Source organism: Salmonella bongori NCTC 12419 (assembly GCF_000252995.1).
GTDB lineage: Bacteria > Pseudomonadota > Gammaproteobacteria > Enterobacterales > Enterobacteriaceae > Salmonella > Salmonella bongori.
Genome location: NC_015761.1, coordinates 4,205,663 through 4,263,333 on the forward strand (window position 1 = coordinate 4,205,663; position 57,671 = coordinate 4,263,333).

The 57,671-nt window shown below is 52.1% G+C and carries 51 protein-coding genes, 3 tRNA genes and 2 pseudogenes (2 of these 56 running past the window's edge); 31 read left to right on the forward strand and 25 right to left on the reverse strand.

Annotated features, from left to right (window positions below):
* From SBG_RS19720 to SBG_RS19755, 5 genes and pseudogenes are all read right to left on the reverse strand, one after another.
* Positions 1-81 carry the 5' end (the start) of an AraC family transcriptional regulator gene (locus SBG_RS19720; protein ID WP_000920201.1) on the reverse strand. It extends 795 nt beyond the left edge of the window, so only the first 81 of its 876 coding nucleotides appear in the window; it begins with the start codon at positions 79-81; its stop codon lies off the left edge, out of view.
* Positions 82-1,395: 1,314 nt separating this feature from the next.
* Entirely contained in the window at positions 1,396-1,791 is a 396-nt protein-coding gene (locus tag SBG_RS23300) for a hypothetical protein (protein WP_015703104.1), read from the reverse strand.
* An 861-nt stretch (positions 1,792-2,652) separates the two neighbouring features.
* Positions 2,653-3,807 carry an RHS repeat-associated core domain-containing protein gene (locus tag SBG_RS23520; RefSeq protein WP_000265986.1) on the reverse strand — a complete coding sequence of 385 codons (1,155 nt, stop codon included), beginning with the start codon at positions 3,805-3,807 and terminating at the stop codon, positions 2,653-2,655.
* A gap of 93 nt (positions 3,808-3,900) precedes the next feature.
* A pseudogene (locus SBG_RS23525) lies at positions 3,901-6,206 on the reverse strand (DUF6531 domain-containing protein); the annotation flags it as partial.
* 50 nt (positions 6,207-6,256) lie between these two features.
* Positions 6,257-8,338, reverse strand: coding sequence for a type VI secretion system Vgr family protein (locus SBG_RS19755; RefSeq protein ID WP_000095506.1), 2,082 nt, complete (start codon positions 8,336-8,338; stop codon positions 6,257-6,259).
* A gap of 242 nt (positions 8,339-8,580) precedes the next feature.
* Here SBG_RS19755 and SBG_RS22750 point away from each other — a divergent pair, with 242 nt between their 5' ends.
* Entirely contained in the window at positions 8,581-8,766 is a 186-nt protein-coding gene (locus SBG_RS22750; RefSeq protein WP_141024909.1) for a hypothetical protein, read from the forward strand.
* Between the two features lie 262 nt (positions 8,767-9,028).
* Here the strand turns inward: SBG_RS22750 and SBG_RS19760 are convergent.
* The 7 genes and pseudogenes from SBG_RS19760 to aspA form a co-directional block, all read right to left on the reverse strand.
* Positions 9,029-9,337 (reverse strand): annotated as a pseudogene (locus tag SBG_RS19760) (Arm DNA-binding domain-containing protein); the annotation flags it as partial.
* 159 nt (positions 9,338-9,496) lie between these two features.
* Positions 9,497-9,572 (reverse strand) — tRNA-Phe (locus SBG_RS19765).
* 115 nt (positions 9,573-9,687) lie between these two features.
* Positions 9,688-10,263 carry a transcriptional regulator gene (locus SBG_RS19770; protein WP_001188515.1) on the reverse strand — a complete coding sequence of 192 codons (576 nt, stop codon included), beginning with the start codon at positions 10,261-10,263 and terminating at the stop codon, positions 9,688-9,690.
* Positions 10,264-10,299: 36 nt separating this feature from the next.
* Positions 10,300-12,003: a protein-disulfide reductase DsbD gene (locus SBG_RS19775; RefSeq protein WP_000068877.1), complete on the reverse strand. Its 1,704-nt coding sequence runs from the start codon at positions 12,001-12,003 to the stop codon at positions 10,300-10,302.
* Positions 11,979-12,326, reverse strand: a complete 348-nt coding sequence (gene cutA / locus SBG_RS19780; protein WP_000887832.1) for a divalent cation tolerance protein CutA — start codon at positions 12,324-12,326, stop codon at positions 11,979-11,981. The genes SBG_RS19775 and cutA overlap by 25 nt, the downstream gene beginning before the upstream one ends.
* A gap of 120 nt (positions 12,327-12,446) precedes the next feature.
* Positions 12,447-13,748: an anaerobic C4-dicarboxylate transporter DcuA gene (gene dcuA, locus SBG_RS19785; protein ID WP_000637597.1), complete on the reverse strand. Its 1,302-nt coding sequence runs from the start codon at positions 13,746-13,748 to the stop codon at positions 12,447-12,449.
* 114 nt (positions 13,749-13,862) lie between these two features.
* Positions 13,863-15,299, reverse strand: coding sequence for an aspartate ammonia-lyase (gene aspA / locus SBG_RS19790; protein ID WP_000069438.1), 1,437 nt, complete (start codon positions 15,297-15,299; stop codon positions 13,863-13,865).
* Between the two features lie 340 nt (positions 15,300-15,639).
* Here aspA and SBG_RS19800 point away from each other — a divergent pair, with 340 nt between their 5' ends.
* Positions 15,640-16,116, forward strand: a complete 477-nt coding sequence (locus SBG_RS19800) for an FxsA family protein (RefSeq protein ID WP_001267294.1) — start codon at positions 15,640-15,642, stop codon at positions 16,114-16,116.
* A gap of 36 nt (positions 16,117-16,152) precedes the next feature.
* On the opposite strand, the gene yjeH is transcribed toward SBG_RS19800, so the two are convergent.
* Positions 16,153-17,397 (reverse strand): L-methionine/branched-chain amino acid transporter, encoded by a 1,245-nt coding sequence (gene yjeH, locus SBG_RS19805; RefSeq protein WP_001004177.1) that lies wholly within the window; start codon positions 17,395-17,397, stop codon positions 16,153-16,155.
* A 275-nt stretch (positions 17,398-17,672) separates the two neighbouring features.
* Between yjeH and SBG_RS19810 the strand changes: the two genes are divergently transcribed.
* From SBG_RS19810 to SBG_RS19820, 3 genes are all read left to right on the forward strand, one after another.
* On the forward strand, positions 17,673-17,966 hold the full coding sequence (locus tag SBG_RS19810) for a co-chaperone GroES (RefSeq protein ID WP_000027827.1): 294 nt from the start codon (positions 17,673-17,675) through the stop codon (positions 17,964-17,966).
* A 43-nt stretch (positions 17,967-18,009) separates the two neighbouring features.
* Positions 18,010-19,656, forward strand: coding sequence for a chaperonin GroEL (groL, locus tag SBG_RS19815; protein ID WP_000719108.1), 1,647 nt, complete (start codon positions 18,010-18,012; stop codon positions 19,654-19,656).
* Between the two features lie 268 nt (positions 19,657-19,924).
* Entirely contained in the window at positions 19,925-20,278 is a 354-nt protein-coding gene (locus SBG_RS19820) for a DUF4156 domain-containing protein (RefSeq protein WP_000558210.1), read from the forward strand.
* Positions 20,279-20,325: 47 nt separating this feature from the next.
* On the opposite strand, the gene SBG_RS19825 is transcribed toward SBG_RS19820, so the two are convergent.
* Complete coding sequence (locus SBG_RS19825; RefSeq protein WP_001229221.1) at positions 20,326-21,183, reverse strand: YjeJ family protein; 858 nt, start codon at positions 21,181-21,183, stop codon at positions 20,326-20,328.
* A gap of 283 nt (positions 21,184-21,466) precedes the next feature.
* A complete protein-coding gene (gene epmB / locus SBG_RS19830) occupies positions 21,467-22,495 on the reverse strand; it encodes an EF-P beta-lysylation protein EpmB (RefSeq protein WP_000940493.1) in 1,029 nt (342 codons plus the stop codon).
* A gap of 40 nt (positions 22,496-22,535) precedes the next feature.
* Between epmB and efp the strand changes: the two genes are divergently transcribed.
* From efp to ecnB, 3 genes are all read left to right on the forward strand, one after another.
* Positions 22,536-23,102 carry an elongation factor P gene (gene efp, locus SBG_RS19835; protein WP_000257282.1) on the forward strand — a complete coding sequence of 189 codons (567 nt, stop codon included), beginning with the start codon at positions 22,536-22,538 and terminating at the stop codon, positions 23,100-23,102.
* A 59-nt stretch (positions 23,103-23,161) separates the two neighbouring features.
* Complete coding sequence (locus SBG_RS22340) at positions 23,162-23,296, forward strand: entericidin A (RefSeq protein WP_024135172.1); 135 nt, start codon at positions 23,162-23,164, stop codon at positions 23,294-23,296.
* Between the two features lie 107 nt (positions 23,297-23,403).
* Complete coding sequence (gene ecnB / locus SBG_RS19840; protein ID WP_000239598.1) at positions 23,404-23,550, forward strand: lipoprotein toxin entericidin B; 147 nt, start codon at positions 23,404-23,406, stop codon at positions 23,548-23,550.
* 29 nt (positions 23,551-23,579) lie between these two features.
* Here the strand turns inward: ecnB and SBG_RS19845 are convergent, their stop codons facing one another.
* Positions 23,580-24,167 carry a LuxR C-terminal-related transcriptional regulator gene (locus tag SBG_RS19845; RefSeq protein ID WP_000912962.1) on the reverse strand — a complete coding sequence of 196 codons (588 nt, stop codon included), beginning with the start codon at positions 24,165-24,167 and terminating at the stop codon, positions 23,580-23,582.
* Between the two features lie 257 nt (positions 24,168-24,424).
* Between SBG_RS19845 and sugE the strand changes: the two genes are divergently transcribed.
* Positions 24,425-24,742, forward strand: coding sequence for a quaternary ammonium compound efflux SMR transporter SugE (sugE, locus tag SBG_RS19850; protein WP_000118471.1), 318 nt, complete (start codon positions 24,425-24,427; stop codon positions 24,740-24,742).
* An 18-nt stretch (positions 24,743-24,760) separates the two neighbouring features.
* Here sugE and SBG_RS19855 read toward each other — a convergent pair whose 3' ends face one another.
* From SBG_RS19855 to frdA, 5 genes are all read right to left on the reverse strand, one after another.
* Positions 24,761-25,294, reverse strand: a complete 534-nt coding sequence (locus tag SBG_RS19855) for a lipocalin family protein (RefSeq protein ID WP_001238400.1) — start codon at positions 25,292-25,294, stop codon at positions 24,761-24,763.
* A gap of 110 nt (positions 25,295-25,404) precedes the next feature.
* Complete coding sequence (frdD, locus tag SBG_RS19860; RefSeq protein WP_000609648.1) at positions 25,405-25,764, reverse strand: fumarate reductase subunit FrdD; 360 nt, start codon at positions 25,762-25,764, stop codon at positions 25,405-25,407.
* Positions 25,765-25,774: 10 nt separating this feature from the next.
* The gene (gene frdC, locus SBG_RS19865) at positions 25,775-26,170 is read right to left on the reverse strand and encodes a fumarate reductase subunit FrdC (RefSeq protein ID WP_000208748.1); all 396 of its coding nucleotides are present in this window, start codon (positions 26,168-26,170) and stop codon (positions 25,775-25,777) included.
* A 10-nt stretch (positions 26,171-26,180) separates the two neighbouring features.
* Positions 26,181-26,915, reverse strand: coding sequence for a fumarate reductase iron-sulfur protein (gene frdB, locus SBG_RS19870; protein ID WP_000829475.1), 735 nt, complete (start codon positions 26,913-26,915; stop codon positions 26,181-26,183).
* Positions 26,915-28,699 (reverse strand): fumarate reductase (quinol) flavoprotein subunit, encoded by a 1,785-nt coding sequence (frdA, locus tag SBG_RS19875; RefSeq protein WP_001192947.1) that lies wholly within the window; start codon positions 28,697-28,699, stop codon positions 26,915-26,917. The genes frdB and frdA overlap by 1 nt, the downstream gene beginning before the upstream one ends.
* Before the next feature lie 322 nt (positions 28,700-29,021).
* Here frdA and epmA point away from each other — a divergent pair, with 322 nt between their 5' ends.
* Both epmA and yjeM read left to right on the forward strand, forming a co-directional pair.
* The gene (gene epmA / locus SBG_RS19880; RefSeq protein WP_000004792.1) at positions 29,022-29,999 is read left to right on the forward strand and encodes an elongation factor P--(R)-beta-lysine ligase; all 978 of its coding nucleotides are present in this window, start codon (positions 29,022-29,024) and stop codon (positions 29,997-29,999) included.
* Between the two features lie 224 nt (positions 30,000-30,223).
* Entirely contained in the window at positions 30,224-31,726 is a 1,503-nt protein-coding gene (gene yjeM / locus SBG_RS19885) for a glutamate/gamma-aminobutyrate family transporter YjeM (RefSeq protein WP_000149865.1), read from the forward strand.
* A 57-nt stretch (positions 31,727-31,783) separates the two neighbouring features.
* Here the strand turns inward: yjeM and mscM are convergent, their stop codons facing one another.
* From mscM to rsgA, 3 genes are all read right to left on the reverse strand, one after another.
* Entirely contained in the window at positions 31,784-35,110 is a 3,327-nt protein-coding gene (mscM, locus tag SBG_RS19890) for a miniconductance mechanosensitive channel MscM (RefSeq protein WP_001236762.1), read from the reverse strand.
* Positions 35,111-35,128: 18 nt separating this feature from the next.
* Positions 35,129-36,097: an archaetidylserine decarboxylase gene (asd, locus tag SBG_RS19895; protein WP_000934960.1), complete on the reverse strand. Its 969-nt coding sequence runs from the start codon at positions 36,095-36,097 to the stop codon at positions 35,129-35,131.
* 90 nt (positions 36,098-36,187) lie between these two features.
* Positions 36,188-37,240: a small ribosomal subunit biogenesis GTPase RsgA gene (gene rsgA / locus SBG_RS19900; RefSeq protein WP_000041952.1), complete on the reverse strand. Its 1,053-nt coding sequence runs from the start codon at positions 37,238-37,240 to the stop codon at positions 36,188-36,190.
* Between the two features lie 106 nt (positions 37,241-37,346).
* Between rsgA and orn the strand changes: the two genes are divergently transcribed.
* From orn to SBG_RS19915, 3 genes are all read left to right on the forward strand, one after another.
* Positions 37,347-37,892, forward strand: a complete 546-nt coding sequence (gene orn / locus SBG_RS19905; protein ID WP_001271548.1) for an oligoribonuclease — start codon at positions 37,347-37,349, stop codon at positions 37,890-37,892.
* Positions 37,893-38,266: 374 nt separating this feature from the next.
* A tRNA-Gly gene (locus tag SBG_RS19910) sits at positions 38,267-38,342 on the forward strand.
* Positions 38,343-38,499: 157 nt separating this feature from the next.
* Positions 38,500-38,575 (forward strand) — tRNA-Gly (locus SBG_RS19915).
* Between the two features lie 269 nt (positions 38,576-38,844).
* On the opposite strand, the gene queG is transcribed toward SBG_RS19915, so the two are convergent.
* Positions 38,845-39,984 carry a tRNA epoxyqueuosine(34) reductase QueG gene (gene queG, locus SBG_RS19920; protein WP_024135173.1) on the reverse strand — a complete coding sequence of 380 codons (1,140 nt, stop codon included), beginning with the start codon at positions 39,982-39,984 and terminating at the stop codon, positions 38,845-38,847.
* Here queG and nnr point away from each other — a divergent pair.
* The 17 genes from nnr to SBG_RS20005 form a co-directional block, all read left to right on the forward strand.
* Complete coding sequence (nnr, locus tag SBG_RS19925) at positions 39,983-41,530, forward strand: bifunctional ADP-dependent NAD(P)H-hydrate dehydratase/NAD(P)H-hydrate epimerase (protein WP_000968663.1); 1,548 nt, start codon at positions 39,983-39,985, stop codon at positions 41,528-41,530. The two genes, queG and nnr, sit on opposite strands and share 2 nt — an antisense overlap.
* Complete coding sequence (gene tsaE / locus SBG_RS19930; RefSeq protein ID WP_000981992.1) at positions 41,502-41,963, forward strand: tRNA (adenosine(37)-N6)-threonylcarbamoyltransferase complex ATPase subunit type 1 TsaE; 462 nt, start codon at positions 41,502-41,504, stop codon at positions 41,961-41,963. Before nnr ends, tsaE begins: the two co-directional genes overlap by 29 nt.
* A 16-nt stretch (positions 41,964-41,979) precedes the next feature.
* A complete protein-coding gene (gene amiB / locus SBG_RS19935; protein WP_000638624.1) occupies positions 41,980-43,296 on the forward strand; it encodes an N-acetylmuramoyl-L-alanine amidase AmiB in 1,317 nt (438 codons plus the stop codon).
* 9 nt (positions 43,297-43,305) lie between these two features.
* On the forward strand, positions 43,306-45,162 hold the full coding sequence (gene mutL, locus SBG_RS19940) for a DNA mismatch repair endonuclease MutL (protein WP_001122526.1): 1,857 nt from the start codon (positions 43,306-43,308) through the stop codon (positions 45,160-45,162).
* On the forward strand, positions 45,155-46,105 hold the full coding sequence (miaA, locus tag SBG_RS19945) for a tRNA (adenosine(37)-N6)-dimethylallyltransferase MiaA (protein WP_001000728.1): 951 nt from the start codon (positions 45,155-45,157) through the stop codon (positions 46,103-46,105). Before mutL ends, miaA begins: the two co-directional genes overlap by 8 nt.
* 157 nt (positions 46,106-46,262) lie before the next feature.
* Positions 46,263-46,571: an RNA chaperone Hfq gene (hfq, locus tag SBG_RS19950; RefSeq protein WP_001051877.1), complete on the forward strand. Its 309-nt coding sequence runs from the start codon at positions 46,263-46,265 to the stop codon at positions 46,569-46,571.
* Between the two features lie 71 nt (positions 46,572-46,642).
* A complete protein-coding gene (hflX, locus tag SBG_RS19955; protein ID WP_000460341.1) occupies positions 46,643-47,923 on the forward strand; it encodes a ribosome rescue GTPase HflX in 1,281 nt (426 codons plus the stop codon).
* A gap of 217 nt (positions 47,924-48,140) precedes the next feature.
* Positions 48,141-49,400: an FtsH protease activity modulator HflK gene (gene hflK / locus SBG_RS19960; RefSeq protein ID WP_000312500.1), complete on the forward strand. Its 1,260-nt coding sequence runs from the start codon at positions 48,141-48,143 to the stop codon at positions 49,398-49,400.
* A 2-nt stretch (positions 49,401-49,402) separates the two neighbouring features.
* The gene (gene hflC / locus SBG_RS19965) at positions 49,403-50,407 is read left to right on the forward strand and encodes a protease modulator HflC (RefSeq protein WP_001232418.1); all 1,005 of its coding nucleotides are present in this window, start codon (positions 49,403-49,405) and stop codon (positions 50,405-50,407) included.
* A gap of 78 nt (positions 50,408-50,485) precedes the next feature.
* Positions 50,486-50,683: a DUF2065 domain-containing protein gene (locus SBG_RS19970; RefSeq protein WP_001089289.1), complete on the forward strand. Its 198-nt coding sequence runs from the start codon at positions 50,486-50,488 to the stop codon at positions 50,681-50,683.
* 102 nt (positions 50,684-50,785) lie between these two features.
* The gene (purA, locus tag SBG_RS19975; protein ID WP_000527979.1) at positions 50,786-52,084 is read left to right on the forward strand and encodes an adenylosuccinate synthase; all 1,299 of its coding nucleotides are present in this window, start codon (positions 50,786-50,788) and stop codon (positions 52,082-52,084) included.
* A gap of 223 nt (positions 52,085-52,307) precedes the next feature.
* The gene (gene nsrR / locus SBG_RS19980) at positions 52,308-52,733 is read left to right on the forward strand and encodes a nitric oxide-sensing transcriptional repressor NsrR (protein WP_001177631.1); all 426 of its coding nucleotides are present in this window, start codon (positions 52,308-52,310) and stop codon (positions 52,731-52,733) included.
* Between the two features lie 37 nt (positions 52,734-52,770).
* Positions 52,771-55,215, forward strand: coding sequence for a ribonuclease R (gene rnr / locus SBG_RS19985; RefSeq protein WP_000076348.1), 2,445 nt, complete (start codon positions 52,771-52,773; stop codon positions 55,213-55,215).
* A gap of 103 nt (positions 55,216-55,318) precedes the next feature.
* Positions 55,319-56,050 carry a 23S rRNA (guanosine(2251)-2'-O)-methyltransferase RlmB gene (gene rlmB, locus SBG_RS19990; protein ID WP_001293261.1) on the forward strand — a complete coding sequence of 244 codons (732 nt, stop codon included), beginning with the start codon at positions 55,319-55,321 and terminating at the stop codon, positions 56,048-56,050.
* A gap of 130 nt (positions 56,051-56,180) precedes the next feature.
* Entirely contained in the window at positions 56,181-56,585 is a 405-nt protein-coding gene (locus SBG_RS19995) for a YjfI family protein (protein ID WP_000312614.1), read from the forward strand.
* A 14-nt stretch (positions 56,586-56,599) separates the two neighbouring features.
* On the forward strand, positions 56,600-57,298 hold the full coding sequence (locus SBG_RS20000) for a PspA/IM30 family protein (RefSeq protein WP_000511989.1): 699 nt from the start codon (positions 56,600-56,602) through the stop codon (positions 57,296-57,298).
* A 173-nt stretch (positions 57,299-57,471) separates the two neighbouring features.
* On the forward strand, positions 57,472-57,671 hold the 5' end (the start) of the coding sequence (locus tag SBG_RS20005) for a YjfK family protein (protein WP_020845907.1). 460 nt of this gene lie beyond the right edge of the window; 200 of the gene's 660 nt are visible here — the first part of the coding sequence; its start codon is at positions 57,472-57,474; the stop codon falls past the right edge of the window.

The window sequence follows — 57,671 nt, forward strand, 5'->3', positions numbered from 1 at the left end:
ATTTCTCTGTAAGGCTTGTGCTGGCTGTAGATAATCAATATTTCCCACCAGAGCAGGCGAGGGGGTGAAACTTTTCAGCATAATAATTTCCTTTTTTAGGTGTGTGCAAATTAAAAATTATGCCAACAAATACTTTAAAAAACCCTGGTGAGATATAAGTATGCACGTTAGCTATTTTACAAGTCAGGCGCGGGCCTGTAGTGTTGTTTCAAAAATGATGTTTTATATTTTTTGTTATAATTATAATATCGTTAAAAGCTTATTGTGCGTATAAAAAAAAGATGGAAATTTACTACGATTGGCTCATAATGTCATTGATTCATCACTTGGATATTTGAGTTACGTAATAATAGTATTTAATGTTGTAGGGCAAAAGCCTTTAATTTCATGGATCAGCCAGGCGTGGTGTGCAAGATCTGTCATTAATTTGTAGTAAGTTTTTTCTGATGTATAAATACTAACAGTCTTGACTAAGGAAGGGCATACAAGGCGGTAAAAATATACTGTGGCGGATCGCGGGCGTAGTAACATCCTGGCATGCGTGGCTGTCTGGCACTATTCGGGCATATGGCTGGTTTCGTGAAAACCGGGTAAGGAGTGATTAGGTTGATACTTTTCCAGATTGCATGACGCAGCTTGGTCTGCGCGTTTTAGAGGTGCGCTTTTGCTGCGCAGGTTCCGAAGGACTGAGCCGCTCGCAGCAAAAAATCGAACGTAGCTCAATGAAAGGAGTTGTAGAACCAAAAGCAAAAAACCAGCCCGTAGGCTGGTTCTTCTGGAATAAGTGGTGTCTGGACTCGGGAGCATTTAATTACTTACCAATTTGATTTACATGATAAATTCTTATACTGCTAGTTGTCAAAATCCATAGGTCGACCCACATTTCTTCTTTAAATCAGAATAGTGGATAAAGGTACGTAGAAAAAGTTTGGTTCGATACGCCGGTTCGATTCCTCACAGGCATTCCCCCGATAGTGACATTTCTGCAATTGCGATTAAGACCTTTCATACTCCTCCTTTCGAACGATTCACCACCTGCACAACCAGCAGTGTCACTGAATTATCTCTACAGCCAGCAGGGTTTTTGCACAATGCCTGATTACTCCGCTGAAAAGCGTGTAGTGGATTCAGGGAACGCATTAGCCGATGGCATCATGCGTAGCTATTTGTAGGCCATTTAACGCATTGGTATAGGTAGTCGGCGAGTCAACGGACGTAATGACTCCCTGTCATTCCAGAGCGTTGGGAAAACCTCAAATTTTAAATCATCACGGTTTATACCTGTATCAAAGTAACGTCTCAATCTGTCACCTAAATCATCAGGCCCCTACATATTGACCAGTTCGTATTTTTCAATTATTTCTTTGTCAATTTCCGGGCTTAAATCATGTTTTATTACATCTGAGTCAATGCACTCATAACTGTTGCCGAATGTGTACGTATTAAACTTCCTCCTAAGAAGGGAAAACTATTTTTATTACCTTTATAATGTTCTCCACCAATATAAGCCACATAAGGATTAATCCAATAAGATTCCATTGGTATAGTGCTTGGGATAACGGTAGGATCCTTTATTCTCACTTCAGCTAAAGTTCGAATTGAAATCTTAGCAACAAATACTCTGAATAATTGAGGCGTTGCATTTAGATCAATGTTTTTCCACATGCCATGTGCGTTAAATGTATCAAAAAAACGCACAACGAAATTACCCTCCAGTTGTGCAACGGTATATAAATCATTCCGTAATTTGAGATTGATCAGATACCCCGGCTTCCATATAATACGCATCATATTTTCTTCTTTAATAAAACTCACCCCAATACAGGCTATCCGCAGCTTCTGGCCCAACTATTGACTCGGAACTCAGAGCACAAAAACATTGTGAAGTTGTTTCATATTTACATGAGTTCAGAGTAAATATATGCGCTAAAGAGCTTATGTAACTTAAAGCGCCAACACCTTTTTCGGTCATGCCTTTCATCTCCACATGATTATCTGCTGAATTCAAGTAAGTAGCCCTATTGGGATTATTTTGTCCCACGGGGTTTCTCTTGTTTGCCGTACCATCAAGTCCTCAATTAATTTCAAATGTACGTTGCTCAAGCCATCTCGCAATATTTTTCGAGTGTAATCCATACCCGTGGTGTAAAATTTGGGGAGGGATTCCATTAAAGCGACCATAATTGCCAACATAACGATAGTTTAGTACACTTTCTGCTGATTGTATCCCTTGTTGGCGTGCATAACCGGGGTAGGGTTTGCCTGTACAAACATCTATTCCTAAATAGGTGTCTTCACACAGCAAGTTATCCCATAATACCATGCATTTCGGCTTTATTATATTTCAAAAAAGAAATCATCCCCCATGTAAATTCAATACAAGAAATAAAATAACAAAAAAGATTAGACATCCAGCAAGTAATCCCAAAAACGTACTTAATAAAATATTAACGAAAAGGCTGTAGTGGAATACAGGAAAAACAGCAAAACCAACTGATGCAGTTGAAATCATCACAAATAAATATAAGAAAAAATATGTTTTATATCCACCAAAGAAAGATGGGATAATCCATAAATATATAAGGCATGGGATGATGATAGACAATACAATTATTGAGACTACACGAACCATAATATCGCATCGCATAACAACTATCTCCCAAACATACCATTAAAATCCACTTTAAATATCGGTTGTGGATACCACTTATCACAGATTTTTTTCGCTAAATCAAGTAATTTTGTTGTTTCGGTTTTACAGTTAAAATAGACCATTCCATTGATGTGGTTGTTCTCTTTTTTATTTAAAATGTCAAATGCAGCAGAAACACATTTATCATCAACAATATCACTTCTGCATTCAGCCTTTCCAGAGTTTAGAGCGTCCCTTGCTGATTTGAGATCAATTTGTTGATCAATGTTCCAGCCATTAAGATTGGCATCGTTCCCCCAGCTATATGTATGAATTATATCTCCATTTGAATCAGTAATTACACTGAACGTATGAGTAACTGGATTATTCCTGGAGCGTGCTGAATCACCAAATACAGCTAAATCTCTATTAATAACACAAGTTTCCAAACCTAACGGGTCTATACCTGTAACTGGATTTAATGAGTAAGTATACAGGTTCCACCCCCCTTCCAGCCCAATGGGGTCCTGAGTAATATATCTTCCCTGCGACGGATCATAGTAACGATGACGGTTATAGTACAGCCCCGTCTCCTCATCATACTGCTGCCCCGGCAGACGGATGAGCTGTTTCAGATTGTGAGGATTATTTTCACTGAGCACATTACCCCACGCATCATATTCCGCAGACCACTCCACTTTCCCCTCATGACTGACCAGCGCCAGCGGCAGCCCCCGGTGGTCGCAGTGGTACAGGTGGATTTTTCTCTCCGGTATATATTCCGGTTCTATCTGGTTTTGAATCTGCTCCGGCGTCAGCCCGCACTGCGCCAGCCACGTCCGGCTGGCTTCGCTGAGTTCCCCGCGCTGTAGCTCCGCTTCCAGACTATCTACCAGAACCACCAGTTCCGGCGGGAAGGTTACGTTTGCCTCCTGCTGAAACTTCTCCGCCAGCGTGCGGCGGACCGCTTTTAACAGCTCTGAGGTTTCTGTTTCAATTCTGACCAGCGGCGTGAAGCTGCCCGGCAGGTAAATGGTCTGGATGCGCTGTGTGTCAGTTTCGGTAGTGGTCAGCCTGTCGCCGTCCCAGCCGTACCATGTCACTTCCGGGGTTTTATTCAGGTAAATATATTCCTCTCCGCTGAGGCTTCCGCGCTCACGTCGGCTTTTCCACACCCGTTTTCCGATGCGGCGGCCCAGCGGGTCGTACAGGTAGCGGCTTTCCAGAAGCGTGACACCCTGTTGTTCGCAGCGATAGTGCGCCAGCCGGTGCTGGTTATCGTAGTGATAATGGTGGCTGTGGCTGCCGCCGTCGCGGATTCGGCGTTCGTCCTTTTCCGCCAGCCGTCCGTGCGCGTCGTGGTGGTAAAAATACTGCACGTCTTCGCCGATGCGGTTATCCCGCCATACCGGGGGAAGCGCCGGGTACTGCTCCCGGTCTGCCACCCGGTTGCCCGCCGGGTCGGTGGCGTAGCGCCGCAGCAGGTCGTTGTGGCGTGCGCTGATGAGCCGCCCCGCGCCGTCATAGCGGTAGTCTTCCTCCTGATGCACGCCACGGATGCGCACAAGCTGACCGTTGTCGTTATAACCGTATCCCGGTTCAGCACCGGGTCACTGAACGTGTGGCTCAGTAGCTGCCCGGTGGCACCGTAGAGCGTGTTCTGCTCATAAGCGCCGGAGGTTCGCTGTGTCTCCCGGTGCAGGCGGTCGCGGGTGAAATCGACCAGCGGCGTGTTGCCGGGCTTCACCCCGGCGAGGTAGACCACGGTGGTCAGGTCGCCCGCCATACTGTACTCATAGCGGGTTTTGTGGCCTGCGGCATCTTTCTGGCTGACAAGTCTGCCCCGTTCATCATAAGCGCGGTACTGGCTGAGGCCTTCTTCCTGATGAAGGGCCGTGGCCTGCCCGAAGCGGTTGTATTCATAGCGGGTCCGGTAGCCGGAGCAGTCGGTCAGGGTCAGCAACTGCCCGTAGCGGCTCCACGTCATCTGTTTCCGGCTGCCGGTGGCGTCTTCAATGGCAGAGGGCAGTTCGTTGTCCGGGTCATCATAAAAATAACGGGTAATATCGCCGTGACGGGATTTCTCCTGCGTCAGGCGACCCAGAGCATCAAACGCCTGCTGGCTGCGCAGGCCGTCAGTGCCGGTGGTGGAGATGAGCTGGCGCTGGTCGTTATAACTGAACCGTACACTCCTTCCGTCAGGCGTGACAATTTCCGTCACATTCCCGGAGCCGATATTCAGCCGGAACTCGGTTTTACGCCCGGCAGCGTCGGTCTGTGCGACAAGCCTGCCCGCGTTATCAAATTCCCGCGTAATCGTACTGCCGCCGGCTTTTTCTTCCTTAATCACCCGTTTCAGTCCGCCTTCGCCTTCGGTGTGCAGTACCTCGCGGCGGTTCAGACTGTCGGTAACTGTGATGACGTTTTTTTCATATTCGTACCGGTAGCTCAGGCCCGCCGGATTGTGCTGCTCCGTCACCCGCCCGCTGGCATCATAGCGGTAGGTGGTCTGCGGGCGTCCGGCGTACTGGTGTGCGGTCATCCTTCCCGGATGTTTATCGTCATAAGTGAAGCTGCGCACCGGTGTATCGCTGCGGTCGTACACTGCCGACAGCTCACCGCGCGGGGTGTACGTATAGCGGGCCAGCGGTAACGCCGGGAGGTTATCCGGGTATGCCGGGTCGTGCATCAGCCACACCGCCTCAAGGCGAATGCCGCTGTCTGTGCCGTAGCCGGAGACCGGCATCGTCTGCGGGTATTCCGGCGCGCTGATGCCGGAAACGGTCGCCTGTTTACGCGCTGCCTCCGCCCGCTGCGCCTGCGTGGTCAGTACCAGCCGGAAGCGGCGGCCTGCGCCGTCGGTGACCGCCGTGATGTTTCCGGCAGATTCCCCGTCTGCCTCGCGGTGAAAGATTTGCGTGCGCCCGAAGCGGTCAGCCAGCCCGGTCAGCACCCGGTACGGTGGCAACGGCGCAGGGAGCGCTTCATTCTCACCCGGTACGCGCGCAGACCAGCCGAGTATCCACCACGGCCCCTGTGCGCTGCTGGTCGCCAGGTAAAGATGCGGACTTAACCGCAAATCTTCCGGCAGGGCCTGCCACAGCACATGCAGTACATTGCTTTCATGCAGTTTAGCCACGCCGCCACGGGCCAGCCACAGGGACTCGCTGCGGCTGAAGGCGGTTTCACCGGGCAGCAGCGGCTCAAAGTGAATGCTGCGCCCGCCGTCATCGTTAATAATCAGCTCATCATCGCGAAGCTGTAAGCGGATATCGAAGGGCGCTTTCCAGCCGGGGCCGAAAATACCCGACGGCGCAGGCGTTTTCGTCCGGTAGCTGCTGTATGCGCGGGTGAGCATAAACGGTAACGGCCCCGGCAGCGCAATATCGGTTTCACCGGGCAGGACCTTGGCCCCCAGCAACGGGTTCACCGGATTGCCGGAGGTTCTGCCGCCGGGACACACCGAGCAGGCCACGCCCGTTGGCGCGCCAATCATCACCCCCGCCGCCCCCTGGACTACCGGGCCTCCATACTGCGTCATGTCGCCCTGACGCGCCGCCGGTTTTCCGCTCATGCTCAGTTCCTTCTGTTAACAGATTTTTATGTTCTGGTTCTGTAAGGTTTTTACTGCTCCGGCGCGTCCGGCGGATTTTTTGCCGCCCCACAGTTCCAGTTAATCACCGGCCCGTCGCCGCTGATGGCCTGTGCGCCCTGAAGATGAATCGCCGTGCCGTTCAGGAAGATACCGCCGTCCTGCGTCAGTACCAGCCGGGCCTGACCGCAAACCAGCTCAAGGTGCTCCCCGGCGCTGTAGACCGCCACCTTTCCGGTGCTTTCCTTCCGGCTTTTCCCCACTGAGAAGGTGACGTTTTCCCCCACGCTGACGTCATATCCTTTACCGACCAGCAGGGATTTCTGAATTCCGACCTGTGAGGACTGCATCAGCGCCACGGAGGTATTCATCACCCCACCCACGGTGGTCTGGTATGCCACGCCAACGCTCAGGGCACGGACAATCCCCACCGTTTCCGCCTGATTCATGCCCACGGTGACACTCTGATTCTGGCCCACCGTTTCCTGCTGGTTCTGCACCACCGTCTGTACCTGATTTTGCTTAACGGTAATGGTCTGATTTGCGCCAATCGTTTCGGTATGATTTACCTTTACATCGGTGGTGCGGTTGTTCAGCACCTCGGTGTCCATGTTCTTCTGCGCATGGATATAGACCTGTTCCTGGCCCGTCGCATCCTCAAACCGCAGCTCGTTAAAGCCGTCGCCCTTGTAGGTTTTCGAGCGGATGGTCATCTGTGTTTTCGTCCCCGGCAGGCTGCCCGGCGAACGGTTGTCCTGGTGGTAGGTGCGTCCCATGATGATGGGCTGGTCCGGGTCGCCGTTGAGGAAGTCCACAATCACTTCCTGGCCCACGCGCGGAATGGCGAGGTTACCAAACCCGGTACCAGCCCAGGCCTGCGACACCCGTATCCAGCAGGAGCTGTCCTCATTTCCCGGACAGTAATGGTCCCAGTGAAAACGCACCCGCACGCGGCCATGCTCATCACAGAAGATTTCCTCGCCCACGGGCCCGGTGACAATGGCGCTCTGGGGGCCGTCCACGGAAGGTTTGGGCAGGGGAGGGGCGCGCCAGGTTCTGTCGGCCGGGATGACATCAAAGTGGTTTTCCAGGGTGGTGCCTTCGTCCGGGCTGCCGTACAGCGCCTGCGGCTGGCTGCCGGTCAGCACACAGCTCACTACCTGCCATTCACGGTTCAGCGTCCCTGAGGGATGTCCGGTCAGGGTGAAGCGTTTGCCCGGGCACAGTGCCGGTGAATGGCTGGTGCAGGCGGCGGTCTCCGTATCATGCCGCCAGCCTTCAGCCCGGTAGCGTGCAAACGCCCGGCCATGGGACTCGTCCTTGAAGCGGCCAGGATAATCAAAGATTTCATACCGGGTAAACTGGCCGTTGAGGTTTTCAGCGGCGTGGCTGTAATAACCCGGCCAGGCGGGTGTCCTGAAGGTGTAGTCCTGGATTTCAACGGAGGAGGGCCCGGTGCGCGCCCGGTACCGGAAACCGCTGATACAGGCGGTGGAGACTTCCGTGGCGGTATCAGGGTTAAAGGGTATCTCCCCCAGCGATGACACCCCGGCGGCATCGTCGCAGAGCACCAGTTTCTGCGCCGGGCCTTCCGGGGCGTGCCAGTCAAAGTAAAAGATACCTTCCTCCGCCCACAGGCGGGTCAGGAAGGCGAGGTCGGTTTCGCCGTACTGTACACAGAACTCACGTGCCGGATGCGGGTCATAAAATACCGGTGTCCACGCCGTGACGCCGTTTTCACTGAGCAGGGTGGAGGAGATGGTCCGGATATCCTGCTGCTGGAAGATACGGAAGTTCTGTCGCAGGCCGCAGCGCCAGAGGGGAGGGACAATGGTGAGGTGATAACGCATCTGCCAGTGGTTGTTTTCGCCGAGCGAGACTTCGCTGATGATACCGCTGACATGGCGCAGAGCCTCAGTTCCCTGCCAGAGGGTCAGTATGGCATTCTTTTCGAGGAAGTCGGCAGCCACAAGGTCAGGGAGGCTGCTGGCGATGTCGGCCTCGAGGACAAAAGGCGTGGAATGTGACTGGTAAAGGCTGAAGGCCGTGACAGCGGTGGCTGTCTGCATCAGCCCGTCGACTTCAAGAGTAAAACGCAGTCCTTTTGAAGACACAAAGACCTCCACCAGTGCAGATGAAAACGTATCCTGAGGGAACCGGCATTGTGGTGGAGGGTAAAACAAACCCAATGACACAATACCGGACAAAATAATAAGCATGGTTACTGTGTGAAACGGAATACTCTCTTTTGACAACCATTTTTTTGACTGATATCAAGTGAAGGGGATGATTTGCTGGAAAAGTTCACGAAAATGGTTGTACCGTACTCCATGCATTTGTGTGGTGAATTAATGCTTTGTTTTTATTAGTTTTATTTTTGTTTTCTGGTGTGATTATTCCGGGGCTGATTGTATCCGGCACGGGTATCTGGCTTTTGCTAAAACACCTTGCCGACTTTTACCCGTCGTTGTATCGTGACGCCGCATCTGCAAAATCAGGTGCCGGAATTGGTACCCTGAAAAATGTTACTGGCGACACATGACGCGCCCGCGTCTTTTTTGTATTGTGCGTCCGGCTACACCTCAATGGTGGGCCGGACGGGGGCACCGTAAGGTGCGTCGGTTCCCTGTAACACCGGTAGTTCCAGCCCCGTTCAGTGCACTACCCATGAGACTGAAGCCTCTGGTGCCGGGTTTATAACCCGTTACAGGAGGCTGCCACTATGGCTACGAGCCCCCACCCGGATACCCCCGCTACTTTCGCTTCCCTCTGACACCGACTTCACCACGCTGGCCGATCATTGCGGCAGTGGCGATAAATTTAAACGTGCGGGATTCGTCAACGGCGGCTTTCTCCGTCTTACGGGGCAGGGAAGGGCAAACGCCGGACGCCAGCAGGTTACGCGCGGCATCGCGCTTTTTGCGGGCTTTCGCCAGCGTGACCAGCGGATAAGCGCCAGAAGCCAGGCGGATTTCTTTGCCGCCGAAGACATAGCGAAAATACCATAGCTTAGAGCCACTGGTGGATACCGTCAGGTACAGACCTTGTGCATCGGTGAGCTTACAGGATTTTGCGAGGGGTTGCGCGGCGCGGATCTTGCTGTCAGTTAACATGAGGGTCTCCATCGTTCATCGAACTGAACGACCCGTAATCTGACCCCAAATTTTCCGGATACGCAGGGATAAACCAAAACGCATCTGGAAAGCTTTTTACGCTAACTTTTTGAATTACATACACATGGGAATTCACAGGGAGGCATAAAAAAGGAAAGGTGGTGCCCGGACTCGGAATCGAACCAAGGACACGGGGATTTTCAATCCCCTGCTCTACCGACTGAGCTATCCGGGCAACGGGGCGCATTAAACCGTACTGGAGTTCAGTCGTCAACGGCTTTCCACGAAAAAAGTGATAAAAGTGCGTTGATTGCCTGCTTTTCAGGCAAAATGCGTAAAAACACTCCCCCTCAGGTCAATGCGCCACCCTGACGACATTGTGCAAAACGCAGAATATCTTCCGCCAACCGCTGAGCAGTATCGACATCGGCCTGGCTGCGGTTGACCAGCATTCGGCTGAGACATCCTTCCAGCACCAGTTCCATCTGCCTTGCGACCATAGCCGGATCGTCAATGTCCAGCGTGGTCAGTAGCTCATGGGTAAAATCATGCGCCGCACGTTTTTGTTGGTTTGCCAGTTGATGAACAGGATGGGTGGCATCGGGATAAAAGGTGCAGGCAGCAATAAACAGGCAGCCAGGATAACGGTTATTGCTGACACATTCCGCGAGTGCGCTGTAGCGCGCCAGCAGCTTTTGTTCGGCAGAAAGGGTTTCATCCAACAGAAGCTGGCGTCGCCAGATATCAACCTGCTGACTGAGATAACGTAATGCGTCATATAAAATAGCTTCTTTATCCGGCCAGAAACGCTGTAATGTGTCGAGTGGGCGATTTACGCGCTCCGCCACCATTTCCAGCGTAGTCTCGGCTATCCCTTGCGTCTCCAGTAATTTCAGGGCTTCGCCCAGAATATCTTCACGTTGCACGGTATTCTCCTCCGTCTTTGCTTTTGCAAGTGTCGCTCACGGTTGGCGATCGTGCAAATGCGCGCTAAAAGTGGCGGCATCCATAAAGCCGGTGACTCGCGCTTGCGGCTGTTCCTGACCTTGTGCATCAAAGAACAGAATGGTGGGTAACCCCAGAACCTGCAAACGCTTTAACAGCGCGACGTCCTGCGCATTGTTAGCGGTGACATTGGCCTGTAAGAGCACGGTATCGCCGAGAGCTTGTTTAACCCGCGGATCGCTGAAGGTATACTTTTCAAACTCTTTACAGGCCACGCACCAGTCGGCGTAGAAATCCAGCATAACGGGTTTACCTTTGGCCTGCGCCAGAGCCTGATCGAGTTCGTCGACCGTGGCGATCTGCGTAAAGTTGAGGTGTGCCAGGGGTTGTGCGGACGGCGATCCTAACGCCCAATCTTGTAAAGGCCGCACGCTAATGAGCGCTGACGCCAGCAGGATAATTTGTACGGTGCGCATCCATGCCCGCCGGGCCTGCAGACTGGTGATAAACGCCCATCCAAAGAAAGCGACGCCCAGCAGCGACCACAGGCGTAAGCCCCAAACCTCGCCAATAATCCGCTCCAGTAAAAACACGGGCAGGGCAAGGATCACGAAACCAAAAGCAGTTTTGACATGCGCCATCCACGGGCCGCTTTTCGGCAGCAGTCGGTTGCCAAACACGGTGACCAGCATTAGCGGCAGCCCCATACCTAATGCATACAAATACAGCGTGCCGCCGCCCAACCACATATTCCCGCTCTGAGCGATATAAAGCAGAATCGCGCTTAACGGCGCTGTGGTACAGGGCGAGCAAATTAATCCGGCAATCGCCCCCATAACAAACACGCCGCCGGGTGAGCCGCCCTGCTGGCGATTACTCATTAATGTCAACCGGGTTTGCAGTGAGGAGGGGAGCTGTAGCGTGAACAGGCCAAACATCGACAACGCAAGCAGAGTAAATACAACGGCAAGGCCGATTAATACATACGGATGCTGTAACGCCGCCTGAAACTGTAATCCCGCCGCGGCGACAACCAGTCCCAATGCGGTATAAGTCAGTGCCATACCTTGCACATAGATAAAGGTCAACAGCAATGCGCGGCCCGTCGACAAACGTTGCCTGCCGCCCAGGACAATGCCGGAAATTAGTGGATACATTGGCAATACGCAGGGCGTGAAAGCGATGCCGATACCGATCAATAGCGCCCATAATGCGGAGAAAGGCAACTGAGCGGCGGGTTTTGATGGGGCATTCACTGGCGTAGCAGTTGGCGCAGGCGTGGCGTCTATGACCGCGGCGACTTCACTTAGCGGTACCGTTTTCGTTTCCGGCGGATAACAGAATCCCGCATCGGCGCACCCCTGGTACGTTACCGTTAGTGTCGCGCCAGCCGCCGCCTGGTTAACCGTAACCGGTACATTTAGGCGCTTACGGTAGATTTCGCTTTTGCCGTAGAACTCATCTTCATGCCAGGTACCCGCCGGAAGCTGCACCGGAGCAATCTGCGCCTGTGCGGGCGTAATACTGATTTGTTTACGGTAAAGGTAATAACCGTCTTTCACCTGCCAGGAGAGGGCCAGGTCGTGTTGGTTTTGCTGAAAATCAAAAACGAACGCCCGGTCGGCAGGGACGAACTGCGAACGCCCCGGCGCGTCAAATAACCCGGCGAAGGCGGATGTGCTGCACAGCAGCAGGATCAGCGTAAAGATGCGTTGAGCCATGAGAGGTAATCAGTATCTCCGTGAGTAACAGGTAAAACCAGAAGTTCGGGGGTTTGATACGGGTGATGAGACTTCAGGCAGTCGATGAGCGCTTGCTGATGTGAAACGGTCGTTTTTAAGATCATTTGAACTTCATATTCCTGCTCCAGCTTGCCTTCCCAGTAATATAGCGATGTCGCGCCGGGCAGGAGAGTGGCGCAGGCGGCCAGTTTTTCCGCCAGTACTTTAGCGGCCAGATCCTGGGCGGTGGCTTCATCCGGGGCGGTACAGAGCACCACAACGGCCTCGGGGATGGAAATATCCTGACTCTTAACATCAAGCATAAACACCTCGAAAGAACAAAAAGACCCGCAAGTGAAGGGTCACTATACAACGGACGAGGGCAGGATGTTAGTCAAAGGGCGGGAGAATGCGGGGCGTAATACGCCCCGCGGGTGAAACGCTTACAGCATAACGCTGCCCAGCAGGAAGCCGAAGCAGACGGCCAGAACAACACCCAGGGTGCCCGGGATAAAGAACGGATGGTTAAAGACGAATTTACCGATACGGGTTGTACCGGTGTCATCCATCTGTACCGCAGCAACCAGCGTCGGGTAGGTCGGCAGGATGAACAGACCAGATACCGCCGCGAAAGAAGCCACGGCTGTCAGCGGAGAAACGTTCAGCGCCAGCGCCATCGGCATCAATGCTTTAGCCGTTGCTGCCTGAGAATAGAGCAGAGCGGAGGCAAAGAAGAAGATGACCGCCAGCAGCCACGGATGACCCTGAATGACGCTACCCGCAGTATCTTTGATCCAGTCAATATTCGCAGATACGAAGGTATCGCCCAGCCACGCCACACCCAGAATACAGATACAGGCGCTCATCCCTGCTTTAAAGGTACTGGAGTTGAGAATGGCGTCAGTTTCCACTTTACACAGGATAGTGGTCAGCGTTGCGACGCTCAACATGATGATCAGAATGGCATTAGTGGTGTTCATCAGCGGTTTCTCAACCAGGCCGAGACTCGGACTGTTGATAATTGCATAAATGACCACACCAACCACGCCCAGCAGGAACAGCCAGACGGAGCTTTTCGCCATCGGTTTGATTTCAATCTGCTTTTCACCGCGCAGTTCAATCAATCCTTCTTCCAGACGCTTGCGGTAAATCGGGTCGTCAGAAAGTTTGGAGTTGAACAGCATAGTGACCAGGAAGGACATCACCAGCACCGCCAGCAGCGTAGAAGGAATAACCACGGACAGTAAGTGAATGTAGCTAATGCCATGGCCTTCCATGACGGAAGACATATACACCACGGCCGCAGAAATCGGCGAGGCGGTAATGGCAATCTGTGCGGATACCACGGCGGTCGAGAGCGGGCGGCAAGGTTTGATTCCCTGCTCTTTCGCGACTTCAGCAATAACCGGCAACGTGGCCAGCGAGATGTTCCCGGTACCAGCGAAAATGGTCAGAAAATAGGTGACAATCGGCGCGAGGATGGTGATGTATTTCGGGTTTTTACGCAGCAGTTTTTCCGTCTGGTTTACCAGGTAATCCAGACCGCCCGCGACCTGCATCGCAGAGATCGCGGCGATAACCGCCATGATAATAGAAATGACATCGAATGGAATTGTCCCTGGCTTAACGCCAATGGCGGCAAGTACCAGAACACCCAGCCCACCTGCAAAACCAATACCGATGCCCCCAAGTCTGGCGCCCAAAAAGATTGCCAGCAAAACAATGATAAGTTCGACAACTATCATATTAGCCTTCCTTGTTGTTTAACAAGTTGATATTAAATTGTTGTTATTTGGTAACTTCTTGTAAGAAAAAAGGCACGTCATCATGACGTGCCCCATTGGTACTACCCTGTACGATTACTGTTCGCTTTCATCAGTATAACGTTTAGCTTTATAAGCCGGGTGCATCAAGTTCTGTACGGAGAAAATATCGTCCAGCTCTGCTTCCGTCAACAGGCCGCGCTCCAGGACAACTTCACGTACGCTCTTACCGGTTTCGGCACAGATTTTACCGACGATATCGCCGTTGTGGTGGCCGATGAACGGGTTGAGGTAAGTGACGATACCGATGGAGTTATAAACGTATCCTTCGCACACTTCTTTGTTTGCGGTAATGCCGTTAACGCATTTTTCCAGCAGGTTGTAGCACGCGTTGCTCAGAATGTGGATAGATTCGAACATTGCCTGGCCGATAACCGGTTCCATAACGTTCAGCTGCAGCTGACCTGCTTCCGCCGCCATCGTCACGGTGGTGTCGTTACCGATGACTTTAAAGCACACCTGGTTGACGACTTCCGGTACGACCGGATTCACTTTTGCTGGCATGATAGAAGAGCCTGCCTGCAATTCCGGCAGGTTGATCTCATTCAGACCGGCACGAGGGCCAGAAGAGAGCAAACGCAGGTCGTTACAGATTTTGGACATTTTAACAGCCAGGCGTTTCAGGGCGCCGTGAACCATAACATAGGCGCCGCAGTCAGAGGTCGCTTCGATCAGGTCTTCAGCCGGTACACAGGCGAAACCAGTCACTTCAGCCAGTTTCTTCACTGCCAGCGGAGAGTACTCTTTCGGCGTGTTCAGACCTGTACCAATCGCTGTTGCGCCAAGGTTAACTTCCAGCAGCAGTTCGGCTGTGCGTTCGATGCTTTTCACTTCTTCTTTCAGAAGAATGCTGAAAGCGCGGAATTCCTGGCCGAGTGTCATTGGTACGGCGTCCTGTAACTGGGTACGACCCATTTTCAGGATATCCTGGAATTCAACGGCTTTGCGCTCGAAGCCTTCACGCAGCTGGTTGATAGCGTCGATCAGTTTGATGATAGAGGCGTAAACCGCGATGCGGAAACCGGTCGGGTAAGCATCGTTGGTGGACTGACATTTGTTCACGTGGTCGTTCGGGTTCAGGTACTGATATTCACCTTTCTGATGACCCATCAGTTCCAGCCCGATATTGGCCAGCACTTCGTTGGTATTCATGTTGACGGAAGTGCCCGCGCCGCCCTGGTAAACGTCTACCGGGAACTGATCCATGCACTTGCCGTTATTAAGAACTTCATCACATGCGGCAATGATGGCATTCGCCACACTCTTAGGAATGGTTTGCAGCTCTTTGTTGGCCAGAGCCGCTGCTTTTTTAACCATTACCATGCCACGTACAAATTCAGGAATGTCACTGATTTTGTTATTGCTAATGTAGAAGTTTTCAATCGCTCTCAGAGTGTGAACACCATAGTAGGCTTCAGCTGGAACTTCCCTGGTACCCAACAGATCTTCTTCGATACGAATGTTGTTTGACATGTGAACCTTCTTTTCAAGCTGCCAATGATTTTTACTTTAAAACACACAGGATATATGTGATTTCGAATGTTTTCTGACCGACGATTATCCCCTCCATCGGCCTGATAAACGAGATCATATGCTGGTTCAGAATTCCTACCGTAATCTGGATCACTTAAAGTGTGGGTATTTACCCCTTATTTATTATTTTGTGAAATAGGTCACCGCTTTAGGATTACTACCTAAAATAAGTGTACAAACTACTTGAATTTTTGCCAGACACCACCATATCAGATCGATGCGAATCGCAACCCCATTCAAAATAGTCGTCTCAGACGGCTGTTACTTACAGGAGAGTCCTTTGCGCTGGATACCCTTTTTAGCTGTCTTTCTCTATGTTTATGTTGAGATTTCTATCTTTATCCAGGTCGCCCATGTGCTGGGTGTCCTGATGACGTTAATCCTGGTGATTTTTACGTCCGTTATCGGCATGTCTCTGGTACGTAACCAAGGTTTTAAAAACTTTTTATTGATGCAACAAAAAATGGCGGCGGGTGAGAGCCCGGCGGCAGAAATGATCAAGAGCGTATCGCTGATCATCGCGGGCCTGCTGCTCGTATTGCCTGGATTTTTTACCGATTTCCTCGGTCTTCTGCTTTTATTGCCGCCAGTGCAAAAGCATTTGACGCTGAAGTTGTTGCCGCATTTACGTTTTTCCCGGATGCCGGGCGGCGGGTTTAGTGCTGGTACGGGGAGTGGTGAAACATTTGACGGCGAGTATCAGCGTAAAGACGATGAACGCGACCGTATTGAACATAAAGACGATCGCCGCGATTGATTTTTGTAGGCCGGATAAGCGCCATCCGGCCTACGTTTACTTTTCCGCCATTTTCCGTTTTGGTAACAACAACCATAGCGCTGCCAGCATAAGAATGACGTATAAGCTTTTCCAGCCCACCATCGCCAATAATAGCAAACACAATAGGCTGCCCGTCGCCGCCAGTACACGGTAGCGTCCCTTCAGCAGACGACAGCCAGCCAACATACAAAATAAGTAGATCATAATAAAAGTACCGTTGGCATAGACGATCAGCGCATTGAGATTAATTTTCAGCGCGTAGACGCCTAATGAACTCATGCAGCAACAGGCTAAAATGGCATTTAAAGCATGGTTTGGCAGGCTGTGGGAAGAAAGTTTCGCCAGATAATGATCTGACCTGTACTGCATCTGTGTCCATATCAGGCGCGCAAAACTCTGAGCATAAACATTCAGGCTGGCAAAACAGGTGAGATAACCAATGATGCAAGCTACCCATAACGCCTGAACACCGAAAAGCTGAACAATGATGAGCGGCAGTGATGCTGCCGCCGCGATCTTTTTATTGTAGGCGCCAAAATGCAGTACGAGGGCGGTACTGGCCCAGTAAATGGCGCCAGCCAGCATCAGGCCTATTATCAAGGCGCGCGGAAAATCACGTTCAGGGTTTTTAAATTCAGACGATAAATGGGTAAAAGCCTCAATTCCTACAAATCCCCAGAACATGATTGCCAGGGCGGCGCACAGCCGGGAAAATTTGATGTCGCTCGCTGTCGGAAAGGCGATATCCGCAGGCTTAATCGAGCCTTTCCACAATATGGCGGCAATAAGCGCAATGATTAATCCGGCAATAATCGCTTGTAGATTGGCGCTCGAACTGGCGCCGCGAGACCCTATAAGCCATAGCAACCCTATTGTACCCAGCTCCCCGAACAAGAGCTGTTCGTTCCGCCAGCCAAATAGAGCCTGGCCGAATCCTACTGCAATATGCAATGCTGCGGGAAAACTGACAGGAATGACCGATAAAAAGAGCCAACTGATTACCCGTTGCAGGCGGGAACCAAATGCCATGCCCACAAAATGCGCTACACCGCCAGCATGTGGAAAATGCCGTCCCAGCACAGCAAAGACGATAGCGATAGGGAAAAGCAAAATAATGAGCAACGGCCAGGCCAAAAGGCTGATATTGCCAGCCACCAGTGCGACCAGTTCCGGGAGCGCGAATACGCCAGTTCCTAATAAGGATGTTGCTAACAGAATAATGCCCTGGACCAGCCCAAGCTCTTTCTTTAATTCATTCATAATCTATTTATCCGGCGACAGTGCAACCACAGGCGACGACAGACATTTTTAAGCGTATCACACCGCGATTTTCTTTTAGCTGGATGTTCTAAACCTGGGCTAAACGTGAGGTAAGTAGCGTTTTTACAGGTTTTTTCGCTAAGAAGAATTTTTTTTCATGTTCCCCCTTGAAGGGACAAAAGCCCATCCCCATCTCTCTGGTCACCAGCCGGGAAACCGTTTACGGGCCGGCGTCACCCATAACTGATAAAGACTTTCTCAAAGGAGAGCTATCAATGAGTATTCGTCCGTTACATGATCGTGTGATCGTCAAACGTAAAGAAGTTGAGTCCAAATCTGCTGGCGGCATCGTACTGACCGGTTCTGCAGCGGGTAAATCAACTCGTGGCGAAATCATCGCTGTCGGTAAGGGTCGCATCCTGGACAACGGTACTGTACAGCCGCTGGACGTGAAAGTCGGCGACATCGTCATTTTTAACGATGGCTACGGCGTGAAGTCTGAGAAGATCGACAATGAAGAAGTGTTGATCATGTCTGAAAGCGACATTCTGGCAATTGTTGAAGCGTAATCCGCGAACGACACTGAACATACGAATTTAAGGGAAAGAGAAAATGGCAGCTAAAGACGTAAAATTCGGTAACGACGCTCGTGTGAAAATGCTGCGCGGCGTAAACGTACTGGCAGACGCAGTGAAAGTGACCCTCGGCCCGAAAGGCCGCAATGTGGTTCTGGATAAATCTTTCGGTGCGCCGAACATCACTAAAGATGGCGTTTCCGTAGCGCGTGAAATCGAGCTGGAAGATAAGTTTGAAAATATGGGCGCGCAGATGGTGAAAGAAGTTGCCTCTAAAGCGAACGACGCTGCAGGCGACGGTACCACTACCGCGACCGTACTGGCTCAGTCCATCATCACCGAAGGCCTGAAAGCCGTTGCTGCGGGCATGAACCCGATGGATCTGAAACGTGGTATCGATAAAGCGGTTGCTGCGGCTGTTGAAGAGCTGAAAGCGCTGTCCGTACCGTGCTCCGACTCTAAAGCGATTGCTCAGGTGGGTACTATCTCCGCCAACTCCGACGAAACCGTAGGTAAACTGATCGCCGAAGCGATGGATAAAGTCGGTAAAGAAGGCGTGATCACTGTTGAAGACGGTACCGGTCTGCAGGACGAACTGGACGTGGTTGAAGGTATGCAGTTTGACCGCGGCTACCTGTCTCCTTACTTCATCAACAAGCCGGAAACTGGCGCCGTAGAACTGGAAAGCCCGTTCATCCTGCTGGCTGATAAGAAAATCTCCAACATCCGCGAAATGCTGCCAGTTCTGGAAGCTGTCGCGAAAGCAGGTAAACCGCTGCTGATCATCGCTGAAGACGTTGAAGGCGAAGCGCTGGCGACCCTGGTAGTGAACACCATGCGCGGCATCGTGAAAGTGGCTGCGGTGAAAGCGCCTGGCTTCGGCGATCGTCGTAAAGCCATGCTGCAGGATATCGCTACCCTGACTGCGGGTACCGTTATCTCTGAAGAGATCGGTATGGAGCTGGAAAAAGCTACCCTGGAAGATCTGGGTCAGGCAAAACGCGTTGTGATCAACAAAGACACCACCACCATCATTGATGGCGTGGGTGAAGAAGCGGCAATCCAGGGCCGTGTAGCTCAGATTCGTCAGCAGATCGAAGAAGCGACCTCCGACTACGACCGTGAAAAACTGCAGGAGCGCGTAGCGAAACTGGCAGGCGGTGTTGCAGTTATTAAAGTTGGTGCGGCTACCGAAGTTGAGATGAAAGAGAAGAAAGCACGCGTTGAAGATGCCCTGCACGCGACCCGTGCTGCGGTAGAAGAAGGCGTGGTTGCTGGCGGTGGTGTTGCGCTGATTCGCGTGGCGTCCAAACTGAGCGAGCTGCGTGGTCAGAACGAAGATCAGAACGTGGGTATCAAAGTTGCGCTGCGCGCAATGGAAGCTCCGCTGCGTCAGATCGTACTGAACTGCGGCGAAGAGCCGTCTGTTGTCGCTAACACCGTTAAAGGCGGCGACGGTAACTACGGCTACAACGCAGCAACTGAAGAATACGGCAACATGATCGATATGGGTATCCTGGACCCAACCAAAGTTACCCGTTCTGCGCTGCAGTACGCGGCTTCTGTGGCTGGTCTGATGATCACTACTGAGTGCATGGTGACCGACCTGCCGAAAAGCGATGCGCCTGACTTAGGTGCTGCTGGCGGTATGGGCGGTATGGGTGGTATGGGCGGCATGATGTAATTTAATCTTCATACTTCACGCCACAGGTGCGTTGGCAGCGTGAATTCACCCCCGTTACTGACTTATATAAGTGGGCGGGAATGAAGGCGCCTGTTACTTGCCTGCAATGTGAATTATTCGATTAAACACACATAGCGGACATATCGCTAAAAATGAGAAACCCCTGGGCAGAAATGTTCGGGGGTTTTTCTTTTAATCACCTTTTTAGTATAAGATTCTCACACGGACGACATGACGGGCGTCCAGCTCATTGATCATGGGGAATAACATGCACGTAAAATATTTAGCAGGGATCGTTGGTGCCGCGCTGCTGATGGCGGGTTGTAGCTCCAGTAACGAACTCACTGCTGCCGGCCAAAATGTACGTTTTGTTGAAGATAAGCCTGGTGCAGAATGCCAGCTGATTGGTACGGCAACCGGTAAGCAGAGTAACTGGTTTTCTGGTCAGCATGGCGAAGAAGGGGGCTCAATGCGTGGCGCAGCAAATGATCTGCGTAATCAGGCAGCCGCGATGGGAGGAAACGTTCTGTATGGCGTAAGTAGTCCGTCTCAGGGAATGTTGTCCAGCTTTGTCCCAACGGCCAGCGAGATGAACGGCCAGGTTTATAAATGCCCGAATTGATATGTCTGAATCGTAACGCCCTCTGAACGATTCAGAGGGCGATATGGTTAACGTTTTTCCTGCGACGACGCCATGCGCAAGTTATGCAGTGCGCGCATACATTGATCTTGCGTCAGGCGCGCGGTTTTACCGGTTCCAAGCGTTCTGACAAAAACTTTACACGGCTTTCCTTCCAGCTTTTTAAGACGCGGGCTGAAATTCAGCAAACGTCGGGATATCGCTTCCGCTTCTTTAGAGCCTGACTGGCTGCGGGTTTTAATAATGGTGCCGCAATCATGCGATTGTCCTGATTCGTCTGTGTAACGATAGACGAGCGCCAGATAATGATGATACAGATTATGCTTCCAGTCAGGCTGGTTATAGGTATCGAATTCCAGATTGCCGTTTTCCAGGCAGTCAGCATCGTATAATGGTAAGAAGTCCAGCATTGAAGAAATACGCAAGGTGAGCTCACGCATGTCGGCATTATTAATGGCATGAATAATAGCTATCACCAGAACTTCAACCTGCCATTCACTAATCTGTAATTCCAGTTGGCTTCCATTATGCAGATTTAACGTAAAGGTTAATACTTTTTCTGTATTATCACTTAGCGCTAAAGATTCAACGCGCTGATTAATATCGGCGTTTTCCAGCTCTTCACGGAGTATTACAGGAATATTCTCGTGCATTTTATGTACGTGGCTGCTTTTGACTTTCTGGCGTTTTTCCTGCTCTTGTTCCGGGAGCGCGTGTTGTAAGTAGAGCCGATGCTCAAGGCCAATCAGCAGGTCTCGCAGGGCGAGAACAGGAAAGAAAAGCAGCGTTTCTTTATTTCTCAGTGACTTCACCTTAAGCGCCAGCGCGATAAACTTATCATTGTGACGAATAACGCCGGTATTTAGTCCTTTAATCGTTAAGGCCATGTCGACTCTCCATAAATATAAAATAATTAAATGTTTAACTGCAATGCATTTAATATATGAATTGTTTGTGATGCTACTATAAAAAGGAGAACCAGTATAATTCGAAAATGCAATACACGCTAAGCGAGTCCTGAAACGGACTTTAATGAAAAGAGAGTATCGGAAAGGTGTATTTAACGAAGGATATTTTATCGTCGCCAGATGGTGAGGAGAATCGCGGGGTGAATCTCCTCGTGATATTGCGCGGTAATATTTTTCGTCGTCCCTGACGCGCCCGCGAGAATTAGCGCTGCCGTAGCTGTAAATCCAGCGGGGTTTTGCTCGGTTCGCCGCCAATTTCACGCGCCAGTTTTGGCACCATATAACCTGATACCAGCGTGAGCAGTTCGCGCATGATATGCCGGGCTTCATCATCGGTGACCATAAAATGCGCGGCGCCCTGCACTTTATCCAGCACATGCAGATAATAGGGCATCACTCCGGCATCAAACAGCGCATTGCTCAGATTCGCCAGCGTTTGCGCGTTATCATTCACGCCGCGCAGCAGGACGCTCTGGTTAAGAAGCGTTACACCTGCGCGGCGCAGTTTTGCCATCGCCTGGCGGAACGCCTCGTCCACTTCATTGGCATGGTTGATATGATTAACCAGCAAAATTTGCAGACGCGACTGGTCAAAACGAGCGACCAACTCGTCGGTAATGCGCGCCGGGATAACAATCGGCAATCGACTGTGGATACGCAACCGCTTGACGTGCGTAATGGCTTCCAGTTGCGTAAGTAACCAGTCCAGTTCATGATCTTTCGCCATCAGCGGATCGCCGCCGGAAAAGATGATCTCATCCAGCTCCTGGTGTGCGGCGATATACTCCAGCGCGACTTTCCAGTTGCGCTTATTGCCTTGATTCTCCGCATACGGAAAGTGACGGCGGAAACAGTAGCGGCAATTGACCGCGCATCCGCCTTTTACCAGCAATAGCGCCCGGTTTTGGTATTTATGCAATAATCCGGGCACCACGCTATGCTGCTCTTCCAGCGGGTCGGTGGAAAAACCGGGGGCGACAATAAATTCCTCCCGGGACGTCAGTACCTGACGTAAAAGAGGATCGTCTGGGTTGCCTTTCTCCATACGTGCGATAAATGCGCGTGGCACGCGGAGAGCGAACAAGTGCCTGGCGTCCTGCCCTGCCCGGAGTTTTTCATTAGCTTCAATCTGTAAAAGATGCAGCAGTTCATCGGGATTGGTCACAACATCGGCAAGTTGCGCTAACCAATCTTCTCGCAATGGGGTATTTAGGGTTACAATATGCGCCATTTTGTGGCTTAGCTACCAGTTAACAATTTCAGAGGGCCTTATGGCGACTTACTATAGCAACGATTTTCGTTCCGGTCTTAAAATCATGTTGGATGGCGAACCTTATGCGGTTGAATCCAGTGAATTCGTTAAGCCGGGTAAAGGTCAGGCATTTGCGCGCGTTAAGCTGCGTCGTCTGCTGACCGGTACGCGTGTAGAGAAAACCTTCAAATCAACCGATTCCGCGGAAGGCGCGGATGTCGTCGATATGAACCTGACTTACCTGTATAACGACGGTGAGTTCTGGCATTTCATGAACAACGAAACCTTCGAACAGCTGTCTGCAGATGCCAAAGCTATCGGCGACAACGCAAAATGGCTGCTGGACCAGGCGGAATGTATCGTGACCCTGTGGAACGGTCAGCCTATCTCTGTGACTCCGCCAAACTTTGTTGAACTGGAAATTGTTGATACCGATCCAGGCCTGAAGGGTGATACCGCAGGTACTGGTGGTAAACCAGCCACGCTGTCTACCGGCGCTGTGGTTAAAGTTCCTCTGTTCGTTCAGATTGGCGAAGTCATCAAAGTAGACACCCGTTCTGGCGAATACGTCTCCCGCGTAAAATAATCTACGTTATTGGGTAGTATGGTGCAGCGTATGCTGCGCCATCGTATTTTTGAACACCCATAATGAAACGCCTTATCCGCGTTGTCGTGCTTATACTCCTTACCGGCACGTTATTAACGGGATGTAACACCTCCCGCGGTTTCGGTGAAGATATCCAGTATCCCGGCCATTCCATCTCCCGCGCCGCCAGGTAGTCGCTTCTCGTCTTCCTAAAATTAATCGGTCTTCCGCCATTTTCTGGGATGTTGTCTATTATTAAGTTGCTATACACAAACAACATTGGCTAGAAAAGGAAGACATTATGGTTAAAAAGACAATTGCAGCGATCTTTTCTGTTCTGGTACTTTCCACTGTATTAACGGCTTGCAATACCACGCGTGGCGTGGGTGAGGACATCTCGGACGGTGGTAGTGCGATCTCTGGCGCTGCAACCCGGGCTCAGCAGTAACCATCAACGGTACGACATACGTCGTACCGTTAACCTATTCTCCCGGCAAGTGTAAGAAAAGGAGAGTACCGAGTATCCATATGCAGTTTCATACGGATATTACGTTTATAGGTGTAAACCGTTTTTCCGTGAATACCTAGCGCATACGCAATCTCTTTATTACTGGTGCCTTCGGTCCACAGGGCGAGAACTTTTTCCTCTTGTGGAGAAAGCAATGGCGTGGCGCTTTCAGGCGCTTCCTGTAGTGGGCGAGTACATAACGTGCCTTTAAGGCTGAGTGCAAGCTCATGGAGAGGCGTGTGCTTGGAGAGTACCGCATGGCTGGTATTTTGTGGCCTGTACGGCATATCCCCTGACTGTAATAATACCAACGGCGTCATTTCACAGGCGGCAAAAAAAGCGTTGATAGGCTGCGCGGGCAAGGCATCATTGAGAAAACCATATAAATCAGCGATAACCAGATGTGGCTTCCATTGCATAATATGTTCTTTTGCCAGTATAAGATTATTCATCCCGGACACTAGCAGTGAAGAACTGAGCACATCAGTGTGATTAAGCCAGGCCTCCATTCCCGTACGGGTAAAATGGCAGCGGTCTATCACTAAAATTTTTAACATGGTTTTTTGCACCCGGAAGTAGATAACGCGCTTTCTGATCCCAGAAAGCGTTCCATCATAGAGAACTCTTGTTGATGCTAAATGCGAAAATTGCGTGGCTTAAAAGGGCCAATTCCCGTCTTTAGGTAGAAAGAAATAAAAAGGTTGAAATTCATTTTCAGTAAGGCAAAAATAGTTTTTCATCCGTATACGTTGCAGGACGACCTGTAAACGCCATTCTCACCGGGGACGGCCCCATTTATTATCTGGAGCCCACTATGTCCTGGATCATTTTACTTATCGCTGGTTTACTTGAAGTGGTATGGGCTGTTGGCCTGAAATATACCCACGGTTTTTCTCGTCTGACGCCCAGTGTCATCACCGTGACGGCCATGATTGTCAGTATTGCTTTACTTTCCTGGGCGATGAAAACGTTGCCAGTGGGTACGGCATATGCTATCTGGACCGGCATTGGTGCTGTTGGGGCGGCTATCACCGGTATCATTCTGCTTGGCGAGTCTGCCTCCCCGGCCCGCTTGCTCAGTCTTGGACTGATCGTCGCAGGCATTATTGGGCTGAAACTCAGCACACAGTAGTTCATGCCCGAACAGCTGCTAAGAACCCGGTTGTTTTACCCAGATTAATTTATTGACGTCAAACCCTTCCCGGGTCGCGACAGCCAGCATTTGCTGCTTTATTTCATTAGAGATCGTCGGTGTGCGAGAAAGTATCCACAGATAGTCGCGATCCGGGCCGCATACCAGCGCATGGCGGTACTCCCTGTCAAGCGCAATCACGTTGTAACCGCCGTAGAATGGGCCGAAAAAAGAGACCTTGAGCGCGGCGCGGTTTGGGCTACCGGTAAAATACGCCTTGCCTTCCGTTTTTTGCCACATGCCCCGATCCGGGTTATAGCCTTTATTGATGACATTAAGCCCGCCATCGTTACGCAGACTATAAGTTGCAGTGACTTGCTCCAGCCCCCGTTCAAATCGATGATCAAGACGGGCGATTTCATACCAGGTACCGAGATAACGCTTGGCATCAAAATTATTTACTACGGTAACGCCCCGGGGAGGCGTGGGTGAACTACAGGCGACAACCAAAAATGCCGCGGTAACCGCAGCAACGACGGGCAGCAAACGCATAGGGGTTTTCCTTCCGGTGTTTTTTTTAAGTGTAGAACCTGGCGGGAAAATGAGGGGCGGGAAAAGTAAAAACGCCCTCTTACCGGGTGGATAAGAGGGCAGAATGTGACTTAGAGAGTGATAACGCCAATCGCCGTCACAACGGTCAGAATTGCCGCCAGACCGTAGAAGACCCATTTGCCGGCAGGCACATGAATTTTCAGGTCATGCATCGCGTGGTGCATACGGTGTAAGCCACACCACAGCGGCAGTACAATCATCAGGAACAGGAACACGCGGCCAATAAAGCTTTGGGCGAACGCCAGTACGCGCTCAAAACTCAGAGCGTCGCCCGGAAACAGGCCCAGGGGCAGCATGATGCCAACCAGCAACACGATCACTGGCGCGATGATCGCACCCCACATACCACCTGCACCGAACAGCCCCCAGAATACAGGCTCATCAGAACGTTTTGGGTTTGGATTAATCATCCCGGACTCCTTACCAGAACAGGGCAACATACAGAATGACTACGGTAACTACCGCAGTAACCACCCAAAGCCCTTTAATAATCGGCTCTGGCCCCATTTTTTCGTCTTTCACAATGATGTTGGCCGCTTTCGGGGCCAGCTCAAACCAGGTTTTAGTATGCAGCAACGCTGCCGCCAGGGTGATCAGGTTTAAGATCACCACCACCGGGTTTTGCAAAAAGTCGACAAATCCCATCCAGGATTCAGCGCCGTGCTTGAGCGCAAATAGACCGAAAATCAGTTCAATACTGAACCAGACAGCCGGTACCGCTGTACCTTCGCGCAGCATATAAAAGCGATAAAACGGCAGTTTCTTCCACCAGGTGGACGTCATCGGCCGCACATAGGGTTTGCGTTTAGTCGTCATCTTGCACTCCTTAGCGTGGTTTCAGGGTCGCGATAAGAAAGTCTTTCGAACTTTCTACTTTACCCTGCTGAATGGCCGCAGCCGGATCGACGTGTTTTGGACAGACTTCGGAGCAGTAGCCCACGAAAGTACAGCTCCAGACGCCGTTCGGACTGTTCAACTGCGCCATACGCTCCTTCTGGCCGTGGTCGCGGCTGTCAATGTTATAACGGTGCGCCAGCGTAATCGCCGCCGGGCCGATGAACTCAGGGTTCAGGCCGAACTGCGGGCACGCGGCGTAGCACAGACCACAGTTGATGCAACCGGAGAACTGATGATACTTCGCCATTTGCGCCGGGGTCTGCGTGTTAGGACCCTGATCCGGCGTACGGGAATTGCCAATGATGTACGGCTTGATCGCTTCCAGACTTTCGATAAAGTGCGTCATATCGACCACCAGATCGCGCTCAATCGGGAAGTTAGCCAACGCTTCAACCTTCATGCCGTTGGTGTAATCGCGCAGGAAGGTTTTGCACGCCAGTTTCGGCACGTTATTGACCATCATGCCGCAGGAACCGCAGATCGCCATACGACAGGACCAGCGATAGCTCAGATCCGGCGACAGGTTATCTTTGATATAGCCCAACGCATCCAGTAGCGACGTGGTTTCATCATAAGGAACTTCGTAGAAAGCACTGTGTGGCGCGGTGTCGGTTTCTGGGTTGTAGCGCACCACCTCAACTTTCAGTTTTTTCATCTCAGCCATTACGCCTTCTCCTTCTTATCGGCTGCTTCCGCTTCGCCACCGTAAACACGTTTAGCCGGTGGCAGAGTGGTGATTTTCACATCGCTATAGTCCAGACGTGTGGTGCCATCAGCATCACGGAAGGCAAGGGTATGTTTGAGGAAGTTCACATCATCACGTTCGGTGCAGCCTTCATCAAGACGCTGGTGCGCGCCACGGGATTCTTTACGCGCCAGCGCAGAGTGCGCCATACATTCAGCGACATTCAGGCCATGACCCAGCTCGATGGTGTACAGCAGGTCGGTGTTGAAGACGCTGGAATTGTCAGTGATGCGAACGCGTTTGAAACGTTCCTGCAATTCAGCCAGTTTATCCACGGTTTTCTGCATCAGTTCCGGCGTACGATAGATACCGCAACCTTCTTCCATGGACAGACCCATTTCATCGCGAATGTTGGCCCAGTTTTCGTTGCCTTCCTGGTTAACCAGATCTTTCAGGCGTTTTTCAACACCGGCAGCCTGTGCTTCCAGCGCAGCGTCATTGGCGCTACCCGCCGTTGATGCCCGTTCCATCGCTTGCTCACCGGCCAGACGACCAAATACCACCAGTTCAGCCAGTGAGTTGGAGCCCAGACGGTTAGCGCCGTGCAGACCGACAGACGAGCATTCGCCCACCGCGAACAGACCCTTAATACGAGTTTCGCAGTTTTGATCGGTTTCAATACCGCCCATGGTGTAGTGTGCGGTCGGACGGACCGGAATCGGTTCTTTAACCGGATCGACACCGACGTAGGCTTTCGCCAGTTCACAGATGAACGGCAGGCGCTCGTGCAGTTTTTTCTCGCCGAGGTGACGCAGATCGAGGTGAACCACATCGCCACGCGGGGTAGAGATGGTGTTGCCTTTACGCCATTCGTGCCAGAAGGCCTGAGAAACTTTGTCGCGCGGACCCAGTTCCATATATTTGTTTTTCGGTTCGCCCAGCGGAGTTTCAGGGCCCATACCGTAATCTTGCAGATAGCGGTAGCCATTTTTGTTGACCAGGATACCACCTTCACCACGGCAGCCTTCAGTCATCAGGATACCGGAACCCGGCAGGCCGGTTGGGTGATACTGAACGAATTCCATATCACGCAGCGGAACGCCGTGGCTCAGCGCCATGCCCATCCCGTCGCCGGTCACGATGCCGCCGTTGGTATTATAACGATACACACGACCCGCGCCGCCCGTTGCCATGACGACCGCGTTGGCGCGAATTTGCACCAGTGTGCCTTCCATCATGTTCATCGCCACCAGACCGCGAGCATGGCCGTCATCGACCAGGATATCCAGGACGAAATGTTCATCAAAGCGTTGAATCTGAGGGAACTGCAGAGAGGTCTGGAACAGGGTATGCAGCATATGGAAGCCGGTTTTATCCGCGGCAAACCAGGTACGCTCAATTTTCATACCACCGAAGCGACGTACGTTGACGCTACCGTCCGGGCGACGGCTCCATGGGCAACCCCATTGTTCCAGTTGCGTCATTTCGGTCGGACAATGGTGGACAAAGTAATCCACGACATCTTGCTCACATAGCCAGTCTCCGCCTGCTACCGTGTCGTGAAAATGGTAGTCAAAGCTGTCGTGATCCTGGGCGACAGCGGCTGAGCCCCCTTCGGCAGCAACGGTGTGGCTGCGCATCGGGTACACTTTTGAGATCAGTGCGATTTTAGCATTGGGATTTGCTTGCGCAGCAGCAATTGCAGCACGTAATCCCGCGCCACCGGCGCCTATAATGGCAAGATCGGCTTGAAAGGTTTGCACGACATTCCTCCAGATTATTGTAATTTCACCCTCGCGCAGCCAGATAAAGCCTCTGGGTTCTGCGGAGTATGAATGCGTTTCCACTGCTCCTTTATGGGTACAACAGTATAGTCTCAGGGATGTCAGGGAAATTTGACGTGTTCGATTTTTTTAGCGTATCAAGGGGGGGAATTATCATTGATTTTGATTAATTTAATTACTAAACCATCTGAAATCACTTTTTTTACTTGCCAGATGCTGCCCGATACGTCCGCGCAAAATTTGTTTCGCTCGCGCGTTGCGAGTAGACTTCGTGACCTTGTCTTAAACTGGAGAAAGAATCATGAGCGAAACGGCAACCTGGCAGCCGAGCGCGTCCATCCCCAATCTATTAAAACGCGCGGCGATTATGGCGGAGATCCGTCGTTTCTTTGCCGATCGTGGAGTGCTTGAGGTTGAGACGCCCTGCATGAGTCAGGCGACGGTCACAGACATTCATCTGTTCCCGTTCGAAACGCGTTTCGTCGGTCCTGGCCATTCCCAGGGGATAAACCTCTATTTAATGACCAGCCCGGAATACCATATGAAACGCCTGTTGGCGGCTGGGTGTGGCCCGGTTTTCCAGCTATGTCGCAGCTTCCGCAACGAAGAGATGGGACGACATCATAATCCGGAATTTACCATGCTGGAGTGGTATCGCCCGCACTATGATATGTATCGCCTGATGAATGAAGTGGATGATTTGCTTCAGCAAGTACTGGATTGCCAGCCAGCGGAAAGCCTTTCCTATCAACAGGCATTTCAGCGTCATCTGGAAATTGACCCATTATCAGCAGACAAAACGCAATTGCGTGAAGCGGCGGCAAAGCTTGATTTAAGCAATATCGCCGATACGGAAGAAGACCGGGATACGTTGTTGCAACTGCTGTTTACGATGGGGGTAGAGCCGCACATCGGTAAAGAAAAGCCGGCCTTTATTTATCACTTTCCGGCCAGTCAGGCATCGCTGGCGCAAATTAGTACCGAGGATCATCGCGTCGCCGAGCGCTTTGAGGTGTACTACAAAGGTATTGAGCTGGCGAATGGTTTCCACGAACTGACAGATGCTCGTGAACAACAGCAGCGTTTTGAGCAGGATAACCGTAAGCGCGCCGCGCGAGGATTGCCGCAGCAGCCAATCGATAATAATCTCCTGGACGCCCTGAAAGCAGGAATGCCGGATTGTTCTGGCGTGGCGCTGGGTGTGGACCGTCTGGTGATGCTGGCGCTGGGAGCGGAAAGTCTGGCGGACGTTATTGCTTTTACGGTGGATCGGGCGTAAATCTGAAATTTCCTCTTCTGCGAGATAAAATGGCGCAATAAGCGCCATTTTGTAGCATATTTTTTCAATTATTCGCTGTCGGCCACAATATGAGGCTGGATCTTTGATGCCATTCAGGTATCAATCCTGTGTTGATTTTTTATCGCTGACCTTTGTAAAAAAGAAGGCGGCGTCAATCGGTGAGCGGCGTCTGGCAAACGCGCTCGAGCGTAAGGGATGGTTGAATGACCCACACGATAAAAAAGATGAGCCTTATTGGGCTTATCCTGATGATTTTTACTTCTGTTTTCGGCTTTGCGAATAGTCCTTCGGCCTTTTATTTAATGGGGTATAGCGCAATCCCATGGTATATATTTTCTGCATTATTATTTTTTATTCCATTCGCTTTAATGATGGCTGAAATGGGTTCTGCTTATCGAAAAGAAGAGGGCGGGATCTATTCATGGATGAATAATAGCGTGGGGCCGCGTTACGCTTTTATTGGCACCTTTATGTGGTTCTCCTCGTATGTTATCTGGATGGTCAGTACAGCGGCAAAGATTTGGGTACCATTCTCCACCTTTCTGTTTGGCGCCGATATGACGCAGCATTGGCATTTCGCCGGGTTTGAGCCAACACAGGTTGTTGGCCTGCTTGCCGTCGGCTGGATGATTCTGGTGACATGTGTCGCCGCCAGAGGGATCAATAAAATTGCGCGAATTACGGCGGTCGGAGGTATTGCCGTAATGTGTCTTAATTTAGTTTTACTGTTAGTGAGTGTCGCTATTTTGTTATTAAATGGTGGACATTTTGCGCAGGAAATTAATTTTACCTCGTCACCGAATCCGGGGTATCACTCCGGCCTGGCGATGCTTTCCTTTATCGTCTTTGCCATTTTCGCGTACGGCGGGATTGAAGCCGTTGGCGGGCTGGTGGATAAAACCGAGAAACCGGAAAAGAATTTTGCGAAGGGTATTGTCTTTGCGGCCATTGTAATTTCAATTGGTTATTCCTTGGCCATCTTTTTATGGGGCGTGAGCACTAACTGGCAGCAGGTATTAAGTAATAGCTCGGTTAACTTAGGGAATATCACCTATATTCTGATGTCGAGTTTAGGCACGACATTAGGTAACGCGTTAAACCTTTCTCCGGAAGCTGCGATGACGGTAGGCGTCTGGTTCGCGCGCATTACCGGCCTTTCTATGTTTCTGGCTTATACCGGCGCGTTTTTCACGTTGAGCTATTCACCGTTGAAAGCCATCATTCAGGGCACGCCAAAAGCGTTGTGGCCCGCGCCGATGACGAGACTGAACACCAACGGTATGCCGGCGACGGCTATGTGGCTGCAGTGTGTATTGGTGAGCCTGTTCATTTTGCTGGTCTCTTTTGGAGGCGATACTGCGTCAGCGTTTTATAACAAACTTACATTGATGGCGAACGTCTCTATGACACTGCCATACCTGTTCCTTGCGCTGGCATTCCCCTTCTTTAAAGCGCGTCAGGATCTGGAGAGGCCATTTGTTCTTTTTAAAACCAAAACCTCTACCCTGATCGCGACGGGGGTTGTGGTGCTGGTGGTGACGTTTGCCAACGTCTTTACCATCATCCAGCCAGTGATTGAGGCCGGGGACTGGAATAGCGCGTTGTGGATGACCGGCGGCCCGATCTTCTTCTCTCTGCTGGCGATGGCGATTTATCAGAATTACAGCCGCCGGATGGAAAAACAGCCCGAATGGGCAGTAGAATAAGCGGTACGTTCCGTATGCCGGATAAGGCGAAGTCGCCACCCCGGCATACGCCACGCCTTACAAACTCCCCGCCGGGCGGCTGCTTCTGCCTGCAGAACTTAACGTTCTCCCGGTTTGTTTACCGCCAAGACTTTCCAGACGCATCTGGAACGGCGGGAACGGCATATCAATACCGTGTTCACGGAAGCCCGCCAGAATCAACTGATGGATCTCATGGCGTAATGGCATACGGTGCCCCATTTCGGCGGCATAGATACGCAGTTCAAAAATCTGAATACCCTGCTGGAGATCCACCAGAAAGATTTCAGGCGGCGGGTTATCAAGCACCAAAGAGCAGCGCTGCGCCGCCGTCAGTAGAATTTGCGTCACCTCTTCGCTATTGGCATCCGCTGGTGCCGGTATGGTTAATACCACGCGCGTAACGGAGTCAGACAGCGACCAGTTAATAAACTGTTCGGTGATAAAGGCTTTATTCGGCACGATAATCTCTTTACGGTCCCAGTCGCTGATGGTGGTGGCGCGGGTATTGATTTTGGTCACGCTGCCGGTGAGATCGCGAATGGTCACCGTATCGCCGATACGAATCGGCTTTTCAAACAAAATAATCAGACCGGAGATAAAATTGGCGAAAATTTCCTGCAGGCCAAAACCAAGCCCGACGCCGAGCGCGGCAACCAGCCACTGTAGTTTCGACCACTCAATACCGATCATCGAGAAACCGACCAGCCCGCCAATCAGCATCAACAGATACTTGGTGATGGTCGTAATAGCGTAACCGGTGCCCGGCGTTAAATCGAGATGTTGTAACAGCGCCAACTCGAGCAAAGCAGGCAGATTACGTACTAACTGCGTAGTGATAATAAATACCAGAATCGCAATGAGCACTGCGCCCAGGGTAATCGGCTCCAGGCTTTCCACACCCTGCACCGTAGAGGTGACATCCCACAGCGAAATATTCTCCAGGAAGCCGAACGCCGAGTGGATTTCCGACCACAGCACGATGACCGAGAGCAGAGCGATAAGCATCAGAATCGAGCGAACCAGTCGCAGAGACTGGGCGCTGATGGCGTCGAGATCGATTTCGCTTTCATCTACGTCGATTGCGCCTTCAAGGCTGGAGGTGTGTGCCGGCTCTTCTTCGCCGCGCGCGCGTTGCGCCAGCATTTCCGCCCGACGATGTTTGGCGCGGTCAAACGCCAGTCGGCGCCGCTGAATCAACATCCAGCGGCGAATCACATGATAAATCACCAACAGCAGGAACCAGATGGCGACTGAGGTTTCCAGCCTTGCCAGTAGCGCCTGTGCTGTGGCCAGATAGCCTACCGCCGCCGCCAGAATCGCGATAAGCGGCGCACCCATCAGCATATTCCACAGCAGGCTGTTGACCATGTTGTCACCGTTGCCTTCTTTATCCAGGTAGAGCGGGATGCCTGCTTTTTTCAGACTCAACGTGACCAGCGCCAGCGCGCCGCATATCAGGATAAAACAGAGGCGGCCCAGTGAACCGGAAAACTCCCGATCGTTAAGATTATCAAACATGATCACGGCCATAATGAGCGGCACGATCAGTCCAATGCTCATCAAGTAGTAGCGCATTGCTTTCGCTACCCGATTACGCGGCCAGCCGAAATGCGCCACGAACAGACCGTTAGGACGGGCAAAAGCGGCGCAAATCATCACTACCCACAACAGCGGTACGGTCGCCGTTACCCCATCACCGATGGCGACGGCCAGCGGATACGGCCAGGCTTCCTGTAAGCCATAACCAAGCGTTGCCCATAGTACAGGCAGCGGCGAGGCCACCAGAATCGACCAGAACACTGTTCGTAGCGTAAGTGAGAAGTGATCCTGCGTGACTTTCCCGACGCGGGAGGCCGAGCGCTCAAGGAACCGGTTGAAGTGTTGGCGAGAATAAAGGCTAAACCCGACCAGCACCAGCGCGCCGAATAATGGCAGTAGTGTCTCTTTGCTGGTCAGCATCATGATGCTGGCCTTACCTAACTGATTAAACGTATCCAGCGAGATAAGGCGACGTAAATCCTGCACCAGATCAACAGGCCAGGAGAGTGATAGCGGGCTAACGTCGGCAGTCCAGAACAGATAGCGGTGGGTGGCTTCATTAACTTCTTTAAGCGCATCCTCCAGCTGGCTATTGGAGACTTTCAGTTTGGTCAACTCCAGGATCAGTGTGTCGCCGCCCTGTAACAAGGCGTTGAGCAGTTCACGCTGAGTGCGTAGCTGGGCGTCAAGGATCTGGTTTTGCTCGGCAGTGAGCGGTTGCCCGTCAGCCTGACGTATTTGCCGTAGCTGCGGTTGTTTATTGAGTAACTCTTCATAACGCATCCGGTGGACACGTAGTTGCGCCATTTCTGTATCAAGCTGCTGCGGTTTAGGCATTTCCGGCAGACGTGCGACCTGCGCGCGCAGCGCTTCGCCAAGCATATTGGAAACGCCAAGCCACTGTGACTGCTCCCGTAGCGTATTAAGCGCCTGGCGCACCTGCAACGTTTGGCTGGCGGCCTGCCGCTGCTGCGAGGCGACCAGATCCATCCGCTGTGCTTGTTGATTGAGCGCCTGTGACAGTTCGCGGTTAACTTTAAATTGTTCGACGATGCCTTCCGGCAGTCCCGCGCTGTTTTCCGCCAGCAGCTCGGTGCTTTCCAGCGCGCGTTCCGCTTCACGTTGACGTAGGCTGTTAAGCTGATTGCGTAGCGCCTGAAGATACGCATCTAATTGCTGACTCTGCTTTTCTGCCAGTTCAGAACGCAAACGAGCCAGTTCCTGACGGTTGTTGGCGGACAGTTGCGCCAGTTCCAGTTCGTCGACTAACGCTTTTAGTTTGGCGGACTCCGCCTGCATACTGAGACTTTGCGCCTGGCTAAGCGCGGCACTTCCGCCTGCGGCGCCGAGTCGTCGCTCGAGCTCATTAAGCTGGCGGCGGGCATCGTTTTGCTGCTGGGGAAGTTGGCTGAGCGAGTCGGCAATTTCTCTGGCGCGCTCTTGCTCCTGCTGCGCCTCGCGGGTTTTATCCAGCAGTTGGCTGCTAACCTGCAAAATCTCCTGGTTTAACGCCTCGGAGGACATCTCCGGCGGTACGCTGCGGGGTTCATCGCGCAGATTATTTAATTGGGCGCGCAGGGTGGCGGATAGCTTAGGGAAGTTATCAATAACGTGTTGATATTGTTTCGCGCGTTCAAGCGAACCTTTCCGTTCTTCAAGCGCGTTTAACGCAGTCTGGAGCATCTCAACGGCTTCTGGCTGGGCGGGTTTCGCCGCTTTTGCCTGCTCCAGTTCTTGCGTGATTTGTTTGGCGTCGGGGGCCGTTGCGGCGAACGCCCCCGTGCTGAGGCACCAGGCCATCAGAAAAGCGATAATCAGGCGCACGTCAGCGTTCTCTCTTGATCAGGTTTCGTCTTTTTTATTATCAACCAGCGGGCTGGCGTCATGTTCCGCTTTAATTTCTTCTTCCGGCAGTGGCGCTGATTCTGCCTCCGGCGTGACGAAGGTTTCGGTCGAGGTTGCCAGCGGTTGGCCAATTTTGGTGACGGACAGGCTTGCAAGCGATTCGATCAGATTCACTTTTCCTGGCGCAAACAAGTTGATAACCGTGGAACCCAGCTTAAAGCGCCCCATCTCCTGACCTTTCAGCAAGGCGACAGAGCCTTCATCTTCGCCGGCAGGCCAGGTCCAGCGTTTAATGATGCCTTCACGCGGCGGCGTGATGGTTCCCGCCCAGACGGTTTCGATACTGCCAACAATGGTAGCGCCGACCAGAATTTGCGCCATAGGGCCAAACTCGGTATCAAACAGACAGATAACGCGCTCGTTGCGGGCAAACAGATTGGGTACGTTTTGCGCAGTCAGATGGTTAACGGAGAACAGATCGCCTGGTACGTAGATCATTTCGCGCAGGATACCATTACATGGCATATGCACGCGGTGGTAATCGCGAGGAGAGAGATAGGTGGTAACAAACGTGCCGTTACGGAATTTATCCGCCATCAGATAGTTACCTGCGAGCAACGCCTCAAGGCGGTAGTTATGGCCCTTGGCCTGCAAAATTTTATCTTCTTCAATACGGCCTAACTGGCTAATCACGCCGTCGGCAGGCATGACGAGGATGTTAGGATCGGTATTGAGGGGGCGCACATCATCACGCAGCGGGCGCACGAAGAAATCATTGAACGTACGATAGCTGGTGGTATCGGGTTTTTGCGCCTCTGTCATATCGACCTTGTAATATTTTACGAAGAGATCGATAACCAGTTTAGTCAGCCATCCTGCTCGTTTGCTTGCGCCCCAGCCCGCCAGGCGAGTGAGCCATTGTTTCGGCAGAATGTATTGTAGCGAAAGTTTAAATGAGTTTAACAAGGTAGCCTCCAGGCCAGTGTTGTTCCTGAACCGGTATTTATACCGGTATCCTGAAAAAGGGGACGATTCTAACGATGCCTAGCGTATCTGTCAGTCGTCCGTATCAGAAAAGTTTTTACGCGTTTTTACCTGCGCCATACTTTCAAGAATTCGGTGATAATTTTCGAAACGGGTTTCCGCAATAGCGCCGTTCTCTACCGCCTTGCGAATGGCGCAGCCTGGATCGGCGTCATGTTTGCAGTCCCGGTATTTGCAATGGCCCAGATAGTCATGAAATTCGACAAAGCCCTGCGTGATTTGTTCCGGCTCCAGATGCCACAGGCCGAACTCGCGTACGCCAGGAGAGTCAATCACATCGCCGCCATGCGGGAAATGATACAGACGGGCTGCGGTGGTGGTATGTTGGCCCAGGCCGGAAATGTTCGATACATCATTCGTCAGAATCTCGTCCTGTAAGCCGAGCAGGGCATTTAACAGGCTGGATTTTCCGACGCCGGATTGTCCGGCAAAAATACTGATGCGGCCGGTTAACGCTTCTTCCAGCGGTTTCAGACCATCCTGTGTGTGGCTGGAGACCATCAACACGCGATAACCGATATTGCGGTAGATATCCATCTGCTCGTTTACGAAGTCCATGCCTTCGTCGTCCAGCAGATCGATTTTGTTCAGTACGATCAGCGGCTCAACCTGTAAGGTTTCACAGCCTACCAGATAGCGATCGATGATATTCAGCGATAGTTCGGGCAAAATCGCAGAAACGATAACGATTTGGTCAATGTTGGCGGCAATAGGTTTCACGCCGTCATAAAAGTCCGGGCGCGTCAATACCGAGGTGCGCTCATGCACCGCTTCAACGATGCCTTTCACATTAACGCCCTCGGCGGCGGCTTTGCCTGGACGCCAGACGACGCGATCGCCAGTGACCAGCGAACGAATCGTGCGGCGGATATTGCAGCGGTGAACCTCACCGCCAGCGGACTCCACATCGGCATGCATACCAAAACGGCTAATAACGATACCTTCAGCAGGCTCGCCAAAGAGGTTGTCATCGTAATCGGCTTTCTCCGCGGACGTTTTTAAACGACGCTGGTGATTGGCGTTCACACGGCGCTGCTGGCCTTTGGAGAGTTTATTTTTGCTCAATCGTACTGGCTCCTGGTCGCCCATAGTGGGCAAAACATCTATGATACACGCAATTGTAGATGAATATAGTCACAGTGAATGTGACCTCTGAAGGGTGGAAAATAGCATGAGTGCCGATGAAAACAACCTGATTTGGATCGATCTGGAGATGACAGGTCTGGATCCCGAGCGTGATCGCATTATTGAGATTGCTACACTGGTAACGGATGCCAGCCTGAATATTCTGGCAGAGGGGCCGACGATTGCGGTACATCAATCCGATGCGCAACTGGCGTTAATGGATGACTGGAACGTGCGCACTCATACCGGAAGCGGCCTGGTAGATCGCGTTAAGGCAAGTACAATGAGCGAACGCGATGCTGAGCTGGCAACGATTGAATTCCTGAAAGCGTGGGTGCCTGCGGGTAAATCGCCGATTTGCGGCAATAGCATCGGCCAGGATCGTCGTTTCCTGTTTAAATATATGCCAGAGTTGGAGGCTTATTTTCATTATCGCTATCTGGATGTCAGTACACTCAAGGAGTTGGCGCGCCGCTGGAAACCGGAAATTCTGACCGGCTTTACCAAGCAGGGGACGCACCAGGCGATGGATGATATTCGCGAGTCGGTAGCTGAACTGGCTTACTACCGCGAGTATTTCATTAAACTGTGATGCGCGAGCCTGATGGCGTTTTATCCGCGCCAGAGCGCTATTGCGCTCCCTGGTAGGCTGGATTAGCGGCGCCATCCGGCAAAAACAGCGGAGGCTGGAGAGTATGACGCCTTATTCTATTTCTACGTATGTACCTTGCTACCCGTTTTTTGGCGTAGAGTGCTATTCTGTTTAGGTACCTTTAAACATTGAGTGAAATGTTTTTTGGTGAATAGCGGACATATTGCTCGTTTTTTGTCTTGTTTGCTGATTTAATCAGCACTCAAACAAAAATCGCGAAAAAATGCGTTCAGGGGCTTGCAGCTAAATGGATTTCTCGTATAATGCGCCTCCCGTAACGACGCAGAAATGCGAATTACGACAGCATTAAATTTGCGGGAATAGCTCAGTTGGTAGAGCACGACCTTGCCAAGGTCGGGGTCGCGAGTTCGAGTCTCGTTTCCCGCTCCAAAATTTGTAAAGTACTTGTTAAGTACAGACCACCAATCGCAGGATTTCGAATTGCGACAAGGCGGCAACTGAATGAGTCCTTAGGTGCTTACTGAAGTAAGTGACTCAGGCGAGTGAAGGCAGCTAACGCAGTAGCGGTTCGAAAGACGAAGATTATGCGGGAATAGCTCAGTTGGTAGAGCACGACCTTGCCAAGGTCGGGGTCGCGAGTTCGAGTCTCGTTTCCCGCTCCAATTCTTATCTACAGCCAATTTATCCACAACGAATATCGCGTTGGGGAACGTTTTGTTCCGCTTTCGTCAGACGCTTGTAAACAGAGTTATCCACAGGCTGGTCTATTGCTCCTGGAATTTGAAAAATCATACCCGAAGAGTGGATTTTATATAACCATTTGAAATATATATAAAAAACAAGATTTCAAAATGTTAGGACTATTGTATGCTCCTTTTCTCCCTCTTGAATCGCAATGTGTTTTTATTTTTATACACAGCCTGTGAATAATTCAGGCATCGCGAGGAAGCCCTTTTTCAATTACCCTGACCAGACGCTGTTTTTTCGGTAGTTGCACTTCAATGATGCAGGCATTCCGCTTTTCAATTTGTTGCGCAATCGCCCATTCAATATGCTCGTCAAGAAGTGGGTGCTCACCTTGACGGCTTTGCAGCGCGGTAATAATCGCATCGCTCCACGGCGCATTTCCCAGCGCAACGGCCACATTGCGCAGCCAGCGTAAATGGCCAATGCGTCGAATCGCAGAGCCTTCAGTAACTTTCAGAAATTGCGCTTCGCTCCAGCTAAACAGGTCAATCAACGCCGGGGCGTGCAGTGGTTTACGTGGGCTAAAATCCTCTTCATTGGTCAGCTGTGAATAACGATTCCACGGGCAGATAAGCTGGCAGTCATCGCAGCCGTATATACGGTTGCCTATCAATGGGCGAAACGCTTCCGGAATAGCGCCTTCCAGTTCAATGGTGAGATAAGAGATACAACGCCGTGCATCCACCGTATACGGTTCGACAATTGCCCCGGTCGGGCAGATGGTCATACAGGCGACACATTTACCGCAACCTTCCCCGACCGGCTTGTCTATCGGTAGCGGTAAATCAAGTAGCAGTTCGCCCAGGAAAAAGAACGATCCTGCTTCCCGATTAAGAATAAGTGAGTGCTTACCTGTCCAGCCAAGTCCGGCTTTTTCCGCTAATGGACGTTCAAGAACAGGCGCAGAGTCGACAAAGGGTCTAAAATTCAGCGAACCGCAGTGTTGCTGGATCTGCTCGCCCAGTTTTTTGAGGCGGCTGCGTAATAGCTTGTGATAATCGCGCCCCAGCGCATATCGGCTAACATAGCCAAGCGTGGGATTCTTCAACGTGCTGGCAAACGCGGCGTTGGCGGGCAGATAGTTCATACGTACGCTGATGACACGTAGCGTACCCGGTAAGAGTTCATGGGGCCGGGCGCGCATCATACCGTGGCGCGCCATCCATTCCATCTCGCCGTGGTATTGTTTAGCCAGCCAGGCCTGCAATGCAGGTTCGGATGCGCTGAGATCAGTATCGGTAATACCGACCTGTTGAAAGCCCAGCTCCAGCCCCCACTGCTTAATATTTTGCGCTAACTGATTGAGATCGAGGGGCTCTGACATGATGGACCATAACATGAAGAAAAACCCTGCAAGTATACCACACTCTGTGTGGCCCGCCGATGAGATCAAACGGCTGGAGCGCGACGCGGCAGATGTCTTCGGGCTCACACTCTATGAATTAATGCTTCGCGCAGGCGACGCGGCGTTTCGGACGGCCCGCGATATTTACCCTGATGCCCGGCACTGGCTGGTGCTGTGCGGACATGGCAACAATGGCGGCGATGGCTACGTCGTGGCGCGGTTAGCGCAAGCGGCGGGCATTTGTGTGACGTTGCTGGCGCAGGAGAGTGACAAACCGCTGCCTGAAGAAGCGGCGCAGGCGCGCGAAGCCTGGCTGAACGCAGGCGGAATTATCCATGCAGCCGATATTATCTGGCCGGAGACGACAGATTTGATTATCGATGCTTTGCTTGGTACGGGGTTAACCCAGGCACCGCGCGCCCCGGTAGCCAGTCTGATTGAACAGGCTAACGCCCATCCTGCACCGGTTGTCGCCGTCGATATCCCGTCAGGTCTGCTGGCGCAAACGGGGGCCACGCCCGGCGCGGTGATGAGTGCCGCGCATACGGTTACATTTATCGCCCTCAAACCCGGCCTGCTTACTGGCAAAGCACGTGATGTCACCGGCGTGCTGCACTATGACGCGCTGGGGCTGGACGGCTGGCTGGCGGTTCAGACGCCGCCGCTGCAACGTTTTGATGCGACGCAGTTAGGGCAATGGCTAACGCCGCGCCGACCGACCTCGCACAAAGGCGACCATGGACGGTTGGTGATTATCGGTGGCGACCTGGGGACAGCGGGGGCGATTCGGATGGCGGGCGAGGCGGCGCTACGCACGGGAGCCGGATTGGTCAGAGTGCTGACCCGCCGTGAAAATATCGCGCCGTTGCTAACGGCCCGCCCGGAACTGATGGTACATGAACTGACGCCTTTGTTACTGGAAGAAAGTCTGTTATGGGCCGATGTGGTCGTCATTGGCCCGGGACTTGGGCAACAGGAGTGGGGCAAAAAAGCCTTACAGAAAGTAGAAAATGTCCGTAAACCTATGCTCTGGGATGCGGATGCGCTGAACCTACTGGCAATCAATCCTGATAAACGTCACAATCGCGTGATTACACCCCACCCGGGAGAGGCTGCCCGTCTGTTGGGGTGTTCTATTGCAGAAATTGAAAGTGATCGCTTACTTTCGTCACAGCGTCTGGTAAAACGATATGGAGGCGTTGTGGTATTAAAAGGCGCAGGGACGATTGTCGCCGCCGGACATCACCCTTTGGCTATTATTGACGCCGGTAATGCAGGAATGGCGAGCGGCGGGATGGGTGACGTATTATCCGGCATCATTGGCGCATTGCTTGGACAGAAGTTTACCCCGTATGATGCGGCATGTGTGGGATGTGTGGCCCACGGCGCGGCGGCGGACTTACTGGCAGCGCGTTATGGCGCTCGCGGCATGTTAGCGACCGATCTTTTTACTACGCTGCGGCGTATTGTTAACCCTGATGTGATTGACGTAAACCATGATGAATCGAGTAATTCCGCTCCCTGACGAGCAGGCGACGTTAGACCTGGGGCAACGGGTAGCCAATGCCTGCAATGGCGCGACGGTTATCTATCTGTATGGCGATTTAGGCGCTGGTAAAACGACGTTTAGCCGGGGATTCTTGCAGGCGTTAGGCCATAACGGCAATGTAAAAAGCCCTACCTATACGCTGGTAGAGCCTTATGCGCTCACTCACGTGATGGTATATCACTTCGACTTATACCGCCTTGCGGATCCGGAGGAACTGGAGTTTATGGGTATTCGTGATTATTTCGCCAACGACGCCATCTGTCTCGTGGAGTGGCCGCAACAAGGTAAAGGTGTTCTGCCCGACCCGGATGTCGAAATACACATTGAATATCAGGCTCAGGGGCGTGAGGCGCGTGTAAACGCGGTATCCTCATTGGGTCATTCGTTGTTGGCGCATTTAGCCGGTTAGTTATAAAGGTGGCGGGATGATTTATTGCATCAAAAATGCTGTGATAGCAGCCTTAATCCTGCTGTGCGCGCAGGCGGGTGCCGCCAGTCTCTCCGATATTCAGGTTTCCAACGGTGAGCAGCAGGCGCGCATTACGCTCAGTTTTATCGGCGAGCCGGAGTACGCTTACTCGCAGGATGGTAAGCGCACCGTTGCGCTGGACATCAAACAGACTGGCGTAATTCAGGGGCTGCCGCTTCAGTTTAGCGGTACTAATCTGGTGAAAACGATCCGCGCCGGAACACCGAAAGACGCGCAGACTTTAAGGTTACTGGTCGATCTGACGGAAAATGGCAAAACCGAGGCCGTGAAACGGCAAAACGGCGGTAACTATACGGTCATTTTCACCATTAACGCCGATGCTCCGCCACCACCGCCAGTAATGGCGAAGCGGGTTGAAAGCGTGCCTCAGCCGGCAGAGCCTGCCCGTAATCCGTTTAAATCCTCCAACGATCGACTCACTGGCGTGACCAGCAGTAATACCGTCACGCGACCCGCGGCGCGTGCGTCGTCAGGTGTTGGTGATAAAGTGGTGATTGCTATTGATGCCGGGCATGGAGGTCAGGATCCGGGTGCGATAGGCCCGGACGGTACACGTGAAAAAAACGTCACCATCGCCATCGCGCGTAAGCTGCGGACGTTGCTCAATAACGATCCGATGTTCAAGGGCGTGCTGACGCGTGACGGTGACTATTTTATTTCGGTGATGGGACGCTCTGACGTGGCGCGTAAGCAAAACGCCAACTTCCTTGTTTCCATTCACGCGGATGCCGCGCCAAATCGCGACGCCACGGGTGCCTCCGTCTGGGTATTGTCCAATCGTCGCGCGAACAGCGAAATGGCAAACTGGCTTGAGCAGCATGAGAAACAGTCCGAACTGCTGGGCGGCGCTGGCGATGTTCTGGCGAACAGTCAGTCAGACCCTTATTTGAGCCAGGCGGTACTGGATTTGCAATTCGGTCATTCGCAGCGGGTAGGGTATGATGTGGCGACGAATGTGCTCAGTCAGCTGGACGGCGTGGGGTCGCTACACAAGCGTCGCCCTGAACATGCCAGCCTGGGCGTGCTGCGTTCTCCGGATATCCCGTCCATTTTGGTAGAGACGGGCTTTATCAGTAACCGTGGCGAAGAGCGATTGCTGGCGAGCGAGCGTTATCAACAGCAGATTGCTGAAGCCATTTACAAGGGGTTGCGTAAGTATTTTGAAGCGCATCCGCTTCAGTCTGCGCCACAGGGCGCTTCAGGCCAGACGGCCAGTACTCACCAGCCGGGCGGAATGACCGCCGCGAATTAAGGAGATTTCATGCCGATTCAGGTTCTGCCGCCGCAGCTTGCGAACCAAATCGCCGCTGGCGAAGTGGTGGAGCGCCCTGCGTCGGTTGTCAAAGAGCTGGTAGAGAACAGTCTGGACGCAGGCGCTACCCGCATTGATATCGATATTGAGCGTGGCGGCGCGAAGCTTATTCGTATTCGCGACAATGGCTGCGGCATTAAAAAAGAGGAACTGGCCCTGGCGCTGGCCCGACATGCCACCAGCAAAATCGCCTCGCTTGACGATCTGGAGGCGATTATTAGTCTGGGGTTTCGCGGTGAAGCGTTAGCCAGTATCAGTTCGGTTTCACGCTTAACGCTGACTTCGCGTACCGCGGAACAGTCGGAGGCCTGGCAGGCATATGCGGAAGGGCGCGATATGGACGTGACGGTAAAACCCGCCGCGCACCCGGTCGGCACGACCCTGGAAGTTCTGGATCTCTTTTATAATACGCCTGCCCGCCGCAAATTTATGCGTACCGAAAAAACGGAATTTAATCATATTGATGAGATTATCCGTCGTATCGCACTGGCCCGTTTTGACGTCACTTTCAATCTGTCGCACAACGGCAAATTGATACGACAGTATCGCGCTGTCGCCAAAGACGGGCAAAAAGAGCGTCGGTTAGGTACCATCTGCGGCACGCCATTTCTGGAGCAGGCGTTGGCGATCGAGTGGCAGCATGGTGATCTGACCCTCCGCGGCTGGGTCGCCGATCCGAATCACACCACCACGGCGTTGACGGAGATTCAATACTGCTATGTGAATGGGCGCATGATGCGCGATCGCTTGATCAACCATGCTATTCGTCAGGCCTGTGAAAACAAATTGGGCGCGGACCAGCAGCCTGCGTTTGTGTTGTATCTGGAGATTGACCCGCATCAGGTGGACGTCAATGTGCATCCCGCCAAACATGAAGTGCGTTTCCATCAGTCCCGGCTGGTACACGATTTCATCTATCAGGGGGTATTGAGCGTTCTACAACAGCAGACGGAAACGACGCTACCGCTGGAGGAGATACCACCCGCGCCGCGGCATATCCCGGAAAACCGTGTCGCCGCAGGGCGTAACCATTTTGCTGAACCTGCTATGCCAGCTGCGGCGCGTGAGCCTGTTACGCCGCGCTATTCCGGCAGCGCATCGGGCGGCGGGCGTCAGTCCGTTGGCGGCTGGCCTCATGCGCAGACAGGCTACCAGAAGCAGCAGGGCGAGGTTTATCGCGCGCTATTACAAACGCCCGCGGCGAGCCCTGGTCCGACACCAGAACCAGCTGCGCCTGCGCTTGACGGGCATAGCCAGAGTTTTGGCCGCGTGCTGACGATTGTCGGCGGAGACTGCGCGCTGCTGGAACGTGAAGGAAATATTCAGCTATTGTCGCTTCCGGTTGCGGAGCGTTGGCTGCGTCAGGCGCAGCTTACACCGGGGCAAAGTCCGGTTTGCGCGCAGCCGTTGTTGATTCCGCTGCGTTTAAAAGTGAGCGCAGATGAAAAATCCTCGCTGCAAAAAGCCCAACCTTCGTTGGGGGAATTGGGCATTGAATTTCAGTCTGATGCGCAGCATGTGACCATTCGTGCAGTGCCTTTACCCTTACGACAACAAAATTTACAAATCTTGATTCCTGAACTGATAGGCTACCTGGCGCAACAGACTACATTTGCAACGCTCAATATTGCACAGTGGATAGCGCGTAATGTGCAGAGCGAACATTCACAGTGGTCAATGGCGCAGGCCATATCACTCCTGGCAGATGTTGAGCGGCTATGTCCGCAACTGGTGAAAGCGCCGCCGGGGGGTCTGTTACAACCTGTTGATTTACATTCGGCGATGAACGCCCTGAAGCATGAATGATGTAAGTAAGGCGAGCCTGCCCAAGGCGATATTTTTGATGGGGCCGACGGCCTCCGGCAAAACGGCGTTGGCGATAGCACTGCGTAAAGTTTTGCCAGTAGAGTTGATAAGCGTGGATTCCGCCCTCATTTATCGGGGAATGGATATTGGTACGGCCAAACCGGATGCCGATGAGCTGAAAGCGGCGCCGCATCGACTGCTGGATATACGCGACCCATCGCAGGCGTATTCGGCGGCTGATTTCCGTCGCGATGCGTTAGCAGAAATGGCGGAGATTACCGCCGCAGGGCGTATTCCACTGTTAGTGGGCGGGACCATGTTGTACTTTAAGGCGTTGCTTGAAGGGCTATCGCCACTGCCTTCGGCCAATCCGCAGGTCAGATCCCGAATTGAGCGGCAGGCGGCGGAACTGGGATGGGACGCGCTGCACCGGCAACTTCAGGAAATAGATCCGGTTGCCGCTGCGCGAATTCATCCAAATGATCCGCAAAGACTTTCCCGGGCACTGGAAGTTTTTTTCATTTCGGGTAAAACTTTAACGGAGCTAACGCAAACGTCAGGAGACGCGCTACCGTATCAGGTGCATCAGTTCGCTATCGCCCCGGCGAGCCGTGAACTGCTCCATCAGCGCATTGAGCAGCGTTTTCATCAGATGTTGGCTTCAGGTTTTGAAGCAGAAGTCCGGGCGCTTTTTGCCCGAGGAGATTTGCATACGGACTTGCCTTCCATCCGTTGTGTGGGATACCGCCAGATGTGGTCATACATTGAGGGCGAAATTTCATATGATGAAATGGTTTATAGAGGTGTTTGCGCCACGAGACAGTTGGCGAAGCGCCAGATGACCTGGTTGCGCGGTTGGGAAGGGGTGCGCTGGCTTGACAGTGAAAATCCCGATCTGGCACGAAAAGAAGTATTACAGGTTGTTGGTGCTATCGCAGACTGAATGTGTACAATTGAGACGTATCGTGCGCAATTTTTCAGAAATTTAGTAAGATTCAGCTATACACGAAGTCAGTCATGTTGCGTCAAAGCGGCCAACGCAGAGGTAGCGTGAAGGATGAAATGTATAAGTACAAATAAGCATATAAGGAAAAGAAAGAATGGCTAAGGGGCAATCTTTACAAGATCCGTTCCTGAACGCATTGCGTCGGGAACGTGTTCCAGTTTCTATTTATTTGGTGAATGGTATTAAGCTGCAAGGTCAAATCGAGTCCTTTGATCAGTTCGTGATCCTGTTGAAAAACACGGTCAGCCAGATGGTTTATAAGCACGCGATTTCTACTGTTGTCCCGTCTCGCCCGGTTTCCCATCACAGCAACAATGCCGGTGGCGGCACCAGCAATAACTACCATCACGGTAGCAACGCGCAGGGGGCTACTGCGCAACAGGACAGCGAAGAGACTGAATAAGTTCACGCGCTGTTTATCCATGTCGGGGGCGTCGGATAATCGCCCCCGCTGGTTATTAAGAGGGTTTACGCTTGTTTGACCGTTATGATGCCGGTGAGCAGGCGGTACTGGTACACATCTATTTTTCGCAAGACAAAGATATGGAAGACCTCCAGGAGTTTGAATCTCTGGTCTCTTCCGCCGGTGTCGAAGCAATGCAGGTGATTACCGGTAGCCGTAAAGCACCGCACCCTAAGTATTTTGTAGGTGAAGGTAAGGCAGTTGAAATTGCGGAAGCCGTGAAAGCGACTGGCGCAGCGGTCGTATTGTTTGATCATGCATTGAGTCCAGCCCAGGAACGTAACCTGGAGCGTTTGTGCGAATGCCGGGTTATCGATCGCACCGGTCTTATCTTAGATATTTTTGCCCAACGCGCGCGTACCCATGAAGGTAAGCTGCAGGTTGAGCTGGCGCAGTTGCGCCATCTGGCGACGCGTCTGGTGCGTGGCTGGACCCACCTGGAACGGCAGAAGGGCGGGATTGGTTTGCGCGGTCCGGGTGAAACCCAGCTCGAAACCGACCGTCGTTTATTGCGGAATCGCATTGTGCAGATTCAGTCGCGCCTGGAGAAAGTTGAGAAGCAACGTGAGCAGGGGCGGCAGTCGCGCATTAAGGCCGACGTGCCGACGGTATCGTTGGTAGGTTATACCAATGCCGGAAAATCCACCCTTTTTAATCAGATTACCGAAGCGCGGGTGTATGCGGCAGATCAGCTGTTTGCGACGCTGGACCCCACGTTACGCCGCATTGATGTGGCGGATGTCGGTGAAACCGTGCTGGCGGATACGGTAGGGTTTATCCGTCATTTACCGCACGATCTGGTGGCGGCCTTTAAAGCTACCCTGCAGGAGACGCGTCAAGCGACTCTGTTGCTGCATGTGGTCGATGCGGCGGATGTTCGTGTGCAGGAAAACATCGAGGCGGTAAATACCGTTCTTGAAGAGATTGACGCTCATGAAATCCCCACCTTAATGGTGATGAATAAAATCGATATGCTGGACGACTTTGAACCGCGTATCGACAGAGATGAAGAGAATAACCCCATCCGCGTTTGGCTTTCAGCACAGACCGGCGTGGGAATACCACAACTTTTTCAGGCTTTGACGGAGCGTCTTTCCGGCGAGGTGGCGCAGCATACGCTGCGTTTACCGCCGCAGGAAGGGCGTCTGAGAAGCCGGTTTTATCAGCTTCAGGCAATAGAAAAAGAGTGGATGGAGGAAGACGGTAGCGTCAGTCTGCAGGTACGAATGCCGATTGTCGACTGGCGTCGCCTTTGTAAACAAGAACCGGCGTTGATCGAATATGTGATCTAGACGCGGAGTCATTCAGGTTGCATTGATGCGGCAGCTGAGAAAATCACAGGAGCTTATATCAGTAAAGTGACTGGGGTGAAAAAAGCGGCTAAGCAAGGTGTGGCCTGAGAGATGATGCCCGTAACGGCGGCTCGTCTGAAGCATGGAGTCATTTCGCCTTATCCTCTGGAGTCGAAAGACAATGGGGATCACCGCATAACAAATATGGAGCACAAACATGGCGTGGAATCAGCCCGGTAATAACGGACAGGACCGCGACCCGTGGGGAAGCAGCAAACCTGGCAGCAACTCTGGGGGAAATGGAAACAAAGGTGGCCGCGATCAGGGACCTCCCGATCTGGATGATATCTTCCGTAAACTGAGTAAAAAGCTCGGTGGTTTTGGGGGCGGTAAAGGCACCGGTTCCGGCGGCGGTAATTCATCGCAAGGCCCGCGTCCGCAGATGGGGGGCCGTATCGTCGCTATCGCGGCGGCGGCAATAGTCATTATCTGGGCAGCCAGCGGTTTCTATACTATTAAAGAAGCCGAGCGCGGCGTTGTGACGCGTTTTGGTAAATTCAGCCATCTGGTTGAGCCAGGTCTGAACTGGAAGCCGACATTTATTGATGAAGTGACGCCGGTGAACGTAGAAGCGGTGCGCGAACTGGCGGCTTCTGGCGTCATGCTGACGTCTGACGAAAACGTGGTGCGCGTTGAAATGAACGTGCAATACCGTGTCACCGATCCGCAGAAATATCTGTTTAGCGTAACCAGCCCGGACGACAGTCTGCGTCAGGCCACCGATAGTGCTTTGCGCGGCGTCATTGGCAAATACACGATGGATCGCATCCTGACCGAGGGGCGTACCGTTATTCGTAGCGATACCCAACGCGAACTGGAAGAAACCATCAAACCGTACAACATGGGCATCACCCTGTTGGACGTGAACTTCCAGGCTGCGCGTCCGCCGGAAGAGGTGAAGGCTGCCTTTGACGATGCGATTGCCGCACGCGAAAACGAGCAGCAGTACATTCGTGAAGCGGAAGCGTATACCAACGAAGTTCAGCCGCGCGCTAACGGTCAGGCACAGCGTATCCTTGAAGAGGCACGCGCGTATAAAACCCAGACTATCCTGGAAGCGCAGGGTGAAGTCGCCCGGTTTGCGGAGATTTTGCCGGAATATAAAGCCGCACCGCAGATTACTCGCGAGCGTTTGTACATTGAAACAATGGAAAAAGTGCTGAGCCATACCCGTAAAGTTCTGGTTAACGACAAGAGCGGTAATTTGATGGTGCTGCCGTTAGATCAGATGCTGAAAGGCGGGAATGCGCCGGCGGCAAAGAGCGACAATAGCGCCAGCAACCTGCTGCGCCTGCCGCCGTCCACCACGTCTAACACCAGTGGAGCAAGCAACACGTCGTCCTCAAGCCAGGGCGATATTATGGACCAACGTCGCGCTAATGCGCAGCGTAACGACTACCAGCGTCAGGGGGAATAACGATGCGTAAGTCAGTAATTGCGATTATCATCATCGTGCTGGTAGTGCTCTACATGTCCGTCTTTGTAGTCAAAGAGGGCGAGCGCGGCATTACGCTGCGCTTTGGTAAAGTTCTGCGTGACGATGAGAACAAACCGCTGGTTTACGCGCCGGGTCTGCACTTTAAGATCCCGTTTATTGAATCAGTCAAAATGCTTGATGCGCGAATCCAGACGATGGACAACCAGGCCGATCGCTTTGTGACTAAAGAGAAGAAAGACCTGATTGTTGACTCTTATATTAAATGGCGTATCAGCGACTTTAGTCGGTACTATCTGGCGACCGGCGGCGGCGATATTTCGCAAGCCGAGGTGCTGTTAAAACGTAAATTCTCAGACCGTTTGCGTTCTGAAATTGGCCGTCTGGACGTAAAAGATATCGTGACCGATTCTCGTGGTCGCCTGACTCTGGAAGTCCGTGATGCGTTGAACTCAGGTTCAGCCGGTACGGACGATGAAGTGGCGACTCCGGCGGCGGATGACGCTATTGCTGAAGCGGCGGAACGCGTTACGGCAGAAACGAAAGGTAAAGTACCGGTTATCAACCCGAACAGTATGGCGGCGTTGGGTATCGAAGTGGTCGATGTGCGTATTAAGCAGATCAACTTGCCGACCGAGGTTTCTGAGGCAATTTACAACCGTATGCGTGCCGAGCGTGAAGCGGTAGCGCGTCGTCACCGCTCACAAGGTCAGGAAGAGGCGGAAAAACTGCGCGCCGCTGCTGACTACGAAGTGACGAAAACTCTGGCGGAAGCTGAACGTCAGGGCCGTATCATGCGTGGTGAAGGCGATGCAGAAGCCGCGAAACTGTTTGCTGACGCATTCAGCCAGGATCCTGATTTCTATGCGTTTATTCGTAGCCTGCGTGCTTATGAGAAGAGCTTCGAAAGTAATCAGGACGTCATGGTACTGAGCCCGGACAGCGATTTCTTCCGCTACATGAAGACACCGAGTTCGACGACACGCTAAACGAGCGTCAGCGGTTTTAGACCAGCAAAACCACCGCATCCAGAGGATGCCGGTGGTTTTCTTTTATAAGGGCGATAAATGAATTCAACAATCTGGTTGGCGCTTGCTCTGGTATTAGTCCTCGAAGGATTGGGGCCAATGCTGTATCCCGGCGCATGGAAAAAAATGGTTTCGGCGTTAGCGCAACTACCGGAAAATATTTTACGTCGTTTTGGTGGTGGACTTGTGGTTGCGGGAGTTGTGGTCTACTACATGTTGAGGAAAACGATTGGCTGAACAAAAAGTGGTCGGATTTGCCGCGGCTTGAGTGCAAAAAGTGCTGTAACTCTGAAAAAGCGATGGTAGAATCCATTTTTAAGCAAACGGTGATTTTGAAAAATGGGTAACAACGTCGTCGTACTGGGCACCCAATGGGGTGACGAAGGTAAAGGAAAGATCGTCGATCTTCTGACTGAACGGGCTAAATATGTTGTACGCTATCAGGGCGGTCACAACGCAGGCCATACTCTCGTAATCAACGGTGAAAAAACCGTCCTCCATCTTATTCCATCAGGTATTCTTCGTGAGAATGTTACCAGCATCATCGGGAACGGTGTTGTGCTGTCTCCGAGCGCGCTGATGAAAGAGATGAAAGGTCTGGAAGACCGTGGTATCCCTGTCCGTGAGCGCCTGCTGCTGTCTGAAGCCTGTCCGCTGATCCTTGATTATCACGTGGCGCTGGATAACGCGCGTGAAAAAGCGCGCGGCGCGAAAGCGATCGGCACCACCGGTCGTGGTATCGGCCCGGCTTATGAAGACAAAGTGGCTCGTCGCGGCCTGCGCGTTGGCGATCTGTTTGATAAAGCCACCTTCGCTGAAAAACTGAAAGAAGTGATGGAATACCACAACTTCCAGCTGGTGAATTTCTATAAAGTAGACGCCGTTGACTATCAGAAAGTGCTGGATGATGTGATGGCGATTGCCGACATCCTGACCAGCATGGTTGTTGATGTTTCCGATCTGCTGGACCAGGCGCGCAAACGTGGCGATTTCGTCATGTTCGAAGGCGCACAAGGTACGCTGCTGGATATCGATCACGGTACTTATCCGTATGTGACCTCTTCCAACACCACCGCTGGCGGCGTGGCGACGGGGTCCGGTCTCGGTCCGCGTTATGTCGATTACGTCCTGGGTATTATCAAAGCTTACTCCACGCGCGTAGGGGCGGGTCCGTTCCCTACGGAGCTGTTTGATGAAACCGGCGAATTTCTGTGCAAGCAGGGTAACGAATACGGCGCGACTACGGGTCGTCGCCGTCGTACTGGCTGGCTGGATTCCGTTGCTGTACGTCGTGCGGTTCAGATCAACTCCCTGTCGGGCTTCTGCCTGACCAAACTGGACGTTCTGGACGGTTTGAAAGAGGTAAAAATCTGCGTGGCCTATCGTATGCCGGATGGCCGCGAAGTGACTACTACTCCGCTGGCCGCTGATGACTGGAAAGGCATCGAGCCGATTTATGAAACTATGCCAGGCTGGTCTGAGTCCACCTTCGGCGTGAAAGATCGTAGCGGTTTGCCGACGGCGGCGCTGAACTATATCAAACGTATTGAAGAACTGACCGGTGTGCCGATTGATATTATTTCTACCGGCCCGGATCGTACTGAGACGATGATTCTGCGCGACCCGTTCGACGCGTAATCACTGCTCATGGCGCAGTGCCTGATGGCGCTGCGCTTATCAGGCTTACCATTCAGCGTTCCCAGGCCGCATAAAATATTTTGCATCACCCTTCGGCTCAAATGTGTCATTGCTCCTCGCTTTTTTCCTTCCTGAATCGAAATAAATTAGCAGCCTGACAGCTGGCTGGTTTATCATCAATACAGATAAGTTATATCCCGTTTTCCCTTTTCCTGAGGTTGATGTGCAGTTAACGAGTTTCACCGATTACGGATTGCGTGCGCTAATCTATATGGCGTCGTTACCAGATGGACGCATGACCAGTATTTCTGAAGTGACAGAAGTCTACGGCGTGTCCCGTAATCACATGGTCAAAATTATCAATCAGCTTAGCCGGGCGGGATTTGTCACCGCCGTTCGGGGAAAAAATGGTGGTATCCGTCTGGGTAAACCAGCTAATTCGATTTGTATTGGCGATGTGGTACGTGAGCTGGAGCCCTTATCACTGGTCAACTGTAGTAGCGAATTTTGCCACATCACCCCTGCCTGTCGTCTGAAACAGGCACTTTCTAAGGCCGTGCAAAGTTTTCTCAAGGAGCTGGATAACTACACGCTTGCCGATTTGGTTGAAGAGAATCAACCGCTTTATAAATTATTACTGGTGGAGTGAAGTAAACTTCATTAGAGATGACAATGGAGGAACCTCAATGTCACAAGATCCTTTCCAGGAACGCGAAGCTGAAAAATACGCGAATCCTATCCCGAGCCGGGAATTTATCCTTGAACATTTAACGAAACGTGAAAAACCGGCCAGTCGCGAAGAACTGGCCGTAGAACTGAATATTGAAGGTGAAGAGCAGATTGAAGCTCTGCGCCGCCGCCTGCGCGCGATGGAGCGTGACGGACAACTGGTCTTTACGCGTCGTCAGTGCTATGCGCTGCCGGAACGCCTCGACCTGCTGAAAGGCACCGTTATTGGCCATCGTGATGGCTACGGTTTTCTGCGCGTTGAAGGGCGTAAAGATGATTTATACCTGTCCAGCGAGCAGATGAAAACCTGTATTCATGGCGATCAGGTGCTGGCGCAGCCGTTGGGTGCCGATCGTAAAGGGCGTCGTGAGGCGCGTATCGTTCGTGTTCTGGTGCCGAAAACCAGCCAGATTGTTGGCCGTTACTTTACCGACGCAGGTGTGGGTTTCGTGGTGCCTGACGACAGCCGTCTAAGCTTTGACATCCTGATCCCGCCGGAAGAGGTGATGGGCGCGCGGATGGGCTTCGTGGTAGTCGTAGAACTGACCCAACGTCCAACCCGCCGCACCAAAGCGGTGGGGAAAATCGTCGAAGTACTGGGCGACAACATGGGTACAGGTATGGCGGTAGATATGGCGCTGCGCACCCATGAAATTCCTTACATCTGGCCGCAGGCGGTAGAGCAACAGATCGCCGGACTGAAAGAAGAGGTGCCGGAAGAGGCAAAAGCAGGTCGTGTCGATCTGCGCGAGCTGCCGCTGGTCACCATTGATGGCGAAGATGCCCGTGATTTTGACGACGCAGTCTATTGTGAGAAAAAACGCGGCGGCGGCTGGCGTTTGTGGGTCGCTATTGCTGACGTGAGCTATTATGTCCGTCCGCCAACCCCACTGGATCGTGAGGCACGCAATCGTGGTACATCGGTTTACTTCCCGTCACAGGTTGTGCCGATGCTGCCGGAGGTGCTCTCCAACGGGTTGTGTTCGTTGAACCCGCAGGTTGACAGGCTGTGTATGGTCTGTGAAATGACTATCTCGGCGAAAGGGCGTTTAACGGGTTACAAATTCTATGAAGCGGTGATGAGCTCTCATGCCCGTCTGACCTATACCAAAGTCTGGCATATGCTGCAGGGCGACCAGGATCTGCGTGAACAATATGCGCCACTGGTGAAGCATATCGAAGAGCTGCACAACCTCTACAAAGTACTGGATAAAGCGCGTGAAGAACGTGGCGGTATCTCGTTTGAAAGCGAAGAGGCGAAGTTTATTTTCAACGCTGAACGCCGTATTGAGCGTATCGAACAGACTCAGCGTAACGACGCGCATAAGCTTATCGAAGAGTGCATGATCATGGCGAATATCTCGGCGGCGCGTTTTGTCGAGAAAGCCAAAGAGCCCGCCCTGTTCCGTATTCATGATAAGCCCACCACCGAAGCAATTACCTTATTTCGCTCCGTACTGGCGGAGCTGGGGCTGGAGCTTCCGGGCGGAAATAAACCGGAACCGCGCGATTATGCCGAACTGCTTGAATCAATTGCCGACAGACCGGACGCCGAAATGCTGCAAACGATGCTGCTGCGTTCAATGAAGCAGGCCATTTACGATCCGGAAAACCGCGGGCACTTTGGTCTGGCGTTGCAGTCTTATGCGCACTTTACCTCGCCGATTCGCCGTTACCCGGACCTCTCTTTGCACCGTGCCATTAAGTACCTGCTGGCGAAAGAGCAAGGAAACAAGGGCAACACTACCGAAACGGGCGGTTACCACTATTCAATGGAAGAGATGTTGCAGCTCGGCCAGCACTGTTCGATGGCGGAACGCCGCGCTGATGAGGCGACACGCGACGTCGCTGACTGGCTGAAGTGTGACTTTATGCTCGATCAGGTAGGCAATATCTTTAAAGGTGTCATTGCCAGCGTCACTGGTTTCGGCTTCTTTGTCCGTCTTGACGAACTGTTTATCGATGGGCTGGTACATGTTTCTTCGCTGGATAACGATTACTACCGCTTTGATCAGGTTGGACAACGGTTGATCGGCGAGTCCGGTGGACAAACGTATCGACTGGGCGACCGGGTCGAAGTTCGTGTCGAAGCGGTGAATATGGACGAGCGGAAAATCGACTTTAGCCTGATCTCCAGCGAGCGCGCACCGCGTAACGTTGGCAAAACGGCGCGTGAAAAAGCGAAAAAAGGCGAAAGCAAAAATGCCGGTAAACGCCGCCAGGTCGGTAAAAAAGTGAATTTCGAACCGGACAGCGCCTTCCGCGGTGAGAAAAAAGGTAAAGCAAAGCCTAAAGCGGATAAAAAAAGCGATAAAAAAGTGAAAAAGCCATCTGACAAAACGCGTAAAATCGCCGCCGCCACTAAAGCCAAACGAGCGGCGAAGAAAAAAGCCGCGGAGTAAATACACTCCCTCCAGCCCTCCTCCTGAAAGGGAGGAGGGTGAATATTTTCCCGACCGGATAAGCATAGCGCTGCCGGTAAAAAGACATGAATGAGAACCATCAATGAGTGAAATGATTTACGGCATCCATGCGGTCCAGGCTCTGTTAGAGCGCGCGCCAGAACGTTTTCAGGATGTCTTTATCCTAAAAGGGCGCGAAGACAAACGCTTGCTGCCGTTGATTCATGCTTTAGAAGCGCAGGGCATTGTGATTCAACTGGCAAGCCGCCAGTTTTTGGATGAGAAAAGCGAAGGCGCGGTACACCAGGGGATTATCGCCCGGGTGAAACCGGGGCGGCAGTACCAGGAAAACGATCTGCCGGATCTGATTGCGCTACACGATCGCCCCTTTTTGTTGATCCTTGATGGCGTCACCGATCCGCATAACCTCGGCGCCTGTTTGCGTAGTGCCGATGCCGCAGGTGTACATGCGGTAATCGTGCCGAAAGACCGTTCCGCACAGCTCAACGCGACGGCGAAAAAAGTCGCCTGCGGCGCCGCGGAAAGCGTGCCGCTGATCCGGGTCACCAACCTGGCGCGCACGATGCGCATGTTGCAGGAGGAGAATATCTGGATTGTCGGGACGGCAGGCGAGGCTGACCATACTTTATACCAGAGTAAAATGCCAGGCCGCATGGCGTTGGTCATGGGCGCAGAAGGTGAAGGTATGCGACGCCTGACACGTGAGCATTGCGATGAGCTGATCAGTATTCCTATGGCCGGGAGCGTATCGTCGCTGAATGTTTCTGTTGCGACGGGGATTTGTCTGTTTGAAGCTGTTCGCCAGCGAACCTGACGTTAACATTATTTTTTTCAGAAAAAACCATCCATAATCGGATGGTTTTTTTTTATCGTTGGCTGATAATATAAAAGCGAAGCTTGTCTTGTAATTTTTTATTTATAAATAATGAGTCAGAGATAAAAATATGGCATGGACTCCACGCACGTTGGCGGAAGCGCTACGTAAAATTGCTGAATTAGATATTGATGTAGAAAATAATGAATCTTCATTGATAATAAAAATGAATGATTATGGCGACTTAAAACTTACCATTTTATTTACCTCAAAACAAATAATTATCGAGACTTATATATGTCCGGTAAATACTATTAGAGATACCGCGGAATTTAACCTTTTCTTACTAAGAAATCAGAAGGTTTTACCGCTGTCTTCGGTCGGTATTACCCGGGTGAAGCAGGAAGAATATTATGTCGCTTTTGGCGCGTTGTCGTTAAATTCTTCGCTTGATGATGTGACGCTGGAAATCACTACGCTTGTAGAAAATGCGTTGGATATCGCTGAAATAACACAAGACTACTCTCAGGAATAATACAGGCGGCCTTCATGGGAATTTTAAAAAGTTTGTTCACATTAGGTAAATCACTGGTTGCTCAGGCAGAAGATGCCATTGATGAAACGCAAGGCGTACGTATGCTGGAGCAGCATATTCGCGACGCAAAAGCCGAACTGGATAAAGCGGGTAAATCCAGGGTGGATTTGTTAGCGCGGGTGAAACTCAGCCATGACAAGTTGAACGATTTACGTGAGCGTAAAGCCAGCCTTGAAGCACGTGCGCTGGCGGCCATGAGTAAGAATGTTGATGCCGCTTTACTTAACGAAGTGGCGGAAGAGATCGCACGCCTGGAAAATACCCTTCTTGCTGAAGAACAGGTGCTGACAAACCTGGAAGCCTCTCGCGATACGGTAGAAAAGGCGGTGACGGCGACAGGCCAGCGGATTGCGCAGTTTGAGCAGCAACTTGAGGTGGTTAAAGCGACAGAAGCCATGCAGCGCGCGCAGCAGGCGGTGACGACCTCGACCGTCGGTGCGTCTTCAAATGTTTCTACGGCAGCGGAGTCGCTTAAACGTTTACAAACACGTCAGGCTGAACGTCAGGCCCGGCTGGATGCCGCCGCGCAACTGGAAAAAGTCGCCGATGGACGCGACCTGGACGAAAAACTGGCGCAGGCCGGTATTGGTGCAACCCATAAAAGCAATGCTCAGGATGTACTGGCGCGCTTACAGCGTCAGCAAGGCGAGTAATGCTTGCCTATCAAAATCTGCCGGCGTATTTGTCCGCCCTGCCCGGGCCTGCTTATCGGACGGTATTGGCTTTGTTATCTGGCGCATGAAAGCGCGCTACCACATGGCATTATGCCTGGCAACAATTGCAGTCTGGCCGAAGAGGTCGTCTGGCAGGAAAGAGAGATTTCCCTATGTTACAGTTTTTTCGGCGTTTATTCGGTAAAACAAACGGGCCAGCGCCGGTTCGTGGGCCATTAGGACTACATCTTAACGCCGGTTTTACGCTGGATACGCTGGCGTTTCGGCTGCTGGAGCCGTCGTTGCTGGTGACATTACCGGGCGAAAAATACACTGTTGCGGCAGCGAGTCGCATAGATTTAGGCGGCGGCAG

Coding starts and splice junctions, on each gene's coding strand:
- SBG_RS23300 (WP_015703104.1), bottom strand. CDS start 1,791: ATGATGCGTATTATATGGAAGCCGGGGTATCTGATCAATCTCAAATTA.
- SBG_RS19775 (WP_000068877.1), bottom strand. CDS start 12,003: ATGGCTCAACGCATCTTTACGCTGATCCTGCTGCTGTGCAGCACATCC.
- cutA (WP_000887832.1), bottom strand. CDS start 12,326: ATGCTTGATGTTAAGAGTCAGGATATTTCCATCCCCGAGGCCGTTGTG.
- dcuA (WP_000637597.1), bottom strand. CDS start 13,748: ATGATAGTTGTCGAACTTATCATTGTTTTGCTGGCAATCTTTTTGGGC.
- aspA (WP_000069438.1), bottom strand. CDS start 15,299: ATGTCAAACAACATTCGTATCGAAGAAGATCTGTTGGGTACCAGGGAA.
- yjeH (WP_001004177.1), bottom strand. CDS start 17,397: ATGAATGAATTAAAGAAAGAGCTTGGGCTGGTCCAGGGCATTATTCTG.
- SBG_RS19810 (WP_000027827.1), top strand. CDS start 17,673: ATGAGTATTCGTCCGTTACATGATCGTGTGATCGTCAAACGTAAAGAA.
- groL (WP_000719108.1), top strand. CDS start 18,010: ATGGCAGCTAAAGACGTAAAATTCGGTAACGACGCTCGTGTGAAAATG.
- SBG_RS19820 (WP_000558210.1), top strand. CDS start 19,925: ATGCACGTAAAATATTTAGCAGGGATCGTTGGTGCCGCGCTGCTGATG.
- SBG_RS19825 (WP_001229221.1), bottom strand. CDS start 21,183: ATGGCCTTAACGATTAAAGGACTAAATACCGGCGTTATTCGTCACAAT.
- epmB (WP_000940493.1), bottom strand. CDS start 22,495: ATGGCGCATATTGTAACCCTAAATACCCCATTGCGAGAAGATTGGTTA.
- efp (WP_000257282.1), top strand. CDS start 22,536: ATGGCGACTTACTATAGCAACGATTTTCGTTCCGGTCTTAAAATCATG.
- ecnB (WP_000239598.1), top strand. CDS start 23,404: ATGGTTAAAAAGACAATTGCAGCGATCTTTTCTGTTCTGGTACTTTCC.
- SBG_RS19845 (WP_000912962.1), bottom strand. CDS start 24,167: ATGTTAAAAATTTTAGTGATAGACCGCTGCCATTTTACCCGTACGGGA.
- sugE (WP_000118471.1), top strand. CDS start 24,425: ATGTCCTGGATCATTTTACTTATCGCTGGTTTACTTGAAGTGGTATGG.
- SBG_RS19855 (WP_001238400.1), bottom strand. CDS start 25,294: ATGCGTTTGCTGCCCGTCGTTGCTGCGGTTACCGCGGCATTTTTGGTT.
- frdD (WP_000609648.1), bottom strand. CDS start 25,764: ATGATTAATCCAAACCCAAAACGTTCTGATGAGCCTGTATTCTGGGGG.
- frdC (WP_000208748.1), bottom strand. CDS start 26,170: ATGACGACTAAACGCAAACCCTATGTGCGGCCGATGACGTCCACCTGG.
- frdB (WP_000829475.1), bottom strand. CDS start 26,915: ATGGCTGAGATGAAAAAACTGAAAGTTGAGGTGGTGCGCTACAACCCA.
- epmA (WP_000004792.1), top strand. CDS start 29,022: ATGAGCGAAACGGCAACCTGGCAGCCGAGCGCGTCCATCCCCAATCTA.
- yjeM (WP_000149865.1), top strand. CDS start 30,224: ATGACCCACACGATAAAAAAGATGAGCCTTATTGGGCTTATCCTGATG.
- orn (WP_001271548.1), top strand. CDS start 37,347: ATGAGTGCCGATGAAAACAACCTGATTTGGATCGATCTGGAGATGACA.
- nnr (WP_000968663.1), top strand. CDS start 39,983: ATGATGGACCATAACATGAAGAAAAACCCTGCAAGTATACCACACTCT.
- queG (WP_024135173.1), bottom strand. CDS start 39,984: ATGTCAGAGCCCCTCGATCTCAATCAGTTAGCGCAAAATATTAAGCAG.
- tsaE (WP_000981992.1), top strand. CDS start 41,502: ATGATGAATCGAGTAATTCCGCTCCCTGACGAGCAGGCGACGTTAGAC.
- amiB (WP_000638624.1), top strand. CDS start 41,980: ATGATTTATTGCATCAAAAATGCTGTGATAGCAGCCTTAATCCTGCTG.
- mutL (WP_001122526.1), top strand. CDS start 43,306: ATGCCGATTCAGGTTCTGCCGCCGCAGCTTGCGAACCAAATCGCCGCT.
- miaA (WP_001000728.1), top strand. CDS start 45,155: ATGAATGATGTAAGTAAGGCGAGCCTGCCCAAGGCGATATTTTTGATG.
- hfq (WP_001051877.1), top strand. CDS start 46,263: ATGGCTAAGGGGCAATCTTTACAAGATCCGTTCCTGAACGCATTGCGT.
- hflK (WP_000312500.1), top strand. CDS start 48,141: ATGGCGTGGAATCAGCCCGGTAATAACGGACAGGACCGCGACCCGTGG.
- hflC (WP_001232418.1), top strand. CDS start 49,403: ATGCGTAAGTCAGTAATTGCGATTATCATCATCGTGCTGGTAGTGCTC.
- SBG_RS19970 (WP_001089289.1), top strand. CDS start 50,486: ATGAATTCAACAATCTGGTTGGCGCTTGCTCTGGTATTAGTCCTCGAA.
- purA (WP_000527979.1), top strand. CDS start 50,786: ATGGGTAACAACGTCGTCGTACTGGGCACCCAATGGGGTGACGAAGGT.
- rnr (WP_000076348.1), top strand. CDS start 52,771: ATGTCACAAGATCCTTTCCAGGAACGCGAAGCTGAAAAATACGCGAAT.
- rlmB (WP_001293261.1), top strand. CDS start 55,319: ATGAGTGAAATGATTTACGGCATCCATGCGGTCCAGGCTCTGTTAGAG.
- SBG_RS19995 (WP_000312614.1), top strand. CDS start 56,181: ATGGCATGGACTCCACGCACGTTGGCGGAAGCGCTACGTAAAATTGCT.
- SBG_RS20000 (WP_000511989.1), top strand. CDS start 56,600: ATGGGAATTTTAAAAAGTTTGTTCACATTAGGTAAATCACTGGTTGCT.